55 protein-coding genes (2 of these 55 only partly in view) are annotated in these 56,113 nt (G+C 70.0%); 27 read left to right on the forward strand and 28 right to left on the reverse strand.

Annotated elements, in window-relative coordinates:
* The 4 genes from GC106_RS27280 to GC106_RS27295 all read right to left on the reverse strand — a co-directional run.
* A protein-coding gene (locus GC106_RS27280; protein ID WP_173136448.1) for an aldo/keto reductase crosses the window boundary here: on the reverse strand, positions 1-286 show its start. It extends 680 nt beyond the left edge of the window; only the first 286 of its 966 coding nucleotides appear in the window; its start codon is at positions 284-286; its stop codon lies beyond the left edge, outside the window.
* Positions 287-565: 279 nt separating this feature from the next.
* Positions 566-1,876, reverse strand: coding sequence for a tryptophan synthase subunit beta (gene trpB / locus GC106_RS27285; protein ID WP_173136450.1), 1,311 nt, complete (start codon positions 1,874-1,876; stop codon positions 566-568).
* 86 nt (positions 1,877-1,962) lie between these two features.
* Entirely contained in the window at positions 1,963-2,745 is a 783-nt protein-coding gene (locus tag GC106_RS27290; protein WP_173136452.1) for a helix-turn-helix transcriptional regulator, read from the reverse strand.
* 207 nt (positions 2,746-2,952) lie between these two features.
* Positions 2,953-3,348, reverse strand: coding sequence for a winged helix-turn-helix transcriptional regulator (locus GC106_RS27295; protein WP_173136454.1), 396 nt, complete (start codon positions 3,346-3,348; stop codon positions 2,953-2,955).
* Positions 3,349-3,413: 65 nt separating this feature from the next.
* Here GC106_RS27295 and GC106_RS27300 point away from each other — a divergent pair, with 65 nt between their 5' ends.
* The 5 genes from GC106_RS27300 to GC106_RS27320 all read left to right on the forward strand — a co-directional run bounded on the left by GC106_RS27300 (position 3,414) and on the right by GC106_RS27320 (position 7,245).
* Positions 3,414-4,337: an NADP-dependent oxidoreductase gene (locus GC106_RS27300; RefSeq protein ID WP_173136456.1), complete on the forward strand. Its 924-nt coding sequence runs from the start codon at positions 3,414-3,416 to the stop codon at positions 4,335-4,337.
* Positions 4,338-4,870: 533 nt separating this feature from the next.
* Entirely contained in the window at positions 4,871-5,281 is a 411-nt protein-coding gene (locus tag GC106_RS27305) for a protein disulfide oxidoreductase (protein WP_312872884.1), read from the forward strand.
* Positions 5,281-6,150, forward strand: a complete 870-nt coding sequence (locus GC106_RS27310) for a cytochrome c biogenesis CcdA family protein (protein WP_173136460.1) — start codon at positions 5,281-5,283, stop codon at positions 6,148-6,150. Before GC106_RS27305 ends, GC106_RS27310 begins: the two co-directional genes overlap by 1 nt.
* 257 nt (positions 6,151-6,407) lie before the next feature.
* On the forward strand, positions 6,408-6,716 hold the full coding sequence (locus GC106_RS49965; RefSeq protein ID WP_173136462.1) for a NucA/NucB deoxyribonuclease domain-containing protein: 309 nt from the start codon (positions 6,408-6,410) through the stop codon (positions 6,714-6,716).
* Positions 6,717-6,795: 79 nt separating this feature from the next.
* Positions 6,796-7,245 (forward strand): hypothetical protein, encoded by a 450-nt coding sequence (locus GC106_RS27320; protein WP_173136464.1) that lies wholly within the window; start codon positions 6,796-6,798, stop codon positions 7,243-7,245.
* 167 nt (positions 7,246-7,412) lie between these two features.
* Here the strand turns inward: GC106_RS27320 and GC106_RS27325 are convergent, their stop codons facing one another.
* A complete protein-coding gene (locus GC106_RS27325; protein WP_217281027.1) occupies positions 7,413-8,021 on the reverse strand; it encodes a nucleotidyltransferase family protein in 609 nt (202 codons plus the stop codon).
* Between the two features lie 69 nt (positions 8,022-8,090).
* Complete coding sequence (locus GC106_RS49455; RefSeq protein ID WP_312872885.1) at positions 8,091-9,293, reverse strand: cytochrome P450; 1,203 nt, start codon at positions 9,291-9,293, stop codon at positions 8,091-8,093.
* 521 nt (positions 9,294-9,814) lie between these two features.
* On the opposite strand from GC106_RS49455, the gene GC106_RS27335 reads away from it, so the two are divergent.
* From GC106_RS27335 to GC106_RS27345, 3 genes are all read left to right on the forward strand, one after another.
* Complete coding sequence (locus GC106_RS27335; protein ID WP_173136468.1) at positions 9,815-11,593, forward strand: CocE/NonD family hydrolase; 1,779 nt, start codon at positions 9,815-9,817, stop codon at positions 11,591-11,593.
* A gap of 170 nt (positions 11,594-11,763) precedes the next feature.
* On the forward strand, positions 11,764-12,702 hold the full coding sequence (locus GC106_RS27340; protein WP_173136470.1) for a poly(ethylene terephthalate) hydrolase family protein: 939 nt from the start codon (positions 11,764-11,766) through the stop codon (positions 12,700-12,702).
* A 15-nt stretch (positions 12,703-12,717) separates the two neighbouring features.
* On the forward strand, positions 12,718-14,076 hold the full coding sequence (locus tag GC106_RS27345; protein WP_173136472.1) for a hypothetical protein: 1,359 nt from the start codon (positions 12,718-12,720) through the stop codon (positions 14,074-14,076).
* Between the two features lie 53 nt (positions 14,077-14,129).
* On the opposite strand, the gene GC106_RS27350 is transcribed toward GC106_RS27345, so the two are convergent.
* From GC106_RS27350 to GC106_RS27360, 3 genes are read right to left on the reverse strand one after another with little or no spacing between them, the layout of a single operon-like run.
* Positions 14,130-14,786, reverse strand: coding sequence for a maleylpyruvate isomerase family mycothiol-dependent enzyme (locus GC106_RS27350; RefSeq protein WP_173136473.1), 657 nt, complete (start codon positions 14,784-14,786; stop codon positions 14,130-14,132).
* Positions 14,783-15,622, reverse strand: coding sequence for a fumarylacetoacetate hydrolase family protein (locus GC106_RS27355; protein WP_173136475.1), 840 nt, complete (start codon positions 15,620-15,622; stop codon positions 14,783-14,785). The genes GC106_RS27350 and GC106_RS27355 overlap by 4 nt, the downstream gene beginning before the upstream one ends.
* A complete protein-coding gene (locus GC106_RS27360; RefSeq protein WP_173136477.1) occupies positions 15,619-16,731 on the reverse strand; it encodes a cupin domain-containing protein in 1,113 nt (370 codons plus the stop codon). The genes GC106_RS27355 and GC106_RS27360 overlap by 4 nt, the downstream gene beginning before the upstream one ends.
* Positions 16,732-16,780: 49 nt before the next feature.
* On the opposite strand from GC106_RS27360, the gene GC106_RS27365 reads away from it, so the two are divergent.
* The 5 genes from GC106_RS27365 to GC106_RS27385 are packed head-to-tail and all read left to right on the forward strand — an operon-like array spanning position 16,781 to position 21,305.
* On the forward strand, positions 16,781-17,527 hold the full coding sequence (locus GC106_RS27365; RefSeq protein WP_173136479.1) for an IclR family transcriptional regulator: 747 nt from the start codon (positions 16,781-16,783) through the stop codon (positions 17,525-17,527).
* Between the two features lie 56 nt (positions 17,528-17,583).
* Entirely contained in the window at positions 17,584-18,489 is a 906-nt protein-coding gene (locus GC106_RS27370) for a transporter substrate-binding domain-containing protein (RefSeq protein WP_173136481.1), read from the forward strand.
* Positions 18,486-19,367 (forward strand): amino acid ABC transporter permease, encoded by an 882-nt coding sequence (locus GC106_RS27375; RefSeq protein WP_173136483.1) that lies wholly within the window; start codon positions 18,486-18,488, stop codon positions 19,365-19,367. Before GC106_RS27370 ends, GC106_RS27375 begins: the two co-directional genes overlap by 4 nt.
* Positions 19,364-20,179 (forward strand): amino acid ABC transporter ATP-binding protein, encoded by an 816-nt coding sequence (locus GC106_RS27380; RefSeq protein ID WP_173136485.1) that lies wholly within the window; start codon positions 19,364-19,366, stop codon positions 20,177-20,179. The genes GC106_RS27375 and GC106_RS27380 overlap by 4 nt, the downstream gene beginning before the upstream one ends.
* A gap of 10 nt (positions 20,180-20,189) precedes the next feature.
* On the forward strand, positions 20,190-21,305 hold the full coding sequence (locus GC106_RS27385) for a CapA family protein (protein WP_173136743.1): 1,116 nt from the start codon (positions 20,190-20,192) through the stop codon (positions 21,303-21,305).
* Positions 21,306-21,308: 3 nt separating this feature from the next.
* On the opposite strand, the gene GC106_RS27390 is transcribed toward GC106_RS27385, so the two are convergent.
* A complete protein-coding gene (locus GC106_RS27390; RefSeq protein ID WP_173136487.1) occupies positions 21,309-22,217 on the reverse strand; it encodes a PaaX family transcriptional regulator in 909 nt (302 codons plus the stop codon).
* Positions 22,218-22,360: 143 nt separating this feature from the next.
* On the opposite strand from GC106_RS27390, the gene GC106_RS27395 reads away from it, so the two are divergent.
* From GC106_RS27395 to GC106_RS27410, 4 genes are read left to right on the forward strand one after another with little or no spacing between them, the layout of a single operon-like run.
* The gene (locus tag GC106_RS27395; protein ID WP_173136489.1) at positions 22,361-24,424 is read left to right on the forward strand and encodes an acetate--CoA ligase family protein; all 2,064 of its coding nucleotides are present in this window, start codon (positions 22,361-22,363) and stop codon (positions 24,422-24,424) included.
* Positions 24,421-25,638 (forward strand): FAD-dependent oxidoreductase, encoded by a 1,218-nt coding sequence (locus GC106_RS27400; protein WP_173136491.1) that lies wholly within the window; start codon positions 24,421-24,423, stop codon positions 25,636-25,638. Before GC106_RS27395 ends, GC106_RS27400 begins: the two co-directional genes overlap by 4 nt.
* Before the next feature lie 30 nt (positions 25,639-25,668).
* Entirely contained in the window at positions 25,669-27,270 is a 1,602-nt protein-coding gene (locus GC106_RS27405; protein WP_217281029.1) for a long-chain-fatty-acid--CoA ligase, read from the forward strand.
* The gene (locus GC106_RS27410; RefSeq protein WP_173136495.1) at positions 27,267-28,448 is read left to right on the forward strand and encodes a thiolase family protein; all 1,182 of its coding nucleotides are present in this window, start codon (positions 27,267-27,269) and stop codon (positions 28,446-28,448) included. Before GC106_RS27405 ends, GC106_RS27410 begins: the two co-directional genes overlap by 4 nt.
* Positions 28,449-28,453: 5 nt before the next feature.
* On the opposite strand, the gene GC106_RS27415 is transcribed toward GC106_RS27410, so the two are convergent.
* Genes GC106_RS27415 through GC106_RS27425 form a run of 3 tightly spaced genes read right to left on the reverse strand, consistent with a single transcriptional unit; the run spans position 28,454 to position 32,401 of the window.
* Positions 28,454-29,602 (reverse strand): ABC transporter ATP-binding protein, encoded by a 1,149-nt coding sequence (locus GC106_RS27415; protein ID WP_246366792.1) that lies wholly within the window; start codon positions 29,600-29,602, stop codon positions 28,454-28,456.
* The gene (locus GC106_RS27420; RefSeq protein WP_173136497.1) at positions 29,599-31,371 is read right to left on the reverse strand and encodes an ABC transporter permease; all 1,773 of its coding nucleotides are present in this window, start codon (positions 31,369-31,371) and stop codon (positions 29,599-29,601) included. Before GC106_RS27420 ends, GC106_RS27415 begins: the two co-directional genes overlap by 4 nt.
* The gene (locus GC106_RS27425) at positions 31,352-32,401 is read right to left on the reverse strand and encodes an ABC transporter substrate-binding protein (RefSeq protein ID WP_173136499.1); all 1,050 of its coding nucleotides are present in this window, start codon (positions 32,399-32,401) and stop codon (positions 31,352-31,354) included. The genes GC106_RS27420 and GC106_RS27425 overlap by 20 nt, the downstream gene beginning before the upstream one ends.
* A 234-nt stretch (positions 32,402-32,635) precedes the next feature.
* Here GC106_RS27425 and GC106_RS27430 point away from each other — a divergent pair, with 234 nt between their 5' ends.
* Genes GC106_RS27430 through GC106_RS27440 form a run of 3 tightly spaced genes read left to right on the forward strand, consistent with a single transcriptional unit; the run spans position 32,636 to position 35,222 of the window.
* The gene (locus tag GC106_RS27430; RefSeq protein ID WP_173136501.1) at positions 32,636-33,826 is read left to right on the forward strand and encodes a cytochrome P450; all 1,191 of its coding nucleotides are present in this window, start codon (positions 32,636-32,638) and stop codon (positions 33,824-33,826) included.
* Positions 33,827-33,846: 20 nt separating this feature from the next.
* Entirely contained in the window at positions 33,847-34,758 is a 912-nt protein-coding gene (locus GC106_RS27435; protein ID WP_173136503.1) for an SDR family NAD(P)-dependent oxidoreductase, read from the forward strand.
* A complete protein-coding gene (locus GC106_RS27440; protein ID WP_173136505.1) occupies positions 34,755-35,222 on the forward strand; it encodes a MaoC family dehydratase in 468 nt (155 codons plus the stop codon). The genes GC106_RS27435 and GC106_RS27440 overlap by 4 nt, the downstream gene beginning before the upstream one ends.
* Positions 35,223-35,226: 4 nt before the next feature.
* On the opposite strand, the gene GC106_RS27445 is transcribed toward GC106_RS27440, so the two are convergent.
* The gene (locus tag GC106_RS27445) at positions 35,227-36,138 is read right to left on the reverse strand and encodes a PaaX family transcriptional regulator (protein ID WP_173136747.1); all 912 of its coding nucleotides are present in this window, start codon (positions 36,136-36,138) and stop codon (positions 35,227-35,229) included.
* A gap of 77 nt (positions 36,139-36,215) precedes the next feature.
* Between GC106_RS27445 and GC106_RS27450 the strand changes: the two genes are divergently transcribed.
* Genes GC106_RS27450 through GC106_RS27460 form a run of 3 tightly spaced genes read left to right on the forward strand, consistent with a single transcriptional unit; the run spans position 36,216 to position 39,755 of the window.
* Positions 36,216-37,448, forward strand: a complete 1,233-nt coding sequence (locus tag GC106_RS27450; RefSeq protein WP_173136507.1) for a CaiB/BaiF CoA transferase family protein — start codon at positions 36,216-36,218, stop codon at positions 37,446-37,448.
* A 2-nt stretch (positions 37,449-37,450) separates the two neighbouring features.
* Positions 37,451-38,518, forward strand: coding sequence for a 2-hydroxyacyl-CoA dehydratase (locus tag GC106_RS27455; protein WP_312872888.1), 1,068 nt, complete (start codon positions 37,451-37,453; stop codon positions 38,516-38,518).
* Positions 38,511-39,755, forward strand: coding sequence for a 2-hydroxyacyl-CoA dehydratase family protein (locus GC106_RS27460; protein ID WP_173136509.1), 1,245 nt, complete (start codon positions 38,511-38,513; stop codon positions 39,753-39,755). The genes GC106_RS27455 and GC106_RS27460 overlap by 8 nt, the downstream gene beginning before the upstream one ends.
* 166 nt (positions 39,756-39,921) lie before the next feature.
* Here GC106_RS27460 and GC106_RS27465 read toward each other — a convergent pair whose 3' ends face one another.
* From GC106_RS27465 to GC106_RS27475, 3 genes are read right to left on the reverse strand one after another with little or no spacing between them, the layout of a single operon-like run.
* Complete coding sequence (locus GC106_RS27465; RefSeq protein WP_173136511.1) at positions 39,922-40,545, reverse strand: GOLPH3/VPS74 family protein; 624 nt, start codon at positions 40,543-40,545, stop codon at positions 39,922-39,924.
* 1 nt (position 40,546) lies between these two features.
* A complete protein-coding gene (locus GC106_RS27470) occupies positions 40,547-40,942 on the reverse strand; it encodes a GntR family transcriptional regulator (RefSeq protein WP_173136513.1) in 396 nt (131 codons plus the stop codon).
* Positions 40,943-40,947: 5 nt separating this feature from the next.
* Complete coding sequence (locus GC106_RS27475) at positions 40,948-41,787, reverse strand: hypothetical protein (RefSeq protein ID WP_173136515.1); 840 nt, start codon at positions 41,785-41,787, stop codon at positions 40,948-40,950.
* Positions 41,788-42,149: 362 nt separating this feature from the next.
* Here GC106_RS27475 and GC106_RS27480 point away from each other — a divergent pair, with 362 nt between their 5' ends.
* Positions 42,150-42,641, forward strand: coding sequence for a YybH family protein (locus tag GC106_RS27480; protein WP_173136517.1), 492 nt, complete (start codon positions 42,150-42,152; stop codon positions 42,639-42,641).
* A gap of 45 nt (positions 42,642-42,686) precedes the next feature.
* On the opposite strand, the gene GC106_RS27485 is transcribed toward GC106_RS27480, so the two are convergent.
* Complete coding sequence (locus tag GC106_RS27485) at positions 42,687-43,466, reverse strand: alpha/beta fold hydrolase (protein ID WP_173136519.1); 780 nt, start codon at positions 43,464-43,466, stop codon at positions 42,687-42,689.
* Positions 43,463-43,585 carry a hypothetical protein gene (locus tag GC106_RS48930; protein ID WP_281368632.1) on the reverse strand — a complete coding sequence of 41 codons (123 nt, stop codon included), beginning with the start codon at positions 43,583-43,585 and terminating at the stop codon, positions 43,463-43,465. The genes GC106_RS27485 and GC106_RS48930 overlap by 4 nt, the downstream gene beginning before the upstream one ends.
* Positions 43,586-43,650: 65 nt before the next feature.
* On the opposite strand from GC106_RS48930, the gene GC106_RS27490 reads away from it, so the two are divergent.
* Together GC106_RS27490 and GC106_RS27495 are read left to right on the forward strand one after the other, a co-directional pair.
* The gene (locus GC106_RS27490) at positions 43,651-44,262 is read left to right on the forward strand and encodes a TetR/AcrR family transcriptional regulator (protein ID WP_173136521.1); all 612 of its coding nucleotides are present in this window, start codon (positions 43,651-43,653) and stop codon (positions 44,260-44,262) included.
* Between the two features lie 177 nt (positions 44,263-44,439).
* Positions 44,440-46,152, forward strand: a complete 1,713-nt coding sequence (locus GC106_RS27495; protein ID WP_173136523.1) for a DEAD/DEAH box helicase — start codon at positions 44,440-44,442, stop codon at positions 46,150-46,152.
* 13 nt (positions 46,153-46,165) lie between these two features.
* Here GC106_RS27495 and GC106_RS27500 read toward each other — a convergent pair whose 3' ends face one another.
* The 3 genes from GC106_RS27500 to GC106_RS27510 form a co-directional block, all read right to left on the reverse strand.
* On the reverse strand, positions 46,166-47,341 hold the full coding sequence (locus GC106_RS27500; RefSeq protein ID WP_173136525.1) for an MAB_1171c family putative transporter: 1,176 nt from the start codon (positions 47,339-47,341) through the stop codon (positions 46,166-46,168).
* Positions 47,334-47,837, reverse strand: coding sequence for a hypothetical protein (locus GC106_RS27505; protein WP_173136527.1), 504 nt, complete (start codon positions 47,835-47,837; stop codon positions 47,334-47,336). Before GC106_RS27505 ends, GC106_RS27500 begins: the two co-directional genes overlap by 8 nt.
* A gap of 116 nt (positions 47,838-47,953) precedes the next feature.
* Entirely contained in the window at positions 47,954-48,397 is a 444-nt protein-coding gene (locus tag GC106_RS27510) for a helix-turn-helix domain-containing protein (RefSeq protein ID WP_173136529.1), read from the reverse strand.
* Positions 48,398-48,567: 170 nt separating this feature from the next.
* On the opposite strand from GC106_RS27510, the gene GC106_RS27515 reads away from it, so the two are divergent.
* A complete protein-coding gene (locus tag GC106_RS27515) occupies positions 48,568-49,248 on the forward strand; it encodes an LmbU family transcriptional regulator (protein ID WP_173136531.1) in 681 nt (226 codons plus the stop codon).
* Here the strand turns inward: GC106_RS27515 and GC106_RS27520 are convergent.
* The 6 genes in view from GC106_RS27520 to GC106_RS27545 are tightly spaced (at most 43 nt apart) and all read right to left on the reverse strand, a layout consistent with a single transcriptional unit that may run on beyond the window.
* A complete protein-coding gene (locus GC106_RS27520) occupies positions 49,233-50,756 on the reverse strand; it encodes a PH domain-containing protein (RefSeq protein ID WP_173136542.1) in 1,524 nt (507 codons plus the stop codon). The genes GC106_RS27515 and GC106_RS27520 overlap by 16 nt on opposite strands.
* Complete coding sequence (locus GC106_RS27525; protein WP_217281031.1) at positions 50,753-51,256, reverse strand: PH domain-containing protein; 504 nt, start codon at positions 51,254-51,256, stop codon at positions 50,753-50,755. Before GC106_RS27525 ends, GC106_RS27520 begins: the two co-directional genes overlap by 4 nt.
* A gap of 43 nt (positions 51,257-51,299) precedes the next feature.
* Positions 51,300-52,568: an activator-dependent family glycosyltransferase gene (locus GC106_RS27530; RefSeq protein ID WP_173136544.1), complete on the reverse strand. Its 1,269-nt coding sequence runs from the start codon at positions 52,566-52,568 to the stop codon at positions 51,300-51,302.
* 14 nt (positions 52,569-52,582) lie between these two features.
* Positions 52,583-53,830 carry an activator-dependent family glycosyltransferase gene (locus GC106_RS27535; RefSeq protein ID WP_173136546.1) on the reverse strand — a complete coding sequence of 416 codons (1,248 nt, stop codon included), beginning with the start codon at positions 53,828-53,830 and terminating at the stop codon, positions 52,583-52,585.
* Between the two features lie 9 nt (positions 53,831-53,839).
* A complete protein-coding gene (locus tag GC106_RS27540; protein ID WP_173136548.1) occupies positions 53,840-55,138 on the reverse strand; it encodes an activator-dependent family glycosyltransferase in 1,299 nt (432 codons plus the stop codon).
* Positions 55,139-55,165: 27 nt separating this feature from the next.
* Positions 55,166-56,113: the 3' portion of a nucleotide disphospho-sugar-binding domain-containing protein gene (locus GC106_RS27545; RefSeq protein ID WP_173136550.1), read on the reverse strand. It continues 15 nt past the right edge of the window; the window shows 948 of its 963 coding nt (coding positions 16-963); the start codon falls outside the window, past its right edge; the stop codon is at positions 55,166-55,168.

The raw sequence follows: 56,113 nt of genomic DNA on the forward strand, positions 1-56,113 counted from the left end.
TCTTGCCGTCCGCGTCCTGCGGCACCAGCAGCCGGCCGACCTTCGTCGACAGGGTGAACGAATCACGCGGCTGCTGGCGCAGGAACTCACCGATCCTGCGCTCGGAATGCCCGATGCCGTAGTGCGGTGACGTGTCGTAGTACCGGATCCCGCCCTCCCACGCCGCAGCCAGCGCTTCTGCCGCGGTCTCGTCGTCCAGCGGCGCGAACAGTCCACCGAGTGGCCCGCCGCCGAACCCCAGCTGTGTCACCTCGACTGTGGTGCGCCCGAGCCGGTTCCTCTCCATCGCCAGCTCCCCTTCCGTGATCAGTTCGCTAACACGTTGCCATACCGGCGGTTCGTCATGCGCGGGATTTCCGGTGCTGGCGGGACTGCGTGGGCGGCGATACCGAGGACGATCCACATGGACACCCGCCACGACTTGCCGGGGTCCTGAGCTTCCACCCAGGAGCCCGTGAACAAGAACGCGAGGTGTCACGGCAAATCGGGTCAGTTCAAGAAATCGGCGGAGTGATGCGAACGCGGAAAAGTTCGCAGGTACTCGAAGAAACGAGCAAGCACTCGATCACCGCGAGTGAGGTTTCCCGGGGTGTAGTGCATACCGGCGAAGACCGGCAGGTCCTCGCTGGCGATCGACATCTCCAGGTTCAGTACCAAGCCCGCCAGGAGCGAACCTGGCCAGCACGAAGTCGACGTCCTTGTCGCCGCGCCCGGACAGGTTGACCAGGATGCGTTCGCGGCGGGGCCTGTCCGCTGCCAGGCGGATCGCGAATGCGAGAGCGTGTGCGCTCTCAAGTGCCGGGATGATCCCCTCCGACCGCGCGATGCGGAGGAACGTGCCGACTGCTTCCTCGTCGGAAACGGTGTCGACGGACACCCGGCCGGACTTGCACAGCATGGCCATCTCGGGGCCGACACCGGGGTAGGCGAGCCCTGATGCGATCGACATCACCGCGGCGGGTGTTCCGTCGTTCTCCTGCAGAACGACGGAGGACGCCCCGTGCAGGGTTCCTGGACGCCCGAAAGTCAGTGTGGCCGCGTGCTGACCGAACTCGGCACTCTTGCCGAGGGGTTCCACCGCGTGCAGGGCGACCTCAGGATCGTCCAGGAAACCGGAGTAAAGCCCCAGCGCGTTCGAGCCACCAGCGACGCAGGCGACGACGTGGTCGGGCAACACTCCGTCGGTGATCGCGAGGAACTGCGCGCGTGCCTCCTGGCCGACGACGGACTGGAAGTCTCGGACGATCATCGGAAAGGGATGTGGTCCGATGGCCGAACCTATCGCGTAGAGAGCATGGGCATGCTGCTCGGTGTAGGCGTGCAGCGCCGAGTCGCTGGCCTCCTTCAAGGTCGACTGACCGGAGGCAACCGGAACGACACGAGCGCCCAGGAGGCGCATGAGGTCTACGTTCGCGTTCACCTTGTCGGCGTCGGTCGCACCGATGTGCACTTCGCATTCGAGTCCGAAACGGGCGGCCGCGCTGGCGAGAGCGACACCGTGCTGGCCGGCACCCGTCTCGGCGATCAGCTTCCGCTTGCCCATCCTCCTTGCGAGGAGCGCGAACCCCACACAATGGTTGATCTTGTGTGCGCCGGTGTGGTTGAGGTCCTCGCGTTTGACGTAGATCCTGGCGCCACCCAGCTGGTTCGAGATGTTCTCCAGGTGCAGCACCGGCGTGGGCCGGCCCTGGAGGCCGGTGCGGACGGTGTCGAGCTCGTGCCGGAAGTCCGGCGATGACCGCAGCTGCTCGTACGCGCCGGTGAGTTCTTCGAGTGCGGGCCCCATGTGCGCGGGCCAGTGGTTGCCGCCGAACTCTCCGTAGTAGCCGTTGGCGTCGGGAATGCGGCTGACGTGGTTGCTTCCGCTGTATGACATCGTGACCACCCTTCAGGTAGGTCGACGGTAGGTACAGCTGAATCCGAAATCTTGAACAGGATGTGCGCCGCGGCCGCTTCGGCGACTCACCGGCCCACGTCACGGGACAGCGCTCCCGGCGGCACGCCGAACACCTTCTTGAACTCGCGGGTGAGGTGTGGTTGATCGGAGAAGTTGGCCATCTGCGCGACATCGCTCAGATCGAACCCGGCGCAGATGAGCTCTCGGGCCCGTGCGACGCGGACTTGGCGAACGTAGGTCTGCGGGGGAACACCGATCGTTTTCCTGAAGGTTCGGACGAGGTGGCTCGGGTTGACGCCGATCTCGCGGGCGAGGTCGTCCGTACGGGTCGAGCGCGGACCGTCCCGCCTGATGAGCTGGGATGCCGTTCGCGCGATCGACATCGGGGTCGACGCGGGGTACTCGACCGAGAAACTGCATTCCTCCAGCACCCGCCGGAGGCATCCCTCGACCGATGCGCTGTCGGCGATCGGTGCTGACAACGCGTCGGCCAGATCACGCGTTGTCCGGCTTCGTGTCACCACATCGGTGCGTATGGTCCGGATCGCGTTCGGCTCGATCGTGCCCATGCAGCTGTCGAGGAACGCCTCCGACGGGTAAAGGACGTCGTACTGCGCGGGACTGCTTGTGCTTCTGCCCGCATGCACCTCGAAGGGGTTGAAGAAGAAGACGTCGCCGGCGCGGACCGTGCTGTTCCAGCGGCTGGACCAGATGTGCGCGGTTCCGCTCGTGACGACCACGACCGAGTACGTGTCGTGCAGGTGCGGGTCGAAGTCCACCGCCGCAGCCCGTGCACGAAGGAGATCCACGCGTTGGAGTGCGAACGTCATCGATTCGACTCGTGTCACGGCGAGAAATCCTCCGCGCCGCCCGCTCGAGCACGGTCACCGGTACGTCCCGGACGTCGGCGGCCGCCGACGCGGTGACCGTGCGGCTGACGGAGATGTGGCGATCCGAACACCTCGACCACAGTAGACGGACACCGGAGAGGCGGCACATCGTCAGCCCGGTCCTGCGGTGACCGTGCGGTGGACGGCAGCGGTTCGGGCCGGTTGTCAGCTGAGTGGGGCGGGTGTGGTGGCCGCCCGGTGGTCGAAGGCTGTGCGGGCGGTGAGGATCTGGTCGACGTGGGCTAATGCCCATTCGCCGATAAGCACGGTCAGCCGCCCGGCCTTGTGCCCGAGGGAGGTCAGCTCGTACTCCACGCGCGGAGGCACGGTTGGGTACACCCGCCTGGCCACCAGGCCGTCGCGCTCCAGCGTGCGCAGAGTCTGGGTCAGCATCTTCTGCGTGATGCCGGGCAGGGTGCGGCCAAGCTGGTTGAACCGCATCGGCTCGCCGTGCTGTTGCAACGCGCCCAGCACGTACAGCACCCACTTGTTGGCCAGCACCTCCAGCACCGTCCGGGAGGGGCACTCGACGGATGGGACGGTCCAGGGTGCGGTATCCATTGGGTACCTACCTTTCAAACAGGTGCCTACTATACATCGGAGACCAAAGGCCTGAAGATGGGCGCATGCCAAGAGTGATCAGTCAGCAGTCCCTCGGCGGCCCCGAGGTGCTGGAGGTTGTGGAAACCGAACGCCCCACCGCCGGTCCCGGTGAGGTCCTCGTGCGGGTGCGCGCCGTCGGCGTCAACCCGGCGGACCGAAAGGTTCGTTCCGGGTATGTGCGGCTGTTCGGCGATCCACCGTTCACCCTGGGGCACGAGTTCAGCGGCGTGGTGGTCGAGGAGGCCGGCGGCTTCCGACCCGGTGACGAGGTGTACGGCTGGGTGACCCCGCCCCACGGCGCCTACGCCGACTATGTCGTGGTACCAGGGACGTCGCTCGCGGCCAAGCCAGCGAGCATCGACCACATCCATGCCGCAGCGCTGCCCATCGCCGGGCTCACCGCCTGGCAGGCGCTGGTGAAGGTGGGCCAGGTGCGGCCGGGGCAGCGTGTGCTCGTCCACGGGGCGGCGGGCGGGGTCGGGCACCTCGCCGTACAGATCGCCAAGGCCCGCGGCGCCCATGTGATCGGCACGGCGCGGAGGGCCAAGCACGACTTCCTGTGGAAACTCGGCGCCGACGAGCTGATCGACCACACGGCGGCGGACTTCACCCGCACCCGGAACGTAGACGTGGTGCTGGACACGGTCAGCGGCGACGTCGGGCTGAGGTCGCTGGCCACACTCAACCCCGGTGGCGCGGTGATCGACGTGGTGGGCATCGGCTTCGACCGCACGGCCGTGAGGGAACGTGCGGCGGCGAGCGGGCTGCGGTTCGTGGAGTTCAACCTCGAGCCGACCCCGGGCGACCTCGCCGCCCTCGCCGAACTGGTGGACCGCGAGGGCCTGCGCCCGTTCGTGGCGGAGACGCTACCGCTGACAGACGCTTCCAAGGCACACGAACTCGGCGAGAGCGGGCAGGTCCGGGGCAAGGTGGTGCTGGTGCCGTGACCGCCGCCGGGGCAACGGGTCTTGGTCCGCATTGCCGAACAGCAACCGCGCCGGCGCCAACCGCGACTCGGGTGCTCGGTGATGTCGGTGACCCACAGCTAATTGGGGCCGCCACGTCGGAAGTCGCGCTTGACCAGATCGGTCACCGTGACCACGGCAGGCACGCGTTTGGTCTTGTGCCACAACGGTAACCCGGCTAAACCAGCCCGACACATCAGTAACGCCACCGTCTTTCGCGACACGGTCACGCCCCTGGCCGTGAACCAGCGGAAGAACTCGTCACATCTCCGTAAGGACCGTTAAGTCCCGTTTGGTCGGCGACTACGGCAAGATCGACGCCGATTAGTCACGGAGGTGGTGGTGGAGTGTTCGGTCGACGGATCGGTGCGATGCTGTTGGTGGGTGCACTGTCCAGCGTGGTCGCCGCGTGTGGCACAGACGCAGCCAGTCCGACGCCACCGGGAGGCAACCAACCCGCCCCGCCCTCGATGGTGGATACCTCGGCGGCTGCATCAACACCTGTTGCGGCGCCGGTGCCGGAGCAGTTGAAGTTCACCGCGAAGACCGTCGACGGCCAGAACTTCACCGGGGAGAGCCTGGCGGGGAAGGCGGTCGTGTTGTGGTTCTGGGCACCGTGGTGTCCTAAGTGCCGTGCGGAGGCGGGCAGGGTCGCCACGACCGCCCAGGCCAACAGCGGCAAGGTCACCTTCGTCGGGGTCGCCGCCCAGGACCAGGTGCCCGCGATGAAGAAGTTTGTCACCGACTACCAGGTCGGCGGCTTCCAGCACCTGGCCGATCTCGACGCCGCCATCTGGACCAGGTTCGGAGTCACCCAGCAACCCGCCTACGCGTTCATCAGCCCGGACGGCAAGGTGGACGTGGTCAAGCAGCAACTCTCGGAGTCCGCACTGACCGAGCGGGTCGGCGCGCTGGCCAGGGCGTAATGGATTTCGACGCGTTGGGTTTCGCTCTCGCGGCAGGCATGGTGGCCGTGGTCAATCCGTGCGGCTTCGCGATGCTGCCTGCCTATCTGACCCTGGTGGTCGCGGGCGAAAGCCGGGCTCCGGTGCCCGCTGTGCTGCGTGCGCTGGCCGCGACCGGGTTGATGGCGCTGGGTTTTCTCGTGGTGTTCGGCGCCTTCGGACTGGTGGTGGCGCCGTTGGGTTCGTCGGTGCAGGAGTACCTCCCCGCGGTCACGGTGGTGATCGGTGCCGTGATGGTGGCCCTGGGTGCGTGGATGCTGGCCGGAAAGGAGGTCACGCTCCTGCTTCCGAAACCCCGTGCAGGCGCTCCGACCGCGCGGCTGAGCTCGATGTTCGGTTACGGCCTCGCGTACGCGGTTGTCTCGCTGTCGTGCACCATCGCGCCATTCCTGGCCGTGACCAGCACGACCTTCCGCAGTGGCTCGGTGCTCACCGGGATAGCCGCGTATGTGGCATACGGGCTGGGGATGTCGCTGGTGGTCGGTGTGCTGGCCGTGTCGATCGCGGTCGCCAGCAAGGCCGTAACCACGTGGGTTCGCCGAATTCAGCCGTACATCGGCCGGATCGGCGGAGTCATTCTGGTCCTGGCAGGGCTCTACATCGCCTACTACGGGGTGTACGAGCTGCGCCTGTTCCACGCCGACGGGCCGGCGGAGGACCCGATCGTGGACGCGGCGGGCGCGCTGCAGACAGCGCTGTCGACGTTGGTGGATCGGATCGGGCCGGTGCCGCTGGTGACAGGCTTGGTGGTGCTCATCGGCGCGGTCGCTCTGATCACCCGGCGCCGTGCGCGTGTGTCCTCCCGCGAAGACGAAGACACCTCGGCATGACGCGGCCGTAGTGCCGACTCGAACCGAGCCAGTTTCAGGCGCGTGAGTTCGGACGAGGTGCTCACGTGGGGCGTTGTGCATGATCACCGCGGTGAGCGGGTGGCCTGAGGTTGGCGCCCCGCTCTTGCGATGTGACACTGCCCAGTACAACAACGGCGGCCGCGTGTTCATGGACGTTGATCCGTGGATTCGATTCCGCTTGAGTAACCCATCGATGACTACTGCGGTCAAGCATATCTGGGACGCCCAATACGATATTGGAGCCACGAAGCCCGACTCCTCGAACACCAAAACCGCAGGTAGTCGACAAAGCACGGTCCCGCTCCACCGCATGTCGCCAGTTCACGAACCCGAACGATATTCGAGAATGTGATGAATATCCGTTCCGGTCAACGTTCGAAAGGGCTGCATGGCAAGAAAACGGGGCGGATTCGCACGTGTGGAGCTACGCTGCGCGCGCCCTTAAGGCGGAACACAACAGCAATGCGGGAAACGCGCTCGGTGTCTATTACGGTCGTGATCATATTATCCACACCGACAGGTTCTGGGTAGACGTCGTACCGTAGGCCACACGTTCATCGGCTGGTAGGGTCGGCCTTTGCGGGCCCTGACCCTACCAGCCGCTGCTGTAACGAGGACGTGGACGTGGACAAGGAATACGATGGTCTAATATCCGTTGAATATGGCACATTCTATCTAATCAATTTCCCATTCGTTACAGTCGATGACCCTCGTGCATACGTCCGGCGGGAAGGTGAACGGCATTGGTCGACCACCAGCGGGGTAGGATTTCGTAGCGGCTACAGCGATCATCGCGCAGCAGTCCATATCATATGGAACACGACAAGGCCACCTGCGATCGACCAGCATCCGCGACAAACCGAATCATTTATCATTAGTTCTCCACAGCTGGCCCTCATGACCACGTTAGGGCATCCGGAGTTTACCTTCCCAAGTCACCATACAGGGCGGGTCTCGGTCAGCATTCAGTCGGAGGGAACTGAAGAAATCATCAGAAAGGTTCAACAAGCGCCGTTCCTGTCGGTTGAAGGCGAGGAACGATGGGTAGTCAACATTTGGCCGGATCAAGACTGATGCACATTACTTGACTACAACTGCCCGATCAGACTGAGAGCGTGCAGCTCCAGGTAAGCGATTGGAGTCCAGACTCCGGCACAGATGAGTCACGTGCTGATCCGGCGAAGACGATTCCGCGGGTGTGGCAGGACGAGATCGAAGGCTGGCCGGAGCAGGGCGCGCTGCTACTTGCCGGTCTCAGGCCAGCGCAGCACGGTGAGTTCGGGCCATTGTTCGCGCCAGCGTCGGACCTTGGTCTCGTAGACGCTGCGGGGAGCAAGCACGGGGTTGGGGCGGACGACGAGGTTGAACACGTCGGCAAGGCCGTGCGGCGCGTAGATGCGCCACCGCTCGTCGCTGTCGAGGCGAATGCCCAGGCAACACGTCGTTGCCGCGAACGAATCGATGGCGGCTTCCGTGGAGGTGTAGGGCGCACACGGCACGCCGAAGTGGTTTTCGTACCACAGGTGCACGCGTGCCTCATTGCGGATCTCGACGACCGCTGGCAAGTCACGGAAGACGTTGTCACCGGCCTGGATAACGTCGTTCTCGGCCTCCCAGCTGAGGTCGGCGTCGTCGAAGTAGAACAGGTCGTAGTCCTTGATGCCCTCAGTCGGCGGCCGGCCGGTGACCACGTTCCACACGGTCTGGAACACGCACCCGGCGGTCAGGTACCAGCCTGGAAGGTCCAGCTTCGCGGCGCGGGCCAAGACCTCCGTCAACACCTCGTTGCGCGCGAGAGTCCCGCGCAGCGCGTCGAGTTGTTCGTCCACCGGGAGCCGGCCGATCAGCATGCAGGATGTCTAGCACCAGTGCGACTTCGGCTGCGCTCACGGGTGTCGAGCGTGACCGTGGACCGACGGTCAGCCGTCACGACCGGCGACCACGAAGTCGAGCTGGCAGGAGACGATGCCGAGTTCCGGCATGCGGGCGCCTTCGCGTGAGCCGACGGCGGTGAACGACACCGTGCCTGCGAGCAACTCCTCCAGCGCGATCCGCAGCATGAGCCGTGCCATCGGCGCACCCGGGCAGCGGTGGCGACCGCGCCCGAACGCGAGGTGGTCGGCGATGTTGGGCCGGTCGAGCCGGAACTCGTCCGGATCGGCGAAGACGGTCGCGTCCCGGTTGGCCGAGGCGTAGGTGAGGGTCACCGGTTCCCCGGGCAGGATCTCTCGGCCGAGCACGACGGTCGGCTCGGCCACCGTGCGCGCGAAGCCGCGGTAGGGCGCGTAGAGCCGCAGGAACTCCTCCAGGGCCAGGGGAATGAGTTCCGGCTCGGTCCGCAACCTGGCCTGCAGCTCCTGATCGGCGCCGAGGTGCGCGGCGATCGAGCCGATGACGATCGGCGGCGCGACCATGCCGACCACAAGTGACTGGCGCAGTGCGCCGACGATCTGCTCCTCCTCGAGTGGTTCGCCGTCGACGCGCTGCGCGAGCAGCGAGCTGGCTGGGTCCTCCTCGACGGGACGGGGGTGTTCGCGGCGGTCGGCGACCAGTGCGCGCGCCATGTCGTACATCCGGCCGCTCATGGTGTTCACCACCTCGGCGTCCTGCCGTCGCCACGCCCGCACCCACCGCGCCGCGGTCTCCGCGAGCCGCGGCGCGAGTTCGGCGTCGAGGTTCAGCCACTCGGTGGTGACCCAGGCCGGGAACAGGGCGCCGAACTCCTGCGCGATGTCACCGGACCCTCGCTCCAGCATCGGTGTGAGCACCCGCAGCGCGTGCTCGCGCAGCACGGGCTCCAGCCGGGACAGCCTGCGCCGGGACAGCGTGGCGTCCAGTGCGGTGCGGTATGGCGTGTGCCGGGGAGCGTCGAAGTTGAGCGGCGGCCGGCGCAGGCCGCGCGGGTCGCTGGGCACTACCGCCTTCACCGACGAGATGAAGCGGGAGTCGTCCAGTGCCGCCTTCTTCACCTCCGGATAGGTGGTCAGCGCCCAGAACCCGCCGTAGGCCGAGCTGTAGGCGACCGGGCAGCGCGACCGGAGCCTCCGGTAGAGCGCGTGCACTTCGTCGGGGTCGTCGGACGCGGCGGGGTCGAAGTCCTCGGGAATGTGCCTGGTGTTCACTGCCGCGCTTCCTCCCACGCCGACTCGGGCCGGTCCCGGATATCGGCAAGACGCCGGGACACACCCTGCTCGGTGCGCACGCCCATGTGGTCACCTCTCGACGCCGTGACTCCCGTCGTGTCAGGAATCCTGACTAAGGTGCCCCGCCGACATGTGATTGTCAACTGGTCGACCGGAACGGTTCATGTCATATAACTGCGCGGCGGTGTGGCACCGTGTGAGCGCGGCAGGTGGGAGGTCGGGCGAACGGCCGGCCGACAGGTTACGAGTCTTTGCATGTCAGATCGGCCGACCGTGCCGAACGTCGAAGGTTGCTATTGACGACATATTCTGCGACGCTCGACCACATTGAAGTCGTCAACACGTCACCTGGTCGATGAGGGCCTGCCTGGTCTGACCCAACAGGTGCTCGTCCGGCACGGGCCGACGCCGTCCGCGCCTCCTGCACCCACGGCCTGCGGTTGGTCCTGGTGACGATGCCGCCGCTCACACTCCGTGTCACCGAAGATCGGAGGATCTTGATGCCCACTCCCCGTCGACGAAAGCTGCTCCTCGGCGGTCTCGCCGTCGTCGGGCTCGTCGCTGCCGTGCTCGTGACGACACTGACGATCTCCCGTCAGGACGACGGCGCGCCCGGGGCCTCCTTCGGTTCCTACCGGCCGCAGGCCCGCTTCACCGAGCGGGTCACCGAGTCGTTCTACCTGCCGATGCGTGACGGCACCCGGCTGGCCGTCCGGCTCGACCGCCCGGCCACGGGCGGCAGGCCGGCGCAGGGACGTTTCCCCGTGCTGTGGCAGCACAACCTGTCGATCGACGTCTCGCCGGAGGCCGTCACGGGCCCGGCGGCGAACGGCATCCAGGCGATTCCCTCCCTTACCGGCCACGGCTACGTGGTGGCGCAGGTGGCCCGGCGCGGCAATGGGCAGTCGTTCGGCGTCCGCCGCGGCTACAACGACCGGCTGGAGGCGTCCGACGCCTACCAGATCACCGAGTGGCTGGCCGCGCAGCCGTGGTCGGACGGGAACGTCGGTGTCTACGGCTGCTCCAACACCGGCGACGCCGCGATGCACGCTCTGTCCGTGCGCCCGCCGCACCTCAAGGCCGTGCTGGCCGGGTGCTTCTCCTGGGACAAGTACGACGCGTGGCGGGTCGGCGGGATCTCCGCGCAGTGGGGTTTCGGCCCGTCGCGCACGGTGGAACAGGACCTCGCCAACAAGCCTGTGGACGGCGACCCGGACAAGACGATGCTGCGCGAGGCCGCGATCGAGCATCAGAGTTCCACCGTGCTGGCCGACATGTGGCGGGGAATGCCCTTCCGCGACAGCTGGTCGCCGCAGGTGGCCTCCCGATTCTGGTCCGAGGGCAGCGTCGGGACCTACGCCGACCAGATCCGTGCGGCGAACGTCCCCGTGTACGTGATCGGCGGCTGGCGTGACGAACTGCGCGGACAGGGCATCGCCGCGTTGCTCAACGTGCCCGGGTCGCGGCTGCTCGTCGGCCCGTGGAAGCACTGCGAGAACGCCGGGCTCCAGCTGGTCGAGGAGGCCCATCGCTTCTTCGACCAGCACCTCAAGGGCATCGACACCGGCATCGGCGGCGAACCGCGAATCCGCTACGCGACCCCGGACTCCGACGCCACCGACGGCGCGGACCTGCACTGGCGCACCAGCGACACCTGGCCGCCCGCCGGAATCACCGCGACCACCACCGCGCTGGGCGGGGACGGAATCCTCGGTTCGGACGCGGCAGGTGCTCGCGGTTTCACCGTGAGCACGAAGGCGACGTGCCCGGCGAACGCCGGTTCGGGCCCTTTCGCCCAGCCCTGTTTCATCCCGGGCAGCGGTGTGAGCTGGGCGGGTGAGCCGCTGGCCGGCGACACCGAGCTCACCGGCACCCCGGTCGCGGACCTCACGGTGCGCGTCGACCGGTCCGACGCCCACGTCTTCGCCTACCTCGAGGACGTCGGGCCCGACGGTTCGGTCAGGGTGATCACGGAGGGCCGCCTGCAGGTATCGCTGCGAGCCGAACACCCCGCGCCGTACGCGCTGCCCGAGGGCGTGCCGTGGCACCGGGCCTACGCCCAGGACGCCGCACCCGTCGCGCCGGGAGAGACCGCGCGGCTGCGCTTCGCGATGCTTCCGACGTCGTACCTGGTGCGCGCGGGACACCGAATCCAGGTGACTGTGCGGGGTTACGACCCGCGCGAGACCGGTGTGCTGCCCGACGCGGAGGGCTCACGCATCGAGGTGCTGTCGGGGCAGGCCACCCCGTCGTCGATCGTGCTGCCCCGGCGCCCGTGATCACGCCGGTTCTCGACCTCGTCGTGCACGAAATCAGTACGTCCTCAGGTAAATCCCTTACATTTGACACTTGCATTGACGCTCGATAAGCGGTTCGCACATAATGATGTGCTCTCGATGGGTGAGCGTCCGACGAGGCGCGACGGTGCCTCGGATGAGAGAGGCTGTCGATGAAGACTTCCTTGCTGATGCCGTTGGCGGCCGCGGCGGTCGCCCTGGTGGCGACGGCCGCGGCCGTCGCGGCGCCTGACCGGCCGGCGCCTGAGCCTGCGGTCGTCGCCGTCGCGGCGCCTGACCGTCAGGCGATCGACGTGTTCCACCCCGTCGTGCGTGAACCAGCGGCGCGGAATGGTCGGTACGACGTGGAGTACACCGTCTACCGGCCCGCCGACCTCGGCAAGATCCACGGCCGCCTTCCGGTGGTGGTCTTCGGGAACGGCGCCTGCCGGCACCTGAGCAACGGCGAGTACACCGCCACCCACACTCTCCTTGCCGCGCACGGGTTCCTGGTCGTCGCCGTCGGCGCCTTCGACGAGCCCGTCACCGCCGAGCGCGGCAGCCCACAACCGAAGGTGATCACCGACGGGATCACCTGGGCCGAACGGGAGAACCACAGGCGAGGCAGCGAGCTGCGGGACAGGATCGACACCGGCCGGGTGGCCGTCGCGGGCCACTCCTGTGGTGGCATCGAGGCGATGGTGGCCGGCAGTGACCCGAGAGTGAAGTCGGTGCTGTCCCTCAACAGCGGGTTCTTCGACGACGGGACGCTGGGCTACGGGCGGGAGAACCTCAAGAACCTGCACACGCCGACGCTGTTCCTCGACGGCGGTCCGGACGACGTCGCGTACCCCAACAGCACAGCCAACTTCGCCCAGGTCACCGTGCCGACGGTGCAGGCGACGAACCCGGCGGCGGGGCACGGTGGTTTCTGGACCGGTCTCCGCAACGGGAACGGCGACGTGACCATGCAACAGGAGGCGGTCACGGTGATGGTGAACTGGCTCGACTTCACCCTCAACGGCAACCGGACCGCACGGGCCTACTTCCTCGGCCGGGACTGCGGATTGTGCACCACTCCCGGCTGGACCGTGGCCAGCAGGAACTTCTGACGACCGGAGACACGAATGTCCACAGTGCGCATTCTCGGCGCCGTACTGGCCGTCGCGACGGCCCTGCTCACCGGTGTCCCCGCCGCGGGCGCCACACCGCCGGACACCGAACCGTGCCTCGGAACGGCGACCTGCACGTCGGGTCAGCTCGCGGACGGCACCCCGTACCAGTTCGCCAAACCCGGCCGGTGGAACGGCGTGGTGCTGGTCGACATGGACTTCGCCGCCGGTGGCCTGACCACCCCGCTGACCGCTCGGCTGCTTGACCGCGGGTACGCCGTCGGCGGCACCACCCGGACCGTCACCGGTTGGCGCATCGCGCAGGCGATCGACAACCAGGCGGCCGCGCTCGCCCGCTTCGAGGCCGCGTTCGGCCAGGCCCGGTGGGCCATCGCGGAAGGCCGCTCGATGGGTGGCTTCGTCGCCGCCGGTGCCGCACAGGTGCACCACCGCGTGTTCGACGCCGCGGTGCCGATGTGCGGTGGTCTCGGCGGCTCGGTCGGGCAGTGGAACCAGAAGCTCGACACCGTCTTCACGTTGAAGACGTTGCTGTTCGGTGACACCACGCTGCCTGTCACCGGCATCCCCGCCGACGTGCCGGGCGCGCAGCGGCAGTGGATCGCGGCACTCACCGGGGCACAGTCCACAGCGGACGGACGGGCGCGCATCGCGCTCGCGGCCGCGATCGGCCAGCTGCCGGGCTGGGGGCTCGCGCCGGACGGCACGGCGACGCCGATGCCGGACCGGTGGGACGCGGCCGGTGTCGAGAACGGCATGTTCCTCGCGCTGGCCGGCGGTCCGTTGCCCTACATCGGCCAGGCGATGAGCAGCAGGCGCGCCATCGAGCAGCTGGCCGGCGGCAACCCGTCGTGGAACACCGGCGTCGACTACGCCCGGCAGTTCGCACTCGCTGACCCGAGCCAGCGGCACGCCGTCCTGAGGTTGTACGCGGAGGCGGGGCTGGACCTGCGTGCGGATCTGCGGACGTTGGCCGCGGCGCCACGGGTGGACGCGGACCCGGCCGCGGTGTCCTACCTCGCCAAGGGCATCGTGTTCACGGGTGACCTGCGCGTCCCGGTGCTCACCGTCAATGCCATCGGCGACCAGATCTCCACTGTGGCGCAACAGGATTCCTACGGTGCGTTGGCTCACCGGGAGGGCAACAGCAGGTTGTTGCGCCAGACCTACGTGCGCACCGCGGGGCACTGCACGTTCACGGTCGGGGAGCAGGTGGCCGCGATCGACGTGATGTGGCAACGGTTGCGGACCGGCCACTGGCCGGAGGTCTCACCGAGCGCGATGAACCGGCAGGCGGGCGACGGCCGGTACCTGAGCTACGACCCGCTCCGGTTCAACCGGCCGTACTCGGGCTGACAAAAAAGGGGGTGTCCTTCGCCGCGGCGAAGGACACCCCCTTTTTTTTTGGTTCAGAGCCAAGGCGGCAGCGCCGGCAGCGCCGGGAAGCGCCGTCGGCCGGTGAGCCAGGCCGCCAGCTCGGGCGCGGACATGGTGACGGACAGGGGATCGCCGTGACCCGTGACGTGCCAGGTCTGGCCCGCGCACGTCAGTGTGAGGGCCGGGCCGTTCGCTTTCTTGTCCCGCCACCGGGCGACGTCGGCCACGAGCGCCTCACAGACACCGTCGGGCAGATCGGCGAAGTCCGTGCCCGCGTCAAGGTCCACCGCGTGGACCGCTACCTCACGGGTGCGCAGCCACAGGATCTCGGACGCCGGAACCGTACGGCCCTGCGCGGTCACCACCTCGGCCCGCCACCGGTCGCCAGGCAGGCTCGCGACGTCCTCGGCGAACGCTGTGGCCGTCGCACGGACCTGTGCGCGCAGTTCCGCGGGCGGCCGGGCAGCGCCCAGTTCGATCTCCCTGGCCCGGTCGCCGGCCGAGGCGTACATCGGCGTCGGCACACCGGTCCTGGCCCACGCGATCAGCCGGCGCAGGGCGTCGGCGTTGGCCGCGACGTGGGCGACGACGTGGGCGCGCGTCCAGCCCGGGAGCACCTCGGCGGTGAACCCGTCGTCCGGCACCTTGTCCACAGTGGACAGGAACAGTCCGGTCGCCGCCTCGGTCATGCCGGCACCGGGGCGTACCCGCGGGCCACGTTGGTCAGCGTGCCGATCCCCTCGATCTCGGTGCTCACGGTCGACCCGTCCCGCAGGTACCGCCGCGGGTCCCTGGCATGGCCGACGCCGCCCGGAGTGCCGGTCGCGATGACGTCGCCGGGGCGCAGGGTCACGATCGTGGAGACGTAGCGGACCAGCGCCACCGGGTCGAAGACGAGGTCCGCGGTGGTCGACTCCTGCACGACCTCGCCGTCGACCGTGCACCGCAGGGCCAGCGCGGGCCGCACGCCGCCCGGCAGTTCGTCCGGGGTGACCAGCACCGGGCCGAAGGGCGTGCTGCCCTCGAACGTCTTGCCCTGCAACCACTGCGGCGTCCGGTACTGCCAGTCCCGCATGGTGATGTCGTTGAGGGCCGAGAAGCCGGCGATCGCGGCCGCGGCCTGGTCCTCGGTCGCGTGGCGGACCGCCGCGCCGATGACGACCGCCAGTTCGGCCTCCCAGTCCACCGCGCCGGACGCCGGGTCGAGCGCGATGTCGTCCCGCGGTCCCACCAGCGCCTCGGCGTACTTGGCGAACAGCGTCGGGTGCGTGGGCAGCTCACGGCCCATCTCGAGGATGTGGTTGCGGTAGTTCAACCCGACGCACACGATCTTGCCCGGCCGGGGGACCGGCGGCGCCAGGTCTGTCACGGGCAGGCGGGCGCCGTCCCTGGCCGCGACCGCGCGCCAGTCGGCGCCGGCGAGCAGTGCGCCGAGGTCCGGTGCGGGCAGTTCGACCGCGGTCCGGTCGTCGAGCAGCCGGGCGGCCGTGGTCCTGCCGTCGACGCGCAGTGTCGCGAGCCTCATGCCTGTCCCTCCTGGACGCGATGGGCGTGCAGTCCTTCGAAGATCGGTGTGTCGCTGAACCGGAACAGGTCGAGGTCGGTGTCCGCGGTGAACGAGCAGGGCACCCACGAGGGCACGGCGACGAGGTCGCCGCGTTCCACCCGCCATTCGCGGTCGCCGAGTGAGACCCGGCCCGCGCCGTCGAAGACCTGCCACACCGACGACCCGACCTCACGGCGGACCGTGGTGGCCGCGCCGGCCCGGAGGCGGTGCATCTCGGCGCGCACGGTAGGCAGCACATCGCCGCCCGTGGTGGGGTTGCTGAACCGGATCGCCGCGTGCCCCGGGGCCACCACGCCCGGCTGCCCCTCCGCTTCGAGTTCGAGCTGGGCCGACAGGGCGGCGTCGGTGTGCTCCCAGCGATAGGCGGTGATCGGGGACGACGGCGTGGGTCCCGGCTGGGAGACCGGGCGCAGTCCGGGGTACGCCCACAGCCGCTCGGCGTACGAGCGGTCCGGGGTCGCGCGGTTTTCGACCGCGTCCGGGCCCAGCTCGAAGAACGCCGAGCCCATGGCGTGCACGAACGGGATGTCCAGCCCGTCGAGCCAGGCCATCGGGGTGTCGCTCTGGTTGTGGTGGCCGTGGAAGCGCCAGCCCGGCGTGAGCAGCAGGTCGCCCCGGCGCATCGCCACGGCGTCGCCGTCCACGACGGTCCACACGCCCTCGCCCTCGACGACGAACCGGAAGGCGTGCTGGGTGTGCCGGTGGACCGGGGCGTCCTCGCGCGGGTTCAGGTACTGGATCGCGGCCCACAGGGTCGGCGTCGCATAGGGCGCGCCGCCGAGACCGGGGTTGGCGAGTGCGATGGCCCGCCGCTCGCCGCCGCGCCCGACCGGGACCAGATCACCGGAGCGCCGGGCGATCTCCAGCAGCCGGGCCCACCGCCACACGTGCGCGGCCGCGGCCGGTTTGGGGCTCGCCGGCATCAGGTCGCCGATCTCGGTCCACAGTGGAACGAGCAGTTCGCTCTCGAAGTCGCGGTAGAGGCGCGCGAGTTCGGGGGAAGGCGCTGGCTGTCCGGGTGTGTCCGGCATCGCGAGCCGGACCGGGGACTCCGTCGTCGACGTCATGGGCACCGACGGTACCGATGTTCTGCTGGGCGGTATCTATCATTCTGCTGTGCGGAACAAACCTGTCTACAGCATTGACTCGGTCGACCACGCGCTGCGCCTCGCCGTCCTTCTGCGGCAGGAAGGACCGCTGCGGGTCACGGAAGCCGCGCAGCGGCTCGGGGTGGCCAGATCGACGGCCCATCGCCTGCTCGCCATGCTCGTGTACCGGGAGTTCGCCGTGCAGGATGAGGATCGGCGCTACGTCGCGGGCCCGGTGCTGCGGCCGGTCGCCGAGGAGCCGGTCGTGAACCTGCGCGAGGTGGCGCTGCCGCACCTGCGTGAGCTGGTCCGGCGCTGCGGGGAGACCGTCAACCTCACCGTGCTCGACGGCGCCGACGTGCGGTTCGTGGCGAGCGTGGAGTGCGACCGGGTCCTGCGCGTCGGGGACCGCGAGGGCCGGTTGCTGCCCGCCCGGCTCACCTCGGGCGGCCTGGCGATCCTCGGGGCCCGCGACGAGGAGGACCTGACGCCGTTCTGCGCCGAGGACACCGACCTTCCCGTGGTGCGCAGGGCGGTGCGCAAGGTCCGCCGCGAGGGCTTCGCGATCAACGACCAACGCACCGAGGCGGGCGTGACCGCCGTCGGTCGCGCACTGCGGGACGCGGCGGGAAAACCCGTCGCCGCCGTGTCGATCGCCATGCCGACCGCACGCTATGACCGGACGCGCCTGCCGGAATGGGTCGCCCTGCTGACCGCCACCGCTTCCGCGATCGAGCGGACCCTCGGTCTTGACACGACCCAGGGCGGACGTTAGACACTATTGCTCACGGCCGTAATTCAAACGCATGTATATGACCGGCGGGAGCACCGATGCTCAAGTCCCGTAGAACCCTCCTCGTGCCCCTGGCCGCGGTGCTCGTCGCCGCGGCGGGCTGCGGGAGCGGCACGTCCGACGACCCTGGCCAGGCCCCCGCCGACCGCGCGAGCGCCGTCCACCACGACAAACTTCCCCAGCAGTTCAAGGACTCCGGGGTGATCCGCTTCGCCGGCGACTCACACCCGCCGTACCGGATCGTCGGCGGGGACGGCAAGACGGTCACCGGCGTCGACCAGGACCTCCAGCGGGCGCTCGGCGCCGTGCTCGGTGTGCGGACCGAGATCACCATCGTGCCCGGCCTCCCCGCCGCGTTGTCCGGCATGCTCTCCGGCCGTTATGACGGCTTCAACGGCCCGGTCAAGGACACCGCGGAGCGGGAGGAGAAGTTCGACGCCATCGTCTGGATGGTCACCCGGACCGCCTACCTCATCCCCGAGTCCGGGCCGCGCGACGTCAAGGCAAGCAGCGATCTGTGCGGCAAGCGGGTGGCCGCGGTGGACGGCAGCATCGTCCAGGACCAGCTCACCCGCCTGGCCCGCTGGTGTGCCGACAAGGGCAAGCCCGCCGTGCAGTTCGTCGGGTTCGCCGACACCAACGGCACCATCCTCGCCGCCAAGTCCGGCCGGGTCGACGCGGCGGGCATGACCGAGAGCGCCGCGCTCGACGCGATGGCCGCGGAGAAGGGCAAGTTCACCTACGTCACGCAGACCGACGAGCAGGGCGCCGGTGTCGACCAGCTGGCCATGCTCGTGCCGAAGTCCAGCGGTCTCGGCCCGGTCATGCTCGAGGCGTTCAAGGAGATCTTCGCGAACGGCCAGTACGCCAAGATCATGAAGCAGTACGGCCTGGAGAACGTCGCGGTGGACCAGCCCAAGCTCAACACGGCGGCCCAGCGATGACCGCGACCACGACGGCGGCCGCACCGGACGTGGACGTCGCCACCGCACGCCCCCGGCCCCGGCCGTTGCGGTGGCTCGGCGGCGCCGTGCTCGCCGTGGTCGCGGCCCAGATCGCCTGGTTTCTGACCCACAACGACCGGCTCGAGTGGCCAGTCGTCGCCGAGTACCTGTTCGACGCCAACGTGCTGGCCGGGCTCGCGACCTCGATCGGGCTGACCGTCGCCGCGATGGTGGCCGGCTCCGCGCTCGGAGTGCTGCTCGCCACCGGGCAGCTGGCCGCCTTCGCGCCGGTGCGGTGGGCGTGCACGCTCTACGTGGGAGTGTTCCGCGGCATTCCGCCGCTGGTGCAGCTGCTGTTCTGGTTCAACCTCGCCTACCTGCTGCCCCGGCTGTCGATCGGCATCCCGTTCGGACCGACGTTCGAGTCGTGGTCCACCAACGACGTGGTCACCCCGCTGACCGCCGCCCTGGTCGGGCTCACGCTGCACGAGTCCGCGTACATGGCCGAGATCGTCCGCGCCGGCATCCTCTCGGTGGCCGCCGGCCAGCGGGACGCGGCGATGGCGATGGGCTTCACCGGCGGGCAGGCGTTCGTCCGCGTGGTGCTGCCACAGGCGATGCGGGTGATCATCCCGCCGACCGGCAGCCAGTTCATCTCGCTGCTGAAGGGCACGTCGCTGGTGAGCGTCATCGCGATGACCGACCTGTTGCACGCCGTCCAGTCCGTCTACAACCAGACCTACCAGATCGTCCCGCTGCTGATCGTCGCCTGCTTCTGGTACCTCGTGGTGGTCACCGCGCTCTCGTTCGGCCAGCAGCGCCTCGAACGGCGGTTCGGCCGTGGGCAACGATCCGCCACGGGGAGGTGGCCGGCATGACCGGAAATCCGAACGGCCCGGTGCTGAGCATCAGGAACGTCCGGCGCAGCTTCGGCACGCACGCCGCGCTTGACGGGGTGAGCCTCGACGTGGAGCAGGGCGAGGTGGTCGCGGTCATCGGGCCGTCGGGCTCCGGCAAGTCCACCCTGGTGCGCTGCGTGCACCAGCTCGAGCCGATCGACAGCGGCGCCATGTACCTCGACGGTGAGCTGCTCGGCTACGAGCACCACGCCGGCAGGCTGCGCCCGCTGCCCGCCCGCCGGGTCGCCGACCAGCGCCGCCGGATGGGCATGGTGTTCCAGCAGTTCCAGCTCTTCGGTCACTGGACGGTGCTGCGCAACATCACCGAGGCGCAGGTGCGGGTGCACGGCCGCAGCCGGGAGCAGGCGCGGGAACGTGCCATGGAGCTGCTCGGCAAGGTGGGCCTGGCGGAGAAGGCGGACGCCCACCCCGGTCAGCTCTCCGGCGGTCAGCAGCAGCGGGTGGCGATCGCCCGGGCGCTGGCCACCCGGCCGCGGATCATGCTGCTCGACGAGCCGACCAGCGCGCTGGACCCGGAACTGGTCGACGAGGTGCTGACGGTGATCCGCGACCTCGCGGCGGCGGGCATGACGATGATCATCGTCACCCACGAGATCGCGTTCGCGCGCGAGGTGGCCGACCGCTACGTGTTCATGGACCGCGGCCGGGTCGTCGAACAGGGCCCGGTCGCCGGCGTGCTCGGCGACGGCACCTCCGACCGGCTGCGTGCGTTCCTGTCCCGCTACACCCAGCAGCTCAGCGACTCGGGGGAGGCGCGGACCAGTGTCTGACGCGGTGACCATGCTCTCAGTCGGGGACCTCGTGCTCGATGAGCCGGACCCGGCGTCGTTCCTCGTGCCCGCCAGGCCCGTCCTGGCAGGCGGCGACGTCGTCGTCGGCCATGTCGAGGTGCCGCACAGCACCTCGGACGTCCAGGTCAGCACGGACATCCCGGCGCCACCGGCCGACCCGGCCGCGCTGCACGCCCTGGCGGACGCCGGTTTCCACGTCGTGACCCTGGCCGGCAACCACGTGTACGACGTCGGCGACGTCGGCGTGACCGACACGATCGCGCACGCCCGGGCGGCCGGGCTCGCGACCGCGGGGGCGGGGCCGGACCTCGCCTCCGCCCGGGAGCCGGCCGTGCTGGAGCGCCACGGGCTGCGCATCGGGGTGCTCAGTTACAACCTCGTCGGTCCCCGCGAGTCGTGGGCCACCTCGCGCAAGGCCGGCTGCGCCTACGTCCGGGTGCTCACGCACTACGAGCTGGACCACGCGAGCCCCGGCGGCCCGCCGAGCGTCTACACCTTCGCCGAGCCCGCGAGCCTGGCGGCGATGACCGACGACATCGCCGCGCTCGCCGAGCGGGTGGACGTCGTCGCGGTGTCGATGCACAAGGGCGTCGGGCACACGCCCGCGGTGCTGGCGATGTACGAGCAACCGGTCGCGCGGGCGGCGGTCGACGCCGGCGCGCACGTCGTGTTCGGCCACCACGCGCACATCATGCGCGGTATCGAGGTCTACCGGGGACGGCCGATCTTCCACGGGCTCGGCAACTTCGTCACCGTCACCCACGCGCTCACCCCGACCGGCAACGACAGTGCCGAACGCGCCGCCTGGGCACGCAAGCGGGTCGAGCTGTACGGCTTCGCGCCGGACCCCGAAATGCCGTACTACCCGTTCCACCCGGAGAGCAGGAACACCGTCATCGCCGTCTGCCGGTTCGGCGCCGACGGCCTGGTGTCAGCCGGGTTCGTGCCGTGCTGGATCGACACCGCCGGCCGCCCGGTGCCACTGTCCCGTTCGGACGGTGGCGAGCAGGTCGCCGAGTACGTCCGGCGCATCGGTGTGCAGGCCGGGCTGGCCACCGAGTTCGCCTGGGACGGTGACTCCGTCGTCCTGCCCGGTGTCGGCTGAGGCTCAGCCGGCGAAGTCACTGCCGTGCCCGCGCACCAGCGCGGCGACGTTCTTGTCGTACTGGCCGACCACCTGTTTCACGCGTTGCTCCGCGAGCAGTGCGAGCTCGTCGTACAGCTCCGTGAACAGCGCCCTGGCCTGTGCTCTCGGCCACGGCTGTGGCAGCAGCGCCGCCGGCAGTTCCGGGTCGAGGCCGGGGAAGCGGCGCCACGCGTCCATGAGTGCCGTGCGCAGCACCAGGGCCTCGGCCGTGCCGACCTGCCCGGTCAGCAACCGCTGCCGCACCGACGTGTACTCCTCGATCAGCGCGGTGTAGCGGCCGCGTAGCCCGTCGAGGTCCCACGCGTTGATGGGATGGCCGCCCGCCGGGCTGCCGTCGATCACCTCGGACCGCAGCACCGTCGCGGTGTCGATGGCGAGTTCGGCCAGCACCGAGGTGATGTCGGCGACCCGTTCGTGCGGGGACACCCACACGCCGTCGAACAGGGACGCGAAGCCGAGCCACGCCAGCCGGGTACGGAGGGCGTGGCGCAGGTCCCGCTGGTCCTCGGGCACCGAGAACACCGCGACCGTCCACTGGCCGGACCAGGGCAACTCCTCGGCGCCGAACGTGATGATGTGGCGCAGACCCTCCGCGAGCACCTGCGCCGCACGGCCGCTCAGCGCGTAGGACGTGTGCCGGCCGGTGCGGGACAGCTCCAGCAGGCCACGGCGGGACAGCCTGCTCAACGCCGCCCGCGCGCTGACCTCGGTGATGCCGAACTCGCCGAGCAGCGCGACGAGCGCGGCGGAGGGCAGCGGAGCCCGCTGGCCGTACCAGTAGTCGCCGAGCAGCGTGAGGAGCAGGTGCTGAGGGCTGCCGCCGGTCTGCATCCGGGGGAGCGCAGGCCGGTCTCGAGGGACGGCGATCATGCATTAACTGTACAGTTCTTCGCCCGCTCGACACGAGATACGTAGGTTGTTTCCTGGCCGACGGGCGCGGTGGAGACGGGGTTCGTGCAGCGATATATGACACTCGTCTTGACGACCATCGAGAAAAAAGCAATACTCGGCGCGTGCATTTCGGTCCTCTGTTCCACCCGCGCGGCATCGCCGTCGCCGGTGCGAGCGACTCACCGGGCAAGGCCGGGAACGCGCTGGTCCGCACGCTGTCCTCCTTCGACGGTGACCTGTATCCGGTCAACCCGGCGGGCGGCACCATCGCGGGCAGGCAGGCGTATCCGACCGTCGCCGAGATCGGCGCGCCGGTCGACCTCGCGGTGCTCGCCGTCCCGCCCCGGGCGGTCCCCGGTGTGCTGGCCGACTGCGGCAAGGCGGGCGTGGCCGCGGCGATCGTGTGCTCCGGCGGCTTCGCGGAGGCGGGCCCCGACGGCGCCGCCCTGCAGGACACCGTCACCGCTGTCGCGCGCGAACACGGCATCCGGCTGCTCGGGCCCAACACGTCAGGCTTCGTGAACCCGGTGGACGGCGTGTTCGCGTCGTTCGTCCCGGGCGTCGCCGACCTGCCGGCCGGCCCGGCGGCGATCGTCGCGCAGAGCGGCGGCGTCAACCTCGCTCTGTGCTTCCTCGCGGCGGCCGAAGGACTGGGGGTCCGGCTCGGTGTCGGCCTCGGCAACGCCGTGGACATCGGGTTCGCCGACGTGCTCGACTACCTCGCCGACGACGACAAGACCACCGTGATCGGCCTGCACGTCGAGGGTGTGTCCGACGGTAGGCGGCTCGTCGACGCCGTGGCACGTGCCGCGGCGCGCAAACCCGTCGTGGCGCTGAAGGTCGGCCGTACCGGCGTCGGCGACTTCGCCCGGTCGCACACCGGCGCCATCACCGGGCCGTACGCCCTCACCCGCGCGGCGCTGGCGCAGGCGGGCGCGGTCGTCGTCGACGACCCGACCGGCCTGGTCGACGCACTGCGCGCGCTGGCGGCGCGACGCGTTCCGCCCACCGCGCGGCCCGGGGTCGGCGTGCTGACCGGGCAGGCAGGCCCAGGACTGATCATCGCGGACGCGTTGCACGCCGCAGGGGTGTCCGTGCCCGCGTTGACGCCGGCGAGCCGAGCACGGCTCCGGGAGTTGCTTCCGCCGTTGACCTATCAGGACAACCCGGTCGACACCGGCCGCCCGGCAGGCACCTTCCCGGAGGTGGCCGCCACGGTCGCCGCCGACCCGGGCGTCGACGCGTTGGCCGTCTACGCGCTGGACGAGCCGGGCGCACTCGACCTCGCCGCCACTGTGCGGGCCGTGGCGGACACCGTCCCGGTGCTCGTCGCGAGCGGTGGCCCCGCCGCCACGCTCGACGAGAGGCAGTCGGAACTGTCGGAGCTGTCGGTGCCGCTGTTCCGGTCGCCCGACCGGCTCGCGCGGGCGATGTCGGCGCTCGCCGACGATGCCGCCGCCGCCCACCGCCGCGCTCACCGGGCAGCGCCCGCCCGGCCGGCCGGGCGACTGCTCGGCCCGGAACCCGTCGACGAGCACCGGGCCAAGGAACTGCTCACGGGGTTCGGCGTCGCGGCACCCGCCCGGCGCGCGTGCGACACCCGTGCCGCCGCGCACCAGGCACTCACCGCGCTCGGCGGCCCGGTCGTGGTCAAGATCCGCGCCGCGAGCGTCATCCACAAGTCCGATGTGGACGCGGTGCGGACCGGCGTGCGGACGGCGGACGCCCTCGATGCCGCGCTCGACGCGATCGACCGGGCCGCGGCCGGGCTTGGCGTCGAGGCGCGCTACCTCGTGGAGCGGCAGGCGGCGCCAGGGCCCGAACTGATCGTCGGCGGCACCCGCGACCCCGTGTTCGGGCCCGCCGTGCTGCTCGGCGTCGGTGGCGTCGGCGTCGAGCTGGCGCCGGACCCGGTGCTGCGACTGGCCCCGCTGTCCGATGTGGACATCCAGGACATGGTCGCCGCGTTGCCGTCGCCACTGCTGGCAGGCTATCGCGGCGCGCCGCCGGTCGACCGGGCCGCCGTCGGCGCCGCGATCGGCTCGGTGGCCGCCTTGTTATTGCACTACGACGACATCGCCGAGGTGGAGGTCAACCCGTTGCGGCTGACGCGGGACGGCCCCGTCGCGCTGGACGCGGTGATCATGTTCGACCGGTCGGCAGGCGAGGAAGAGGTGGGTTCGTGACAGCGGACAGGCATGAGGCGCTCGTGGTCGGCGCCGGACCGGTCGGCATGACCGCGGCGCTGGCGTTGCGGGCGTTGGGCCGGTCGGTGACGGTGCTGGAGGCGGGTGCGCAGGACCGGTTGCGGCCCGGCAGCAGGGCGATCTTCGTGCACGGCGTCACCCTCGGGGTGCTGGACCGCTCGTGCCCCGGCCTTGCGGACACCCTCGCCGCGCACGGCGTGCTGTGGCACACCAAGCGCACGTTCTACGAGGGGCGTGAGGTGTTCCGGCGCAGTTACCCGCCGCCCGCGCCGGGGCGGCTGCCGCACTTCACGAGCCTGCCGCAGGTCGACACCGAGCGGCACCTGTTGCAGGCGTGCAAGGCGGCGGGCGTCGAGTTCGCCTGGAACAACGCCGTGACCGGTGCGGAGTCCACATCGGACGGCGTGGTGCTGACGACCGCCGAGGGAGCGCGGTGGCAGGCCGACTACGTCATCGCCGCGGACGGCGCGAGTTCTTCGGTCCGCAAGGCGATCGGCACGGTCATGGCGGGCGACCGGTCCGACGGCTGGTACATCGTCGTCGACACCGAGGAGGATCCGGCCGACCCGCTGCCGGTCGAACGGGTCTTCCACTACGGCCACCCGGCCGTCGACGGCCGCAACGTGCTGCTCGTGCCGTTCGCGGGCGGCTGGCGCGTCGACCTTCAGCTGCACGACACCGACGACCCGGAGGAACTGCGGCAGGGCGACGGCCTGCGTAGCTGGTTGCGTGCCGTCATGCCGCCCGCATACGCCGAGCGGGTCACGTGGGCGTCGTCCTACCAGTTCCTGCAGGTGGTCGCGGACGACTTCGCCGACCCGCACCGGCGGGTCCTGCTCGTCGGCGAGGCGGCGCACCTGTTCGCGCCGTTCGGCGCCCGCGGCATGAACTCGGGCGTGCCCGACGCCGACGCGGCCGCCACCGCGGTGCACCTCGCGCTGTCCACACCGGTCCGCGCCCGAGCCATCGCCGCGGTGGAGGACTTCGCCATCTCCCGGCGCCGGGCCGCCCTGTTCAACCGGGACGCGGCCGGGGTGTCGCTGGAGCACCTGCGGCCCGACGACGAGGTGCGTGCCAGGCAACGCGCGGCCGCCGAGGGCGCCGCCGACGACGAGAAGCTGGGGCACTGGCTGGACATCGCGCCGTACGGGCCGCGCGAGGCGCCCCCGGCGAACACGATCTACCGCTACTGAGGGGGACGCGTGCTTGGCACGATGGGACGGATGCCGCTGTCGCTGGCGATGGTGCTGCGGCGCGCCGTGGCGTTCGGCACGCACGCCCGCATCGTCGGCGTCGACCCGGCGGGCAGGATCACCCGCTCGTGGCCGGAGGTGGCGGCGCGGGCACGCAGGCTCGCCGCCGCGCTGCGGTCGCTGGGAGTGGCGCCGGGGGAGCGGGTCGGCACGTTCTCGTGGAACCGGCTGCCTCACCTTGAGCTGATGTACGGCGTGCCGCTGGCCGGCGCGGTGCTGCAACCGCTCAACGTCCGCTTGTTCTCCGAGCAGATCGCGTGGATCGCCCGGCACGCCGAGGACCGGGTGGTCTTCGTCGACGCGTCGCTCACCCACCGGCTGGCCGGGATCAGGCCGCTGCTGTCCACTGTGGAGCAGTACGTCGTCGTCGCGGACGGCACGGTGCCGCACCCCGACTTCGCGGACGCGGTCGACTACGAGCAGCTCGTGGCGTCCGCACCCGACGCCGAGCCTGCCGAGCCGGACGAGTGGGCCGCCGCCTGCCTCTGCTACACCAGCGGCACCACCGGCAACCCGAAGGGCGTCGTCTACACCCACCGCTCACTTACCCTGCACGCGATGAGCGCGCTGTTCGCCGACTCGTTCGCGGTCCGGGAACGTGACGTGCTCCTCCCGCTCACCCCGCTGTTCCACGCCACCGCCTGGGGACTGCCCTACGCCGCCGCGCTCGCCGGGGCGTCGCTGGTGCTCGCCGGAGCGGACACGAGCCCGACGGCCGTTGTGGACCTCATCCGCTCCGAGGGCGTGACCATGGCGGCCGGCGTGCCGACGTTCTGGCTCGCCGTCGACCAGCTCGCCGACGCGGATCTCGGTCGCCTGGAACGAATCCTGTGCGGCGGCTCGGCCATCCCGCTCGACCTCGTCCAGCGCTACCACCGCCGCGGTGTGGTGATGCAGCAGGGATGGGGCATGACCGAGATGTCGCCATCGGGCAACCTCACCAACGTCCGGGCCCGGCTGGAGACGCTGCCCGACGAGCAGCGGCTCGCGCTGCACGCCACGCAGGGGCTCACCACCGCGGGCGTCGAGCTGCGGGTCGTCGGCGACGACGGCACGCCTCAACCGCACGACGGGGTCTCGGCGGGCGAGGTGGAGGTACGCGGTCCGTGGGTGACCGAGTCCTACTACCGCCCCGACGACAACAGCAACGAGATCCGGTTCCGCGACGGGTGGCTGCGCACCGGCGACGTCGGCACCGTCGACGCCGACGGCTACCTGCGGGTGCTCGACCGCACCAAGGACCTCATCAAGTCCGGCGGTGAGTGGATCAGCTCGATCGAGCTGGAGAACCACCTCATGGACCACCCGGCCGTCGCCCGTGCCGCCGTCATCGCGGTACCGCATCCGGAATGGGTCGAGCGGCCCGCCGCGCTGGTCGTGCGCGGCGGCGCGGTGACCACCGACGAGCTGCGTGACCACCTGCGCGAACGGGTCGCCCGCTGGTGGGTGCCCGAACTGGTCGAGTTCGTCGACGACCTGCCGCTGACCGCCACCGGCAAGTTCGACAAGCGCCGCATCCGGCAGGCATGGCAGAGCAGGCTCGCCGCGTCGGAGTCAAGGAGGAGTTCATGAGGCTGGACAACGTGGCCATCACGCTGGGGTGGTCGTCACCGTTCACCCGCTGGCAGGGGCCGCTGTCGGAGTTGTCGAGCATCGACCTGGCCGTCGACGTCACCGGACGGGCCCTGGCCGCGCGCGGGTTCGACCCCGGTGAGGTCACCCACGCCGTCCTCGGTACCACGGTCCCGCAGGCCACCGGGTTCTACGGCGTCACGTCGGTGACCCCGCGCCTCGGCATGCTCGCGGTGACGGGCCCGTTGATCGCGCAGGCGTGCGCGACCTCGGCCGCGGTGCTGCAGACGGCGGCGGTCCAGGTCCAGCTCGGTGCGCACCGCACGGTCCTCGCGGTCGCCACCGACCGGACCAGCAACGGGCCGCTCATGGTCTACCCGGCGCCGGCCCGTCCCGGTGGCGCGCCGCGCACCGAGCACTGGGTGCTCGACCCGATGGGCGAGGACCCGACGACCAACGACTCGATGCTCGCCACGGCCGAGAACGTCGCCGCCGACGAGGGCTTCACCCGGCAGGAGTTGGATGACGTCACGCTGCTCCGGCACGAGCAGTACCGGTCCGCGCTGGCCGCCGATCGGGCCGTGCAGCGGCGCTACATGGTCGAGGTGCACGTGCCTGGACGCAAAGGTCACACGGTGGTCGCCGAGGACGTCGGCGTGCACCCGGCCACCCCGGCGGGGCTCGCGAAGCTCGCGCCGGTCAAGCCGGACGGCGTGGTGACCTACGGCTCCCAGACCCACCCCGGCGATGGCACAGCGGGCGCCGTCCTGTCCACAGTGGACGCGGCGCGGGCGCTGGGCGGCGGTGTCGTGCGGCTGAAGTCCGTGGCGTTCGCCAGGGTCGAGCCGGCCAGAATGCCCAAGGCGCCCGTTCCCGCCGCCTTGGCCGCCCTCGCCGACGCCGGGATGGACATCACCGGCATCGACGTGGTGACCACGCACAACCCGTTCGCCGTGAACGATCTCTACTTCCACCGGCAGACCGGGTTCCCGCTCGACCGGATGAACCCGTACGGCTCCAGCATCGTGTACGGGCACCCGCAGGGCCCGACCGGACTGCGTGCCGTCGTCGAGCTGATCGAGGCCCTGCGCGCCCGCGGTGGTGGCCGGGGGCTGTTCACCGGCTGCGCCGCGGGCGACACCGCGGGCGCCCTCGTGGTCGAGGTCGCCGACAGGTAGTCCCGTCAGCCGTCCGCGGGGAGGATCAGGACGTCCGCCTCGCGGACGGTCACCGTGGTCTGCTCACCCTCGGCCACGTCGTGCTCGCCGAGCAGCCGGAACGAGTGCGCCCCCGCCTTGACGACCGTCTCGGTCTGCGCGCCGAGGAACAGTACCGCCGCCACCTCCGCCGGCCACGTGTTCCCGTTCCCGGAGGTGGCGTCGGCGCCGAGCCGGGTCCGCTCCGGGCGGAACACCGCCACGGCCTCGTCGCCCACCGCGAGGCCGGCCCGCACACCGGTCACCTCCCCGAGGCCGGTCCGCAGCGTCGTGGTGCCCTCGCCGTGCCGGACCACGGTCCCGACCAGTTCGTTGGCGGTGCCCACGAAGTTCGCGACGTAACGGGAGACCGGACGGCGGTAGACCGTCGCCGGGTCCGCGAGCTGCCGGACCCGCCCGTCGCCCATCACCGCGATCCGGTGCGCCAGCTCCATCGCCTCGGTCTGGTCGTGGGTCACGTACACGGCCGCGAACCCCAGCTCCCGTTGCAGCGCGAGCAGTTCCAGCCGCAGCTGCTCACGCACCTTGGCGTCCACGTTGGACAGCGGCTCGTCGAACAGCACGAGGTCGTCGCCGCCGACGATGGCGCGGGCGAGCGCGATCCGCTGCTGCTGGCCGCCGCTCATCTGGTTCGGGTACTGCCGCGCCAGCTCCGGCGTGCCGACCATCTCCAGGGCCGCCTGCACCCGCTTCTCGACCGTGGCGCGGTCGGGTCGTGGCCGGGCGTTGCGCAGCGGGTAGGCGATGTTGTCGAACGCGGTCATGTGCGGCCACAGCGCGTAGGACTGGAAGATCATGGACAGCCTGCGCCGCTCCGGCGGGAGGTCGATGCCGCGCTCGGCGGAGAACACTTCCACACCGCGCAGCGCGACGCTGCCCGTGTCGGCCCGCTCCAGGCCGGCGATGGTCCGCAGCAACGTGGTCTTGCCGCACCCGCTCGGGCCGAGCAGCACGAGGAACTCACCGGGCCGCACGTCGAGTGACACGTCGTCGATCGCTTTCGCGACCGATCCGTCGGCCCGGCGGAAAGCCTTGCCGAGCCCGGTGATCCGGACGACGGGTGTCTCGTCGCCCGCCGCCGGGCGGGTGGCCGGGTCCTGTGCCATGAGTGTCATCGCGCTCCTGTCGGGGTCGTCGGAGCGCTCCACCGCGCGCTCCGGCGGCTCAGCACCATCACCACCAGCACGACTGTGCAGCTGATCACCGTGAGCACAGTGGACAGCGCGGCGAGCGTGGCGTACGAGCCGTTCTGGTAGATCTCGAGGATTCGGAAGCCCACCACCGGGTTGCCGGTCCCGGCGAGGATCGACGACGCGGTGAGGTCGCCGATCATCCGGACGAACAGCAGCGCCCAGCCCGTGATCAGACCGGGCAGCATCAGGGGCAGGTAGATCCGGCGGAACGTGCGGGCCTCGCCCGCGCCGCCCACCCTGGAGGCCTCAGGCAGTTCGCCGCCGACCTGTGCCACCGCGGCGTCGGCCGCCACGGCCGCCTGCGGCAGGTACAGCGCGAGGTAGGCGAGCAGCAGGATGGTGAGCGTGCCGCCGAGCTCGAACGGCGGCCCGGCCAGCGCGAGCACGAACCCGACGGCGAGCACGATGTGCGACAGCGTCGACGGGAACTTGATCGCGCCGTCGAGGAACCGGCCGAGCCTACCCGCCTTGCTCACGTACAGCGCCACGACAGCGGCCACGCCGATGCCGATGGTGGCGCCGAGCAGGCCGAGCCCGAGGCTGTTGAGCAGCGCCTCCTGCGTCGTCGAGTCCTGGATGATCGCGCGGCGCAGCGCGTCGAAGCCGAGCGCGCCCCAGTTGATCTTCGTCGTCCAGAACCCGGTCAGCGAGACGATCAGCAGGGCGACGAGTGGCAGTACGGTCGTGACCAGGAGATACAGCACCATGAGCGCGCGGACCGGCCCACGCCACCGGCCCAGCCGGATGCGGCTCACCCGCTGCCCCTTGCCGCCCACTGTCGCGTGCCTGCCGCGACCGACGACGAGCCGCTGCCCCCACCAGGCGAGCGCGACGAATCCCACGACGATCAGGCTCAGTCCGACCGCGACGCCGGTGCGCGGCGGGTACTCGGCGAGCGACTCGACGATCCGTACGGACAGGATGTCGATGTCCGCGCCGGTGCCGATGACCGCCGGGATCGAGAACAACCCGAAGCCGCTCCACAGCATCAGCAGCACCGCGCCCGCGAGACTCGGCTTCACCCCGGGCATCGTGACCTTGCGCAGTGTCCGGAGCGGACCGGCGCCGCTGACCCGGCTCTGCTCCTCCAGGCTGGGGTCGAGGTTGCGCAGCCCGGCGGAGGCGAGCATGAACGCGTACGGCACCTGGTAGATCGTGTAGACCAGGATCAGGCCGTACCAGGAGTAGATGTCGAACGGGCCGTCGGACATGGTGATCCCGACCGTGCCGAGCAGGTCCCGCAGCACGCTGTTCACGTAACCCGCGCGAGGCGAGAGGAGCAGCACCCAGCCGATCGCGCCCGCGACCGGCGGCAGCAGGAACGGCACCATCGGCAGCGCGTCGGTGAGCACACCCATCCGCGCGTCGGTGCGTTCGTTGACCCACGCGAGCATCGTGCCGATCACCAGCGCGACGGCGGTGCTGGCGACGACCACGAGGACGGTGTTGACCACCAGGCCGCCCAGTCCCGGCTCGGCGAGGGTCTCCTGGACCGGGCCGAGGTCGAAGCCGCCGCCGGAGAACAGGAGGCGGTGCACGACCGCGCCGAGCGGGTAGAGCGCGAGGATCGCGAACAGGATCGCGATCCCGATGCCGGCCCGGCCGAAGGCCGAGGACCGCCGCCCGCGTGGACGGCGGGCCGCGGGCCGCCGGACCGGGGCGGGGCGCAGGTCAGTCAGCACCGAGGGCACCCAGGATCTCCTTCTCCTTCCGCACGGCGTCCGCGTGGGTGATCCGGGTGAACCTGGCGGGCATCTTCGCCTTGTCGTACGGCGACACCGAGCCCGGCTGGCTGTTGAGGATCCTGTTGCCCTCCTCGGACAGCACGAAGTGAGTGAACAGCCGTGCCGCGTGGGGGTGCTGGGCCTTCGTGGCGACCCCGGCGACGATCTCCGGGCCGTTGGTGAGGTCGGGGACGTTGATCGCGACCGGGGCGCCCTTGGCCGCGACCGGCTGCACCGACGAGGTCACGTTCGGCACGGTGATCGCGCCCTCACCCGCCGCCATCGCCTCCGTGAGCGGCACCGTGCCGTCGTAGAAGCGGGCGACCTGCCCGCGGAGATCCTGGAGGTAGTCGATGCCGTACTCCTTCTCGATCATGTACCAGAAGTCCACATAGGCCGGTGAGGATTTCGGGTTCGCCATCAGGATCTTGCCCTTCCACTTCGGATCGAGCAGGTCCGGCCAGTCCTTCGGGGCGTCCTTTTCGGACACCATGTCGGTGTTGTAGCCGAAGCCGGACGGCTGCACCTGCACCACGGCGGTGCCCGGGTCGGCGAGCACGAAGTCCGCGGGCAGCCCGCCCGGATAGCCGGGGATGCCCGCCTCCGGCAACGGGGTCAGCCAGTCCTTGGCGATGCCGTCGGCGTAGAACGGGGAGTTCGACACCATGATCACGTCCGCGCCGGGCCTGCCCGCCTGCGCCTCGGCGGAGAACCGCTGGGCGAGCGGCGCGGCGGTGAGCCGGACGAAGGTCGCGTCGATGCCGTACTTCTCGGTGAACGCGTCCGCGAGCGCCCGTGCGACGTCCTCGGGCGGCACCGAGTAGAACGTGACGCCGCCTTCCTCGCGTGCCTTGGTGATGAGGTCGGACAAGGCCTTGTTGCCGGCCTTCGCCGCCGCGTCGGCCGCTGCCTCGCCGCCGTCGCCGCCACCGCAGGCGGTCACGGCGAGGAGGGCGCAGGCCGTCAACGCGGCCCTGAATCTGGTGCTTAGAGCCATCATTGCTCCCTGGCGAACTGGGCCGGCACGGCTTGTCGGATCACATACACTGACGCTGACACAAAGAAGTGTCAAGAGCTCGCTGGACCGGTTGCGTGTCGTACGTGGACGCTCACCCTGTGCGGTCTACGGGTAGATGGTTGCAGTCAACGGTCATATCGGCACGATACTTGACACTTATTGTTTCTAGTGGTGATGTATTAGTCGAATAAGACGACGACCACGGGTGGCCGAATGCATGACCCCAGGCTCGACAACGACTTCGACCCGCTCGCGGCGGAGACGTTCACCAGCGCGCACAAGCTGTACCAGCGGATGCGTGCGGAGTGCCCGGTCGCGCACAGCACCGCCTACGGCGGCTTCTGGGCCCTGTTCCGCCACGAGGACGTGCTCCGCGTGCTGACCGACATCGACACGTTCACCACCTCGGTGCAGAACGTCGTGCCGAAGTTCGCGTTCACCGGCCGCCGCCCGCCCCTGCACTTCGACCCGCCGGAGCACACGGTCTACCGCCGCGTGATCAACCGGTCGCTCACCCCGCGCAAGGTCGCCGCCCTCGCGCCGAAGGTGCGTGAGCACTGCGTCGCCGTGCTCCAGCCGCTCATCGACGCGGGCGCGGGTGACGTCGCCGCCGACTACGCGCAGGTGTTCCCCGCGCACGTGTTCGCGGAGTTCTTCCACGTGCCGCTGCACCTGTCCGCGCGGATCAAGCGGATCAGCGCGGAGTACGTGGCCGCCATCCAGGTCGTCGACGACGAGAACGTCAAGCGGCTTTCCCGGGTGCTCTACGACATCGCCGCCGACGTGATCGAGGCGCGCCGCGCCGACGCCTGGGCCCCGGAGGACGACCTCACCACCGCGCTGCTCGCCGAGACCCACGAGGGCGAGCCGCTGCCACCGGAGCTCGTGCACGGCTGCGTGCGCCAGCTGCTGGTCACCGGCATGGTCGCGCCCAGCGTCTTCATCGGCACCATGCTCGCCCACCTCGCCGGGGACAAGGACCTCCAGCGCCTTCTACGGGCGGAGCCCGCGCGGATCGACGCGGCCGTCGAGGAGTACCTGCGGCTCTACACGCCCTACCGCGGGATGTCCCGCACCGCGCGCCGCGACGTCGAGATCGGCGGCAGGCTGATCCGCGCGGACGAGCCGATCGCGCTCGTCTACACCTCCGCCAACCGGGACGAGGCGGTGTTCGGCGACGGCGAGGAGTTCGTGCTCGACCGGCCCGCACTGCACCGCTCGATCGCGTTCGGCGCCGGCATCCACTCCTGCCCCGGCGCCCCGCTCGCTCGCCTCATGCTGCGCACGACCGTGGCCGAACTGCTCGCGCGGACCACCGACTTCGACGTCGCGGGCGAGATCGAGATGGCGCGGTGGGCGGAGTGGGGCACCCACCGCGTACCGATGACTTTCCAACCGGCCTGAAAACCAAAGGAGGAACACCCATGGACCTGACCGGGAAGGTCGCGGTGGTGACCGGGGGCGGTCGCGGCCTCGGCGCCGCCTACGCCACCGCGCTGGCCGGCCGGGGAGCCGCGGTCGTGGTGAACGACGCGGACGCCACAGCCGCGCACGAGACCGCCGAGTCGATCAGGGCGGCTGGGGGACGGGCGGTCGGTGAGCCGGGGGCGGTCGGCACCGCCGCGGTCGCCGACGCGCTCGTGGACCGCGCCGTCAAGGAGTTCGGCAGGCTCGACGCCATGGTCACCAACGCGGGCGTGCTCCGCGACCGGGTGCTGTGGAAGATGACCGACGACGAGTTCGACGCCGTCGTCAACGTGCACCTGCGTGGCACGTTCACCTGCGTGCGGGCGGCCGTGCTGCGGTTGCGTGAGCAGGGCGAGGGCGGCCGGGTGGTGGTGGTCGGTTCGCCCGCGGGCCAGCGCGGCAACTTCGGGCAGACCAACTACTCCGCCGCGAAGGCCGGGATCGTCGGCATGGTCCGCACGTGGGCCCTTGAGTGCGCGAAGGCCGGCATCACGGTCAACGCGGTCATCCCTGTCGCCGCCACCGCGATGACGAAGACGATCCCCGCGTTCACCGGGCACGTGGCGGCGTGGGAGGAACGCGGCGAGCCGCTGCCGGACTGGCTGCGGCAGGCCGAGGGCTTCGGCACTCCCGAGGACGCGGCCGGTCTCGTCGCCTTCCTCGTCTCCACCGAGGCCGCCGGCGTCACAGGACAGGCGATCGGCATCGGCGGCGACAAGCTCTCGCTCTGGTCGCACCCCGAGGAGGTGGCGGTCGCGTACCGGCCCGGCGGGTGGGACCCGGACGCCATCGCCGCGACGTGGCACACCTCGGTCGGCCGCGAACCGAGCACCTATGGCATTCCCGCACCGGCGGAAGGACACGCATGACAACCGGGACAACGCGCACGGCGACCGGCATCGACGAACTGCTCGCACTGGCGGGCGCGGACCTCGGGCGGACCGACTGGCGCGAGATCACCCAGGAGCAGGTGAACACCTTCGCGGACGCCACCGGGGACCACCAGTGGATCCACGTCGACCCGGAACGGGCGGCGAGCGGGCCGTTCGGTGGCACCATCGCGCACGGCTACCTCACGCTGTCACTGATCATCCCGATGTTCGGCGAGCTGCTCGTCATCGACGGCGTCAGCATGAGCGTGAACTACGGGCTCGAGAAGGTCCGGTTCCCGGCGCCGGTCCCGGTCGGCGGCCGGATCCGGCTGGCGGGCACGGTGGCCGCGGTCGAGCAGGTCAAGGGCGGGGTGCAGATGCTGCTCGACTTCACCGTCGAGCTGGCCGGCAGCGACAAGCCCGCCTGCGTGGCCCGCGCGGTCTACCGGCACCTGGCCTGAGATGTCAGGGCAGCCGATGGGTGGTGTGGTGGCGGACCAGGTCGACGTCATCGGGATCGAGCTCGCGCACGACCTGCCGGACCCGGTGCTCGGCGAGCGGCCCGAGCCCGTCGTAGACCTCGACGAACTTCTCACGCGCGGCGTCCCGGGGCCAGTCGCCGGGCAGCAGCTCGTGCGGCAGGTCCGGGTCCTTCCACCGGAAGGTCCGCCACTGGTCCATGACCTCGGTGCGGGCCACCAGCGCCTCGGCGGCGGTGACCGCGCCGGCGCGGACCCGCTCGACGAGCGGGGACACGGTCTCGATGAACTCGCCGTACAGCCCGCGCACCTCGTCGAGGTCCCACGCCTCGGTCAGCGGCCGTCCGCTGACCGGCCCGTCGCTGCGCATCACGACCGCGCTCGTCACCCCGAGCTCGTCGAGTTCGTGCACGGCCTCATCGGCCAAGGCGGTCGGGGAGATCCAGAACCCGTCGAAGATCGGCGCGAAGCCCAGCCAGCGCAGCCGCGTACGCAGCTGGTGGCGGATCTCCCGCTGCTCCTCGGGGATCGAGAAGGCGACGGTCGTCCAGGTGCCGTCCCACGGTTGCGGCGCGGCGCCGAACGCCATCACCTTGCGAACGGCGTCGCGCAGCGTCGTCGCGGCCGTGCCGTCGACGCCGTAGAACGTGCGGCGGCCGTTGCGGTGCACCGTGATCATGCCGCGCCGGGACAGCCTGCTCAGCGCGGCCCGGCCACTGGCCTCGGTGATCCCGAACTCGGCGAGCAGGCGGACCAGTGCGGCCGAGGACACCCGGCCGTTCGTGGACAGCCAGTAGTCCGCGTAGAGCGTCATGAGCAGGTGCTGGGGCGCCCCGCCGTGCTGCTGCCGGGGCAGCGGGTCGGAGCGCCTGCCGCGCTGGGCGGCTGGTCGCGACATGGCCGTCACGACCCGCAGTGTATAGGTGCTATGCCGACCGTCATGGATTGTGACTGTCGTGCCGGAGGAGGTATCACGTGGCCGAGCAACCGCTGGCCGGACGGACGGTCGTAGACCTGACGACCGCGCTCGCCGGGCCGTACGCCACCCTGCTGCTCGGGGGGCTCGGCGCGCGGGTGATCAAGGTGGAGAACCCGAGGACGGGCGGTGACTCGTCGCGGGGCAACGCGCCCTACCTCGGCCGGGACGGGCTGAGCCTGGGCCGGGTCAACGACGACGACATGTCGGTGTCGATGCTGCTGCGCGGGCGGAACAAGGAGAGCGTGACGCTCGACCTCAAACACCCCCGCGGCCGCGCGGTGCTGACCGACCTGGTGCGGCACGCCGACGTGCTGGTGGAGAACTACAGCGCCGGGGTGACCGCGCGCCTCGGCATCGACCACGCCGCGATGCGAGCCGTCAACCCCCGGCTGGTGTACACCTCCATCAGCGGGTTCGGCGCACAGGGCGGGCCTGCCAAGGCCATGGACACGATCATCCAGGCGCTGTCCGGGATCATGGGCACCGCGGGCAAGGAGGGCGACGACCCGGTCCGCAACGGACTGCCCGTCGGCGACCTCGTCGCGCCGCTGTTCGCCGTGATCGGCACGCTCGCCGCCGTCGTGCAGGCCGACCGCACAGGGGTGGGCCAGCACGTGGACGTCTCCATGCTGGGTGCGCTGACCTCACTGGTCGCGTGCGAGCCGTTCGACGCGTACGCGGCTGTCGGGCTCGCGCAGCGCACCGGCTCGTTCGTGCCGAGGCTCGCGCCGTTCGGGTTGTTCGAGGCCACCGACGGCTGGCTCGCGCTGTGCGGGCCGACCGACCGGTTCGCCGCGGGAGTCTTCCAGGCGATGGGGGAGCCCGCGCTGGCGGCCGACCCCCGGTTCGCCACCCGGGACGCCAGGGTGGCCAACGCGGGCACACTGCACGAGCTGATCGGGTCGTGGGTGGCCGGGCAACGGCGGGCGGACGTCGTGAAGCTGCTGACCGACAACGGCGTCCCGGCGGCCGAGGTGCGGGAACCGGCGCAGGCCGTGCAGGACCCGCTGGTCCGGGCGAGGGCCGAGGTGGTCGCGTTGTCGCACCCGAACCACGGCGCCACCGCGGACATCTCCGCGACCGGCGTGCCGATCGTGTTCTCCGGAGCGGCGGTCGGGTTCGACCGGCCTGCGCCCGCGCTTGGCGAGCACAACGACCGGGTGTACGGCGAACTGCTCGGCTACGACGGCGACCGGCTCGCCGCGCTGCGCGCGGACGGGGTCATCTGAGCGTGGGCACCACACCACTGGAGCGACTGATCGACCACTACGAGCGGCGGTACCCGGTCACGGCGGACGGTCCCGTGATCGGGTACGTCGGCCAGGACGTCCCGGTGGAGCTGGTGACGGCGGCGGGTGCGCTGCCGGTCCGGCTGGCGGGACGGCCGGGCACGGACGTGACGGCAGGCGAGACCTACCTCGGGCGCGGCGTCGACCGGTGGGTCGTGTCCGTGCTGACCCGGCTGCTGGGCGGGGAGTACGGCCGACTCGACCGGCTGCTGGTGTCCCGGGACTGCGAGGCCTCGCTGCGGTTGTTCTACGCGGTCCGCGAGCTGCGCAGGGTCGAGCCCGGGCTTGGGCTGCCCGAGGCGTACCTGGTCGACGTACTGCACCTGCCGCACTGGACGACCACCCGATACGACCGGATTCGGTTCGCCGAGCTGGTCGCCGTGCTGGAGCGGTGGACCGGCACACGGCTCACCCCGGCGGCCGTCGCGGCGGCGATCGGGTTGCACGACGAGCGCCGCGAGCTGCTGCGCGCGGTGTCGGCCCTGCGTAGAGAGCTGCGGTTGACCGGCGTGCAGGCACTGGCGGTGTTCGGCGCCGTCCTCCCGGTGGCCGAGCACAACCAGCTGCTGCGCGACCTGATGGAGTCCAGTTTGGACGTCCACTCAGGACGCCGGGTGTTCCTCACCGGCAGTGCGCACGACACCCCGGACGTCTACCTCGTGCTGGAGAAGGCGGGCTTCGTCGTGGTCGGCGAGGACCACGACTGGGGCGACCTGCTCGCCTCCCGGCTCGTCGGCGAGCCGACACTGGACGCGCTCGTCGAGCGGTACCAGTACAACGGTCCCACCGCCGCGCGTGCGTCGATCGCGGACCGGGCGGCGTACACGGCGCGTGCCGCGGTCGAGTGCGGAGCCGAACTGGTGGTGTCCTACGTCCGGCGCAACGACGACGCCCCGCCGTGGGACTTCCCGGCACAGGCGGCGGCGCTGCGCGCGCACGGCATCCCGGCGGTGCTGGTCGATCGCCAGGAGTACGGCTCGATCGATCTCGCGGAGGTGCCCGTTGGTTGAGAAGCTGCTGGCGTCGGCCACCGAGGCGACCCGCTATCAACGGGCGTGGTTCCGGGACCTGCGCGCGTCCGCCGCGGCAGGCGACCCGCTCGCCCTCGTGAACGCGGACGCACCACAGGAGATCTTCCGCGCGATGGAGATCCCCTATGTCGTCAACCAGTGGTGGGCATCGGTGGTCGCCGCCAAGCGACGGGCGCCGCACCACCTGGAGCTGCTGCGCGAGCGCGGTTACCCGGACTACACCGAGCAGTACAGCTCGATCTCGCTCGCGTCGTTGTTCGAACCGGACCCGGACGCCGCACCGTGGGGCGGCCTGCCCCGCCCGACGATCGTGCTGGGCGAGACCGTCGGCGACGGCGGCCGCAAGATCTTCGACGTGTGGGGCCAGCAGCCCGGCATCACCTACTACGCACTGGAAAGCGCCGCCGAGAACGCCGTCCCGGTGAACTGGTGGGACCTGATGCCGCACGACTGGGAGAAGGCGATCGGCACCGCGCGGCTCGACTTGATGGTGTCCGAACTGCACGGCCTGATCAGGTTCCTGGAGACGACGACCGGCCGGGTGTTCAGCGAACGCGCGCTGCGGCGGGTCCTCGATCTGGTCAACGAACAGGCGGAGTGGAACCGGCGTACCCGAGATCTGATCGCGGGCACGACGCCGAGCCCGCTTGCCGTCACGGACAGCATCCCGAGCGTGATGATCCCCCAGTGGCACCGCGGCACCGAGTGGGCCCGCGACGCCGCACAGCGCTTCTACGAGGAAGTCGAGTCCCGCGTCCGGGCCGGGGCGGCGGTATGCGAGAACGAACGTGTCCGTCTCATGTGGATCGGCCGGGGCCTGTGGTACGACATGGACTTCTACCGCCGCTTCGAAGAACGCCACGGCGCCGTCTTCGTGTGGTCGATGTACCTGGCCGTGGCCGCCGACGGCTACCCACGATACGGCGACGATCCATTGAGGACACTGGCCGCCCGGTTCGCCGCCTTCACCGACCAGCTCTACACACCACCGTGGTCCTGCGAGTGGTATGTGAAGGAAGCGAAACTCCACGGCGTGGACGGCGTGGTGCACCTGGTGTCCGACGACGCCCGCGGCAGCTACTTCACCAACCGAGCCCTGCGCGCGGCCGGTATCCCCGTGTACGAACTCCACGCGGACAACGTGGACACCCGCTCGTACCAGGAGTCGACAGAACAGGCACTGGGTGACTGGCTGGAACGAGAGGTAGTGCGCTGACGGGGCCGCACGGGCAAGTTCTGAACTGGCAGCGAGGTAGACGCCCGCCTGGCGCAGACCGAGCGCTCGCTCCAGGTAGCGCCGCGCCGTCACCCTCGAAATGCCCATGACCGACGCCGCATCCACCGCGGACCCGTCGATGTCGCTTCCCGCATCCCGGTGACGACTAAATCTCACCGACCGCAGCGGCCTGGATCGCTTTGTGCAGGGCGGGGCCGATCGGTCCGCTGAGCTTGGTGAGTTCCTGGATGCGTTGTTTGTTGGCGCGTGTGGTCTTACGGTCGAGGACGAGCCTGAGGTCGCCGACGGCGATGATGGCCACGAGTGCGGCGTCGGCGGGGTCGATGCCGCCGATGGGTTTGTGCAGGGCGGTGTGGACCCGGCCGAGGAGTTCGTCGCGGACGCGGGGGTCGCGGACGGTCACCTTGGTGCTGGGGAACAGCCCGAGGATCTTGTGGGGTTGGAGGTGAACCCAGCCGCCATCGCTGAGCTGCCGGCGTACCGCTCCGACGGCGGCGTGCCGCCTGTGGCCGATCCAGGACTGCCATGTGTGTGGCTTGGAGCCGGCGATCTCTTCGAGGAGCGCGTCAAAAACGGGATCGTCGCAGGGGTGCCGGACGCCGATCACCGCGCGGCCGCGTTCGTCGGTGAGCAGGCCGCCCCGGTAGAGGTCGGCGAGGGCCGCGGCGCGGAGCATGGCGCCCAGGTTGGTGCCTGGGCCGACTCTGCCTTTGTCCGGGTCGTAAGCCAGCAGGAAGACGCGCTGGGGGAGGCTGTGCGGTACGGCCATGTCATGCTTCTCTCGGGTCGCTGGTGGCGGGGGATACGGCGATGCCCTTGGTCAGCGCTGCTTGCACGATGCGGATGGCCTCGTTGATGTCGATGCCGAGGCTGGCGATGACGGCGGCGTAGTCGGCGGCGGCGCGGCTCGCCCGTTCGCGTCCCTTCTCACCGGCCGCGGACACGAACGAGCCGGCCGATCCACGGGTCTCGATCAACCCTGCCTCCTCCAGTTCCCGGTAGGCCCGGCCGACGGTGTTGACGGCCAGGCCGAGGTCCGCGGCCAGACGGCGGATGGTCGGTAGCCGGGTGCCCACGGCGAGCGTCTGGTCCTGGATCTGCCGGGCGAGCTGGGCACGGAGCTGCTCGAACGGCGGGACGGGCGAGGCCGCGTCGATGACGACCATTCGGTTCACGGTGCGCTCATGACGTGCCGCGCCACCGTGGCGCTTTGGGCGGTCCGCGCCTCGATCAGGGCCAGCGCGATGACGCTCAGGACGATGAAGGCGAGCCAGGCAGCGTTCCACCAACCGAAGGTGGTGCTGAACACCGACACGACCGGCAGCGACCACACCGACCACACCGCGGTCGGCGCGGCGCCGACTCGGGCGTCCTCCACCCGCATGATGACGTCGGCGGTCAGCGAGACCTCGTCGTCCGCCACCACCGGGTGCGTCAGAATATGGCGCAGCTGGACGACAATGCCGACGGCGAGCCCGCACAGTCCGATGAGCAGGATGCCCGCCGCGTACCTCGCGGTGGAGTCGGGCAGTGTCAGGGTGCCGATCGCCAGCGCCGCCGCGCCCGCGAACGTGGTGGCCGCGAACGCGGCACGCGGCCAGCCGAGCACGGTACGCCAGCCGAGCCGGACCGGGCAGGCCGCCCGTCGCAGCAACGTCGCACCGGCGCGCCGGTCGACCCGCCGCACCCACCAGTCCAGCAACGACTGGGTCAGCACCAACCCGACCACCAGCGCCGTCAACACCAGCAGCGACCAGCGCCGGTGCCCGGCCCCGTCAACCATGCCGCCGGTGTAGGTGAGGGCGACCGCGACGATGAACGTGGCCAGCAGGACAGATGCGGCCAGCCGGGTACGCCGCCGGACCGCCAGCCGCGTCGCCAGCAACAGCGTCGGCCGGACGTCGGCCAGGCCGTGCCCGGCCAGCCACACGCCGGCCCGCTCGAGGTCCGCCGGACGTACCGGCGGGTCGGCGTTCGGCGGGGTTCCGTTCGGCGGGGTTCCGTTCGGCACGGCGCCTCCATGTCGCAACTCTTGTCTTAACAGGGTGCGTCAAGAGTTGCGACAAGTCAACCGGTGCGTAGTCGTTGGCCGGGCGGAGCGCCAGCGCCCAGCGACGACACGGTTCACGGCTGCCTGCCCGGCGGCGATCTGACAGCCGTGGCCGCGGACGGTCCCCGGCCCGCCTCATTTTCCACCCTGTGCTTGCCAATCCGCCCCGAAAGTGTTCAAAGACCCAGGCATGACAAGCGATTCCCGGCAGCGGCACTTGTTCGGCCGCGGCGATCGCCCGGCGGGCGAGCTTGGGGGTGTACTCCTGGTACCAGCAACCGCAAGGTCTGGTTACCCGGTCAGGTCCCGCGGATCATGGCTCCATGACCGATCGCACCACCGAACCCACGAGTGCCGTAGCCGCAGCGCATCTGCGTTGGCTGTGGGGCTGGGACCGCGCCGCTGACGACCCGCCGTTCGACTTCCGCGCGATCCAGGGCGAGTTCTACGACTGGACGGCCGAGGACGCCCTGTTGTATGACGACGCCGATCCAGAGCATCGGGTGGCGCGCAGCGCGGAGGAGTACCGGGCGCTGTGGGAGCCGGTGTTCAATCGCCTCACGATCGCCGAGCACCGCCTCGCCGACGGGCCGCACGTGCTTGCCTCCGGTGACCTCGCCGTCTCGCGGCTGGTGTTCGTGGCCCGATTGGTCGCCGCGGACGGTACCGAGACCGGCCTGCGCGCGACGAACTCCCTGACGTGGCGACGCCTCGCCGGGAAGTGGCAGATCACCTGGGACCACACCTCGTCGACAACTCTCGACTCGGCGACACTGGCCGACCTGATGGCCGCGCTTCCCGGCCCTCCCGACTGACGGCGCCTTGAACCCGGCTCCTGGACCGCTCTCAGGGCAACGACGTCACGAGGCCCGTCCGGTGCCGCCCGGGCCGCCAGGTGTGCTGACCTGGGCCCAGAACTCGGTCAGCGCCCGGGCGCCCTGGCCTGGATCCTGCAGCATCCACCAGTGGCCGAGCCCTTCCAGCACCACCACCCGCGCGCCGGCGGTGGCGGCGGCGCGGGTCCGCAGCTCCACCGACCCCGTGAACTGATCAGCCGTCGCGACAAGGCACAGGCCGGGCCGCCGGGCTGCTCCGGCAAGTCCCTGACCAAGCTGGGCCATCACCGGCTGCGCGGCCGACCGGTAGAGCGGCAGCACCGCCGCGGCCATCTCGGCGGCCATCTCGGCGGCGAGCACTTCGGCGATCTCGCGATCGTTGCCCCGCTGCACGAACAGGTCCACGCGTTCGGCGAAGGGCGCGCTGAACACGGCGACCGCTCGCTCGCGTTCCTCTGGGGTCTGCCAGATCTGGGCGAGCGGATGCCAGACATAGTCGGGCGCGAACAGGCCCACCGCGTCCGAAGCCCAGCTGCGCAACAGATCCGGCCTCGTCATGGCGACATTGACGACATGCCCGCCGCCCCAGTCGTGCCCCACCAGATCGACCGGCTCGCCGAAGTTTTCCAGCTCGCCGATCAGCCAGTCCCGGTACTCCAGCACGGTGGCGCCGAAATCGGGCGGAATCGGTGCCCCGAAGCCGGGCGGGGAGAGGCAGACGACGTCATCGCGGCCCAGTTCCGCCCGCAGGGGCGCCCAAACCGCTTCGGTCTCCGGGTTTCCGTGCACCAGAACGACAGTCATGGCAACACCACGGGAGTGGTCGCCCGCAGGGCGGCGTCGGTGCGCAGGGGGTGCGGGTCGTGGACCATCCAGGCGAAGGCCAGGTTCTGTCCGGTGAACTCGGTCAACAGTCGCTCCAATCTCGGGTGGACTTCTCCTTCCTATCTTATTTGCGTGCATGCTTGCAAGTAAGTATCCTGGGTGCATGCCAGAGAGCACCGCCAGAACCCGCCGCACCCAGCAGGAACGCCGTGCCCGCGCGGAATCCGCGTTGCTCGCCGCCGCGGCGGAGCTGGTGGCGGAGTCCGGCACCAGGGCACTGACCCTCGCGAGCGTGGGCGAGCGCGCCGGCTACAGCCGGGGAATCGTGAATCATCACTTCGGGTCGATCCCGAGCCTGCTCGAAGTGCTCGCGCGGCAGGTGCAGGACCAGCTTGTGCCGGAGTGGGACGAGCTGCCGCCGGGGCTCGAACGCCTGCTGTTCATCCTCGAGCGCTACCTCGACACCGTGGCGACGGGTGCTCCGATCACCCGGGCGTTTTTCGTGATGTGGGCCGAATCCGTCACCCGGCCCGAGCTGGCGGCCATTTTCCGCGAACGGGACCAGGCCTTCCGCGCGTCCATCGCGGCCGATGTCGTCCTGGGGATCGAGAACGGTTCGGTGCGCCCGGATCTCGACCCGCACGACACCGCGGTCGCGATCGTGGGCGACCTGCGCGGGATCGCGATCCAATGGCTGCTCGACCGTGATTCGGCCGACCTCAGGCGGTTGCGGAAGGCACTGCCTGAGCTGTGGCGGCGCGCGCTCGCGGCCTGATCACCCTGCCCTTCATCCCACCGCCTGACGCCACCACGGTCACCGGCGTGTCGCCGACGTTGCCGGACAGAGCCCTGAAAGGGTCGTTGACCAGCAGCGATGAGTATTTGAGCGGCACACGATCGGCGGCACCAGGACGCGCAGACCACAATGGCGGAAAACATCGGAGGGTGATGAGTGAGTGTGAGCGTGCAAGAGGAGACCGCGAGCTTCGGAGATCTGGCGTTGCGGCCCGAGCTGCTGCACTCGCTGTCGAGCCTGGGCTACGAGGAGCCGACACCGATCCAGCGTGAGGCGATTCCGCCTCTGCTGCAGGGGCACGATCTGCTCGGCCAGGCCGCGACCGGCACTGGCAAGACGGCGGCGTTCGCGCTGCCCGTGCTGCAGCGCCTGCCCGGTGACGCGCCGGGCAAGGACCCGGCGGCGCTGGTGCTCGTGCCCACGCGGGAGCTGGCCGTGCAGGTGTCGCAAGCGTTTCACCGCTACGGCCGTGACCTTGGCGTGCGCGTGCTGCCCATCTACGGCGGGCAGCCGATCGGCCGCCAGCTCCAGGCGCTGGAGCGCGGGATCGACGTCGTGGTCGCCACCCCCGGACGCGCACTCGACCACATCGGTCGTGGCACTCTCCGGCTGCACGCGATCGAGACCGTTGTGCTGGACGAGGCCGACGAGATGCTCGACATGGGATTCGCCGAGGACATCGAGGCCATCCTCGAGGCCACGGCCGAGGACCGGCAGACCGTGCTCTTCTCGGCGACCATGCCCGCGCGCCTCGACCGAATCGTCCGGCGCCACCTGCGCGACCCGGTCCGCATCGAGATGGGCCGGTCGGCCGAGGCCGACGGCGGCAAGAGCCCGCTGGTGCGGCAAAGCGCGTATGTGGTCGCCCGCGCGCACAAGCCCGCCACGCTCGGCCGGGTGCTGGACGTGGAGGCGCCCACCGCGGCGATCGTCTTCTGCCGGACCCGGGAAGAGGTCGACCAGCTCACCGAGACCCTGAACGGGCGAGGTTACCGGGCTGAGGCGCTGCACGGCGGAATGGGACAGGAGCAACGGGACCGCGTGATGGGACGGCTACGTGCCGGCACCGCTGATCTGCTCATCGCCACCGACGTGGCCGCACGTGGGCTCGACGTCGAGCAACTCACCCACGTCATCAACTACAACGTTCCTTCGGCGCCTGAGGCGTACGTGCACCGCATCGGCCGGGTGGGCCGGGCAGGCCGGGAAGGCGTCGCGCTCACCCTGGCCGAGCCGCGTGAGCACCGGATGCTCAAAGCGATCGAGCGGGTGACAAAACAGCCGATCAGCATGGAAAAGGTGCCGACGACCGCCGACCTGCGCGCGCGTCGCCTGGAGTTGACCCGCGCGGCACTGCGGGAGAGCCTGCTCGTCGACGACCTGGAGCGGTTCCGGGTCGTGGTCGAGACGCTCACCGACGAGTTCGACGTCATGGACGTGGCACTGGCGGCGGTGAAACTGGCGCACGAGTCCAGCGGAATCGTCGCGGACGAGGAGGAGATCCCGGAAGTCCGCGAGGTGAGCGGACGCCGGAAACCGGAGCGTCGCGGTCCGGAGGGACGGCGGCGTGCGCCGGGCGGTGAGGTCGCACGCCTCTTCCTGGGCATCGGGCGCAATGCCGGGATCCGGCCACAGGATCTGGTCGGCGCGATCGCCGGCGAGTCCAGTCTCACCGGCCGCGACATCGGCGCGATCGAGATCGCCGACCGCTTCTCGCTGGTGGAGATCCCCGATGCGGCCGTGGACGAGGTGATCGCGGCGTTGCGGCACAGCACCATCAAGGGACGGAAACCGGCTGTCCGGCGCGAACGCGACACAGCGAGCGGAGGCGGCCGGAAGAAAACCACTGCCACTGGCAAGCGGAAGTAGTCTCCCGCTCGGGTCAGGACACCTGGTGGCTTGTCTGGAACCTCGCAGGGACGCGGCGGAAGGCGTCGGCGACGTCGCAGAGGAAGGCGATGTCGCTGTCGAGGTCGCGACCGCCGGGGGCGGCTGCGGGCGACGGAGGCTGAGTCGGGGCGGCTCCTGTCGCGGCGGCTTGGATCGCGGCTGCCAGGGTGGCTGCTTCCACCGCCGCATCCAGTTTCCGGCCAGTAAGGCCGGATTGGACGGCCGCGTGTCGTGCGTCGGCCGCCACTTCAGGGTCGATGTGGTCGCGGAGAGCCAGGCGGCCGTCGCGGATCTCGACCGCCCGGCGGTAGAGGCGCAAGTCGAGGTCTCGCATGTCCAGCAGTTCGTACCACCGTGGTTTCGGTGGTACGAGGGCGATCGACGGGTTCATCCGGTACAGCGCCAGCCAGAGTGGACGCAACCGCTGGTACTTCCGGTAGTTGCTGATCGGCGGTGGTGTCCGCCAGTTCGGCAAGGCCAGTCCGGCCAGGATCAGCACCGCCGCCGCGAGCGTGAGATACCTGTCCAGCAGGATGTTCAACGCCCTCGGGTAGTCCGTTCCGGTCCTGCGTGCGACGAAGTACGCCGCTTTGTGGAAGTGGTACGTCACCGAGCAGAGCATGCCGGTCGCGATCAGCCGTAAACCCATTCGTACCGCTGGATCCGTGGTCATCGAGGCGTAACGGATGCTCAGCGTGGCCGCGGTGAGGAACGCCGGGAGCAATCCGGCGGTGTAGACGAGCCAATACTCGAGCACGCCGGGAGTCGCGCCGTACCTGCCCGCGAAGCGCACATTGTCCACTGGTGCCTTGGTCATCACGAACAGGACGCACATTCCGGTGAACGCCGCCGAGATCCAGATCGCGTGCCGTAGCGACCGTCGGCGGGCGTCCTCGGGATGGTGGATCTGCAACAGCATTGTCAGGCCGCCCCATCCCGCGACGAGGAAACAGCCGTGGTCGACCAGTCTGCCGACGTTCGGTATCCCGGTCAGCACGCTCAGCCCGTGGTAGACCGGTGGGACCTTCGCCGTCAGCGTCGCCGCGATGGTCAGCGTGACCACCCAGCTCATCGCGTTGGTGGGGCCGCGCGGGTGCACGGCCAGTCGTGTCACCACGACGGTGCACGCCAGCAACGCGGGCCCGTAGTGCCGGATCAGTTCACCCATGTGTGCGGCGTGGCCAGTCGAACGCTGCCCTGATCCTCCGGCCGACGTCGTTGGGCGTCAGCCGTTCCGCCTGGTGCCGGATGATCGAGGCGAGCAGTTCTGCCTCCTGTTCCTCTGCGGCCTGGTACGAAGTGCGGGCCAGCATGGTGCGGATGACTTTGAAGTCCAGGTGCGGCAGCAGGGACCGGATGTGTTCGGCTTCCGGGATACCGGCCCGGTAGTGCCCGCACAACAGGTGGCTCAGTTCGTGCAGGATGATGTGTTCCTGGTGCGGCAGCGCGGTTCCGTCCTCGTAGAAGATCAGGTCCGCGGTGTCGGTGGACAGCCACACCCCATGGGCTTCCGACAATCCTGTCACGGGCATGAGGTGGATGGGCCGTCCGCGCTGCTCGGCCACTCGCCGGCACAACTCGTGCACGTCGAACGGGTGCATCAGGGGCAACTGCCCCGCGATGGCTTCACATCGGCGTCGCAGCCGTTTGAGCTCGGCGGTCATCGCACCTCCCGAGAGGGGCAAGGTCGTGGTCGTCACGGCCGCATGCCACGTATCTTGCCCGAATCCCGTTGGTGCGTGTCGAAAATGGACCGTTTGCGGCGCCGGCCGGGATTCGGTCAGGACTCGGGGTTGTCCTGGTCGTCCGGCAGGCCTTCGATCTCGCGCGCCCGCTCCACCATCTCGGTGATCGCACCGAGGCTCCGGGCGGACAGGCCGGACGCCCGCAACGCGATCTGCCGCACCGAGGCGTCCCGCAACGCCGCGAGCAGCGCCAGTTCCGCGTCGACCTGGCTGGTCGTGGTGGCGTCGAAGAAGTACGCGGGCGGGACGCCGAAGAACCCGGCCAGTGCCTCCAGGTGCCGCCGGGTAGGGTTGTCCCGCAAGCCTTTGCGCAACTGCCAGAGGTAGGTGGCCGAGATCGTCGGCCCGCCGCCGGACCGGATGGTCTCGGCGACCTCTTCGAAGCTGTACTCCTTGCCACTGCTCGGCCGGACGGTGCGGAAGAGGTGATCCACCTTCGCCGCAAGGGTTCGTTCGCTCGACGACGAAGCGTCCGGCATCTCCGCCTCCTCCCACACAACGGTCCAGCATAGTGGCCTGTCAACTGGCCTGAAGCAGGTTCCGGCAAAAGCGTTCACCACAGTTGACGCCCTCATTTATATCTGCTTATGCTCGCCTTACCGCCATAAACTCATGTGAATGGCTTGGGGCTACACCATTGGGAGGAAGGGTGGATACCCGCAGCAAACACCAGCCTGCCGCCGAAGGACTTCAGCGGCGGTCGCGTCCGCGCGAATCCGGGGAGGGTGCCGGTTCGGGGCCGTTACCCGGTGTCGGGCTCACCAAACGCACCAGTTTCACCTTGCCGCCCGGCGTCCCGTTGGACGAGTGGAGCAGGATCGGACGGCAGATCGACACCATCGCCGCCTCGTCGTCGTGGTGGCTGGGGGACTGGCTGATCTACGGCCAGTCGCAGTACCCGGACCTGTACAAACGGGCCGTCGAGCAGACGTCGCTGGACTACCAGACGCTGCGTAACTACGCCTGGGTGGCGCGCCAGTACCCGGTCGCCCGGCGCCGGCCCGCGCTGAGCTTCCAGCACCACGCCGAACTCGCCTCGATGACCGCGGCCGAGCAGGACCAGTGGCTGGACCGGGCCGAGCGGTTCGGCTGGTCCCGCAACGAACTGCGCAACCGGGTCAGAGCCAGCAGGCGGGTCAACCGCTCCGGCGAGGCCGGGACCGACCGTATTCTCAAGATTCACATGACGGTTCCGCCAAGCCAGAAACAGCGGTGGATGCGGGCCGCCGCGTCGGAGTCCGAACAGGACTTCGTGAACTGGATGGTCTCTGTGCTCGACAACGCGGCGGCGGCGACGCTGCGGACCGCCACGCCTCAGCTCGGGGGCTGAGGATCGAGGAACTGTGCGATCAGGCCTGGCACGCACGTGTCTGCGAATGCCAGGCCTTTGTGCTCTTCCACGTCGTAGACCGAGTAACGCTTGCGTCCGGCGGACGTGGTCGCGGTGAGCGTGACCAAACCTTTGCGGCGCTGGAAAACCGATTGGCTGATGGTCCAGCCGATGACGCCGTCGCGCTGTAGCGCCACGGTCTTGCGCCACAACCCGCCGTGCCGGGACACCAGATAACGGCCGCTGATCGCGTGCCCCAGGTTGCGGTATGCGTCCACGGCCGCGGGCAACCCGATCCCGAGCGCCACCAGTGCCCAGCTCCACGCGATGTGCAGCAACACATCCGTGAGCAGCAACCCGAGTACGGCCAGCACGGTCGCGGGAACCAACGCGATCATCGTGGCCCAGGTGAGCCGCCGGTTTCGTGCCGCCGTCACGTGTCCACACAGGATCGACGGGTCGGTGGGGGAGGTAGCCGCGTTCACCACGGAAGCGGCTACCTGGTGCGCCAGCTCGGCCGGCGCGTTCGGCAGCAGCGTTTTGTGGTCGCTCTCCTCGCCGTGTTCCTCCTCGGCGAGTCCTGTCGCGACAGCATCGACCTTGGCTGCTCCCAACAGGCGGTGTCCCAGGGTCTCGACAACCTGCACCCCACGCAAGCGCTCCTCGGTCAGGGACACCGAATGCGTCGTCATGAGTCCACGTCGGACCCTGAGCGTGCCCGCGGATTCACGGTCCAGGCGGTAATCCCACCAGGTCGTCACGAACAGCAGCAGCGCGCCGACCGCACCGACGACTCCGCCTACGACGACGACAATCAGGATGGCCACGGCCAGCGGCATGCTGTCCAGGAAGTTGTAGGTCCAGGTCAGCACATCGGCCTCGAACCCGAACAACTCGGCCACGCTCAGCAGCCCGCCGAACGCCCCGGAGCCCAGGACGAACGCCTCCACCGACAGCGGCGCGTACCAGACCCAGCGCCGGTCGAGTTCCGCGAGCACCTGGTCGTCCGACTCGCCGGCGGGCCCCTGGCCGAGCAGTTCACGCCGTAGCCGGTCGGCCTCCGCCCGGCTGACCGCGTCCAGTTCCAGCGAGGTCTTGTCCTTGTCGACGTGCTCCCCGGTGCCGATCTCCACCTTGGCCATCCCGCAGAGCCGCAGCATGATCCCCGCGCTGATGTCGACGCTGCGAATCCGGTCACGCGGCAGCGAACGTTGCTTGCGCACGAAGACACCGGTGTGCATCTCGAGCCGATCGGCCGAGAGCCGGTATCGGGTCCTGGTCCAGCGCAACCAGTCTCCGACGAACCCGGCCGCCACGATCAGCACGACGCCAGGCACCAGCCAGGCGAGCACGCTCGCCAGCGACCAGCCGAAGATCCAGGAGACGACGGACGCCAGCGAGAAACCCGAGACACCGGTGAAGCCGACGAGCGTCGCGGTGGTGATGGCGATCGTGCGCCAGTCCAGCCTGCGCCACTGGTCCGAAGTTCGAGTCAGCACGGCGGTCATGTGGCGTCCTGGGGGATGAGCTTGGTGATGTCGGCGAGGCGGTGCGCCAGTTCGGCCGCCACCTCGCCGTCGAGGCCTTTGACCGTCACCGCGCCCGCCGACGACGCCGTGGTGATGATCAGCGTCGCCAGGCCGAACCGCTGTTCCAGCGGGCCGCGTTCGGTGTCGACGGTCTGGATCCTCGACATCGGCGCGATTCGCGACTCCTGGAAGAAGTACCCGGTCCGGGTGTACACGGCGGTCCCGGTGACCTCCCACCGGTGCACCCGGTACCACCAGAGCGGCAACAGGACGGCCAGCGGAACGGCGATCACGACGACCACGATCGCGGCGAGCACGAGCCAGAAACGCGCCGGGGGGATGAAGATCCCCGGCACGACGAGCAACACGGCCAACGTGGCGGCGGTCAGCACGAGCTGCCACCGCCACCACGGGATCGCCCGCTGGTCGACCCGGTTGCCTGGCGGGCGCAGCCGGATCGGGGTGGCCTGGGTGGTCAACGGATTCTCCTCCTCGACTGTGCGTGTCCCGCCGGCGAGATGATCACTGCCGGTACTTGTCGGTGAGCTCTTCCAAGTGTGGGACGAGCTCGTTGGGCGTGGGCATCGCGAGCATCTCGTCCCGCAGGGCACGGGCGCGCTCGCCGAACGACGGCTCGTCGAGCAGTCTGAGCAGGCACTCCCGGACGCCCGCGCCGGTCGCCTCGGTCGCGTGGATCTCCAGACCGGCGCCGTACTCGGCGAGTTTCCTGGCCAGCGCGGGCTGGTCGGAATCCCACGGCAGGGACAGCTGGGGCACGCCGTGCAGCGTCGTCGTGGCCATCGTGCCGATGCCCGCGTGGTGGATCACGGCTGTGCAGGTCGGGGCGAGCGCGTCGACCGGCGCGAAGTGCACCAGCCGCGCGTTGTCCGGCACCTCGCGAAGCTTCGCCTGCTCGGCGCGGTCGATCGTGGCGACGACCTCGATGTCCAAGTCCGCCAACGAAGTCAGGATGTCCTGGACGTCGACGATGTAGCCGTCCGGGCGTTCGGCGATGATGCTGCTGCCGAGCGTCAGCCCGACCCGTGGCCTGGCCGGAGGTGTCCACAGCCAGTTCTCCACAGTGGCCGTGCCGTTGTACGGGACGTACCGCAGCGGCACGTTGTGCACGTCGCCGATCACGCGCAGCGGGTCCGGCAGTTGGTCGATGGTGAAGTGGCCGGTGATCAGGTCCTCGGAGAACTCGACGCCGTACCGGTTGACGTTGCTGGTGATCCACTCGGCCAGCGCGTCGCCGCGGTCCTCGGGTGGCTGCCGCTCCTTGAGGTTGAGGTAGTGCGCGCGGGTGACGCTGAAGATGTCGACGCTCCACAGCAGACGCGCGTGCGCCGCGCCGACGACCTTGGCCGCGATCGAACCGGCGAACGCGGCGGTCTCCCAGATCACCAGATCCGGCTGCCACTGCCTGGCGAACACCACCAACTGGTGGATCATCGGCACGTTGACGGCCTTGTACCACCACTCGACGTGGTTGTCGTAGCCGGACTTCATGTACTCCCACGTGATCCGCTCGGGGAAGTCGACCACGTCGTACGGGCGCGGGAAGCCGGGCTCGTCCTCTTCCTCGTCCCCGCCGTCGTCGAAATCGGCGGTGCGGCCGTAGTTGCGGCTGCCGACCGGGACGGCGGTCAGCCCGGCCTGGGTGATCGTCTCGGCGAAGTCGGGCTGGCTGGCCACGGCGACCTCGTGCCCGGCCGTGCGCAGCGCCGAGGCCAGCGGGACCATGAAATGGAAGAGCGTTTTGGCCGGTTCGGTGACGAACAGGACTCGCATCGGTGTTCTCCTTGTCAGTACTCGGCCAGCCGCGCGGCCACCTGGCTGGGATCGGGCATGGCGAGCATCTCGTCGCGCAGCCGTCGCGCGCTGTCGCGGAAGGCCGGCTCGTGCAGCAGGCGCAGCACGCCCTGCCGGACGGTGTCGCCCTTGGCTTCGCTGGGATCCATCGCCAGCCCGGCGCCCTGCTCGGCGAGTTTCCGGGCCAGGGCGGGCTCGTCGAAGTGCAACGGCAGCGCCAGCTGCGGCACGCCCTGCAACGACGTGGTAGCCAGCGTGCCGATTCCGGCGTGGTGCACCACCGCGCTGCATGACGGGACAAGCGCCTGCAATGGGACGTACGGAACCACGGTCGTGTTCGCCGCGACATGGCTGAGCTTGCGCTGTTCGCTCTCGGCGACCGTGGCCACGACGTCGATGTCCAGATCCGCCAGTGAATCGAGGATGTCCGGCACACTGACGACGTAGCCGTCGAACGCCTCGGTGGCCGTGATGCCGAACGTGATCGCGATTCGCGGTCGTTCGGCGGCCGGCCAGAGCCAGCGGGGGACCGTCGCCGGGCCGCCGTAGGGGACGTACCGCATCGGTACGTAGTCCAGATCCGCCGCGACCCGCAACGAATCCGGTAGCTGGTCGATGGTGGCCTGGCCGGTGATCATGTCCTCGTCGAACGCCGCGCCGTACTTGCGGGCGTGCGCGTCCAGCCATTCGGCGAGCGCGTCACCGCGGTCGTCCGGTGGCTGGTGTTCTTTGAGGCTCAGGTAGTGCGAGCGGGTGACGCCGAAGACGTCCACGCTCCACAACAGACGCGCGTGCCTGGCACCGACCGCCTTGGCCGCGATCGGCCCCGCGTAGACCGACGGTTCCCAGATGACCAGGTCCGGCCGCCAGTGCCGGGCGAAGGACACCAGGTCGGGGATCATCGGCTGGCTGTCGATCTTGTGCCACCACGTGACGTGGTAGTCGTACCCGGACTTCAGGTACTCCCAGCTGATCCGCCCGGGGTGGTCCACCACGTCGTACGGCCTGAACAGTCCGGTCCGCGCGGCCGTGCCGGGCTGGGGTTCCATGCCGGCCAGCCGTTTGTGGTTGTGGTCGCGGCCGACGGGCACAGCGGTCAGGCCGGATCGGGCGATCGTGTCGGCCATCCTGGGCTGGCTGGCCACGCGCACCTCGTGCCCGGCCGTGCGCAGCGCCCAGGCCAACGGCACCATCGACTGGAAGATGCTCCGGTCGGGGCAGGTGGTGAACAGAACGCGCATGGTCGTCTTTCAGTCCGTGCCGCGGTGCTTGGCGGTGAGTTCTTCCAGGTGCGGGACGAGTTCGTTCGGGGTGGGCATCGCGAGCATCTCGTGACGCAGCCGCTGGGCGGACTCGCGGAAGGACGGTTCGTTCAGCACGCGCAGCAGCAACTCCCGGACCTGTGGACCGGCCGACTCGGACGAGTGAATGGTCAGTGCCGCGCCCTGCTCGGTGAGTTTGCGCGCCAGCGGCGGCTCGTCGAAGTCCGTCGGCAGCGCCAGCTGCGGCACGCCGTGCAGCGACGTTGTCGCCAGCGTGCCGAATCCGGCGTGGTGGATGACCGCCGCGCACGTCGGAGCCAACGCCTGCAACGGCGCGTAGCTGACCATCCTGACGTTCTCGGGCACCCGGCTGATTTTCTTCTGCTCGTCCGCGTTGATCGTCGCGACGATCTCGATGTCCAGGTCCGCCAGCGAGTCGAAGATGCCCTGGACGCCGACGGCGTAGCCGCCGAACCGTTCCGCCGCCGTGATGCCGAGGGTGATCGCGACCCGTGGCCGCTTCGGCTTCTCCCACAGCCATGGCTCCACAGTGGACGGACCGCCGTACGGCACGTACCGCATCGGGACGTAGTCCAGGCCGGCGGGCAACCGCAACGACTCCGGCAGCTGGTCGATGGTGAACTGACCGGTGACCATGTCCTCGGTGAAGCGGCCGCCGTTGCGCTTGGCAGCCGCGCCAAGCCAGTCCGCGAGCATGTCGCCGCGCGCCCGGCGGGGCTGCTGCTCCTTCAGGCGCAGGTAGTGCTCACGGGTCACGCCGAAGACGTCCTGACCCCACAACAGGCGAGCGTGTGTCGCGCCGACGGCTTTCGCGGCGATCGGGCCCGCGAACGCGATCGGGTCCCAGATGACCAGGTCCGGCCGCCACCACTTGGCGTACGCCACCATCCGGTTGATCATCGGGACGCTGTCGGTCTTGTGCCACCAGGTCACGTAGAAGTCGAAGCGGGCCTTGAGGTCCGTCCAGCTGATGTCCGGCTCCGGCTTGGCGGCGACGTCATAGGGCAACGGCAACACGTCGTCGTCGTCATCGTCGTCCTCCTCCTCGTCGGCCTCGGCGGCCGCGAGTAACGCGTCCGCGTCAGCGTCCTCGGGATCGTCCCGGCCGACCGGGACAGCCGTGAGCCCGGCCTGGTTGATCGTCTTGGCGAACTTGCCGAGGCTGGCGACGCGGACCTCGTGGCCCGCCGTGCGCAAGGCCCACGCCAGCGGCGTGAGTGACTGGAAGATGCTCTTGTCCGCGGACGTGGCGAACAGGACACGCATGGGTTTCCTCCTTCGGTGGGCGGCGGTTCACGCCCGGTACTTGTCGGCCAGTTCGACCAGGTGGGGGACGATCTCGTTGGCTGGTGGCATGGCGAGCACCTCGTCGCGCAACCGGCCCGCCGCTTCCTGGAACGACGGTTCGTCCAGCAACCGGAGCAGGGCCGCGCGAACCTCGTCGCCGCTGCGCTGCTCGGCGCTGATGTGCAGACCGGCGCCGGATTCGGCGATCTTCTCCGCCAATGCGGACTGGTGCGGCCGTGACGGCAGCGCGAGGTGCGGCACGCCGTACAGACTCGTGGTGGCGACGGTGTCGGCGCTGCCGTCGTGGATGACCGCCGCGCAGCCGGACACGATCGTGTCGAGCGGTGCCGCCGTGCCCAGCCGGACGTTGTCGGGGAACACGATGTGCTGACCGGCGTCGGTGTCCGTCGCGACGATCTCGATGTCCAGGTCCGCGAGGGATTCCGTCAGACCGGCGAGGACACCGCTGCCGGGAACGAGACCGACCCGGGGCCGCCGCGGCGGTGACCACAGCCACGTGTGGATCGTCACCGGCCCGCGGTACGGCGTGTGCCGCACGTCCACCGAGTGGACATAGTCCTTGGTGCGCAACGAAGTCGGCAACTGCTCGATCACGAAGTGCCCGTCGGCGTCGTCGTGCGTCCCCTGCCAGAGCACCTGTGCGTGCGCGGCATCGGTCGCCTTGGCCGCTGCCGGGCCCGCCGCGGCCGACGGTTCGCCGACCACCAGGTCCGGCCGCCAGTACTCGGCGAACCGGACCGTCTCAGCCGTGTCGGGACTGTCCATCTTGGTCTGTGGATCACGGTCGCCGAGCGGCAGGGCGGTCAGGCCGGCGGACGAGATGGTGCGGGTGAACGCCGGATGGGCGGCGATCCGCACCTCGTGGCCCGCTGTGCGCAGGGCACCGGCCAGTGGGGCCATCGCGTAGAAGGCCTTCTTCTTCGGCGGGGTAAC

Source organism: Kibdelosporangium persicum (assembly GCF_013280595.1).
GTDB lineage: Bacteria > Actinomycetota > Actinomycetes > Mycobacteriales > Pseudonocardiaceae > Kibdelosporangium > Kibdelosporangium persicum.

Bases quoted from the DNA above. Each gene is read 5' to 3' on its own strand.
- trpB (WP_173136450.1), bottom strand. From the start codon at position 1,876: ATGTCATACAGCGGAAGCAACCACGTCAGCCGCATTCCCGACGCCAAC.
- GC106_RS27295 (WP_173136454.1), bottom strand. From the start codon at position 3,348: ATGGATACCGCACCCTGGACCGTCCCATCCGTCGAGTGCCCCTCCCGG.
- GC106_RS27300 (WP_173136456.1), top strand. From the start codon at position 3,414: ATGCCAAGAGTGATCAGTCAGCAGTCCCTCGGCGGCCCCGAGGTGCTG.
- GC106_RS27310 (WP_173136460.1), top strand. From the start codon at position 5,281: ATGGATTTCGACGCGTTGGGTTTCGCTCTCGCGGCAGGCATGGTGGCC.
- GC106_RS27325 (WP_217281027.1), bottom strand. From the start codon at position 8,021: ATGCTGATCGGCCGGCTCCCGGTGGACGAACAACTCGACGCGCTGCGC.
- GC106_RS27335 (WP_173136468.1), top strand. From the start codon at position 9,815: ATGCCCACTCCCCGTCGACGAAAGCTGCTCCTCGGCGGTCTCGCCGTC.
- GC106_RS27340 (WP_173136470.1), top strand. From the start codon at position 11,764: ATGAAGACTTCCTTGCTGATGCCGTTGGCGGCCGCGGCGGTCGCCCTG.
- GC106_RS27345 (WP_173136472.1), top strand. From the start codon at position 12,718: ATGTCCACAGTGCGCATTCTCGGCGCCGTACTGGCCGTCGCGACGGCC.
- GC106_RS27350 (WP_173136473.1), bottom strand. From the start codon at position 14,786: ATGACCGAGGCGGCGACCGGACTGTTCCTGTCCACTGTGGACAAGGTG.
- GC106_RS27355 (WP_173136475.1), bottom strand. From the start codon at position 15,622: ATGAGGCTCGCGACACTGCGCGTCGACGGCAGGACCACGGCCGCCCGG.
- GC106_RS27360 (WP_173136477.1), bottom strand. From the start codon at position 16,731: ATGACGTCGACGACGGAGTCCCCGGTCCGGCTCGCGATGCCGGACACA.
- GC106_RS27370 (WP_173136481.1), top strand. From the start codon at position 17,584: ATGCTCAAGTCCCGTAGAACCCTCCTCGTGCCCCTGGCCGCGGTGCTC.
- GC106_RS27375 (WP_173136483.1), top strand. From the start codon at position 18,486: ATGACCGCGACCACGACGGCGGCCGCACCGGACGTGGACGTCGCCACC.
- GC106_RS27380 (WP_173136485.1), top strand. From the start codon at position 19,364: ATGACCGGAAATCCGAACGGCCCGGTGCTGAGCATCAGGAACGTCCGG.
- GC106_RS27385 (WP_173136743.1), top strand. From the start codon at position 20,190: ATGCTCTCAGTCGGGGACCTCGTGCTCGATGAGCCGGACCCGGCGTCG.
- GC106_RS27390 (WP_173136487.1), bottom strand. From the start codon at position 22,217: ATGATCGCCGTCCCTCGAGACCGGCCTGCGCTCCCCCGGATGCAGACC.
- GC106_RS27405 (WP_217281029.1), top strand. From the start codon at position 25,669: ATGCCGCTGTCGCTGGCGATGGTGCTGCGGCGCGCCGTGGCGTTCGGC.
- GC106_RS27410 (WP_173136495.1), top strand. From the start codon at position 27,267: ATGAGGCTGGACAACGTGGCCATCACGCTGGGGTGGTCGTCACCGTTC.
- GC106_RS27415 (WP_246366792.1), bottom strand. From the start codon at position 29,602: ATGACACTCATGGCACAGGACCCGGCCACCCGCCCGGCGGCGGGCGAC.
- GC106_RS27425 (WP_173136499.1), bottom strand. From the start codon at position 32,401: ATGGCTCTAAGCACCAGATTCAGGGCCGCGTTGACGGCCTGCGCCCTC.
- GC106_RS27430 (WP_173136501.1), top strand. From the start codon at position 32,636: ATGCATGACCCCAGGCTCGACAACGACTTCGACCCGCTCGCGGCGGAG.
- GC106_RS27435 (WP_173136503.1), top strand. From the start codon at position 33,847: ATGGACCTGACCGGGAAGGTCGCGGTGGTGACCGGGGGCGGTCGCGGC.
- GC106_RS27440 (WP_173136505.1), top strand. From the start codon at position 34,755: ATGACAACCGGGACAACGCGCACGGCGACCGGCATCGACGAACTGCTC.
- GC106_RS27445 (WP_173136747.1), bottom strand. From the start codon at position 36,138: ATGTCGCGACCAGCCGCCCAGCGCGGCAGGCGCTCCGACCCGCTGCCC.
- GC106_RS27465 (WP_173136511.1), bottom strand. From the start codon at position 40,545: ATGGCCGTACCGCACAGCCTCCCCCAGCGCGTCTTCCTGCTGGCTTAC.
- GC106_RS27470 (WP_173136513.1), bottom strand. From the start codon at position 40,942: ATGGTCGTCATCGACGCGGCCTCGCCCGTCCCGCCGTTCGAGCAGCTC.
- GC106_RS27480 (WP_173136517.1), top strand. From the start codon at position 42,150: ATGACCGATCGCACCACCGAACCCACGAGTGCCGTAGCCGCAGCGCAT.
- GC106_RS27485 (WP_173136519.1), bottom strand. From the start codon at position 43,466: ATGACTGTCGTTCTGGTGCACGGAAACCCGGAGACCGAAGCGGTTTGG.
- GC106_RS27490 (WP_173136521.1), top strand. From the start codon at position 43,651: ATGCCAGAGAGCACCGCCAGAACCCGCCGCACCCAGCAGGAACGCCGT.
- GC106_RS27500 (WP_173136525.1), bottom strand. From the start codon at position 47,341: ATGGGTGAACTGATCCGGCACTACGGGCCCGCGTTGCTGGCGTGCACC.
- GC106_RS27505 (WP_173136527.1), bottom strand. From the start codon at position 47,837: ATGACCGCCGAGCTCAAACGGCTGCGACGCCGATGTGAAGCCATCGCG.
- GC106_RS27510 (WP_173136529.1), bottom strand. From the start codon at position 48,397: ATGCCGGACGCTTCGTCGTCGAGCGAACGAACCCTTGCGGCGAAGGTG.
- GC106_RS27520 (WP_173136542.1), bottom strand. From the start codon at position 50,756: ATGACCGCCGTGCTGACTCGAACTTCGGACCAGTGGCGCAGGCTGGAC.
- GC106_RS27530 (WP_173136544.1), bottom strand. From the start codon at position 52,568: ATGCGAGTCCTGTTCGTCACCGAACCGGCCAAAACGCTCTTCCATTTC.
- GC106_RS27535 (WP_173136546.1), bottom strand. From the start codon at position 53,830: ATGCGCGTTCTGTTCACCACCTGCCCCGACCGGAGCATCTTCCAGTCG.
- GC106_RS27540 (WP_173136548.1), bottom strand. From the start codon at position 55,138: ATGCGTGTCCTGTTCGCCACGTCCGCGGACAAGAGCATCTTCCAGTCA.